This is a genomic window from Neobacillus ginsengisoli (assembly GCF_030813055.1).
Map to the genome: position 1 here is coordinate 57672 of NZ_JAUSTW010000003.1, position 57671 is coordinate 115342.

Genomic DNA, 57671 nt, shown 5'->3' on the forward strand with positions numbered 1-57671 from the left:
ATTAATAACCCCTCTTCATATGCACGGATAAATGGAGAACCGTGCCAATATTTTTCATCATAATAAGTGTCCCATGTATCAGTATGGGAATCAAAATGAATCATCGCCACAGGCCCATATTTTTTACTTGCAGCACGAAGATTGGCTAAAGTAACGGAATGGTCACCCCCTAAACCAATGGGAATGATCTTTTTATCAATCAACCCAAACATGGCATCTTCAATCAATTTATAACTACGATGGATATTATGCGGAATGACAGATACATCCCCAATATCAATAGCATTGCTGACTTCAAAAGGATATACCTTATGAATCGGGTGGTATGGAAATAACGTCATCGATGCTTGACGAATGGCTTGCGGTGCAAAGCGGGCTCCCACACGAAAAGACGCCGCAGTATCAAAAGGCATTCCTACAATGGCTAATTTCGCATCTTCTCTAGAAGAAGGTAACCTCATAAATGTTCCCGTCGTACAAAACTCTGGCTTTACATCTGGGGATAGCGGATATTTCATTTTTTTCCTCTCCTCATTTTCACTAACTACCGATAGTTAGTTTTATATGGATTATATCTGTAACTAACAGAATAGTCAAACTATTATTTATAAATATTTTCAATATAGTAAGCTATTTTTCTCAAAAATTATTTAAATCTTTCTTAATCATCTAAAAAGCAGCAGATTTCATTTTTAGAGATCTGCTGCTTTTTGTTCTAATGATTATAAGGTTAATTCTCATTTATTTCGATTTCACTGCATATTCTCGAACCATTTCGAAGACAAGTTTTTGCGTCGGGATAATTCCCAGCCGAGCCAGTTCATTTATTCGTTTAGAGACTTCATTTATTTTATTCGTTGTAAACTATTATAATTAAGAAGCCCTATCCGCTTCTTCAAAAGCAAGATCGGCAATTTTGTGTTTAAAGAATTTGGTTTGGAAAAGCATATAGATAAACCCAATACCAGCCCAAACAAGACCCCCTATGAGTGCATCAGCATGTAAGTTAGACCACAAAATCCCCGTTGATCCTGCCCCAATTATAGGCATAATCAGGTAAGAGAAAATCTCTTTTACCGTTTTATATCTTTTTTGGCGGAACACGAAATAGGCAATGACAGATAAGTTGACGAAAGTAAAAGCAATCAACGCTCCAAAGTTGATAACGGAAGAAACTAACTCTAGGCTAGGAGCTATGGCAAGCAATGAGATAACTCCAACCAGGATTACATTAAATGCAGGTGTCCTGAATTTCGGATGAACATAACCGAACACCTTTCTTGGAAGTACACCATTTCGGCCCATTACGTACAAAAGCCGAGATACACTTGCGTGTGATGCAAGTCCGGAAGCAACTGTTGCAGCAAAAGCCCCTGCAAGGAAAATCAGTTTAAAGAGGGTTCCACCAACATACAATCCAATTTCAGGTAACGTGTCGTCGGTGTTTTTGAAATGTGAGACATCTGGAAATAGTGCTTGTGCGAAATAACCAGCAACGAAAAAGATGGCCCCGCCAATCAGGACTGTCAACATGATCGCCCTAGGCATCGTTTTTTGATCAATTGCCTCTTCGGCGTACATTGTTACGGCATCAAATCCAATAAAGGAGAAACAAACCACTGTTGCTCCTGTCAAAACAGGGCCGAGATGCACATTGGAATGGAAAAGTGGTTGTGTTGTGAAAATGGTACCTTGTCCCATCCCGTGGGAAAACTGAACAAAGGCAAGTACGATAAAGGCCACAATTAACACAATTTCAAAAACAACAAGGATTGAATTCAAATTTGATGTTTGCCCCATACTCCATGCATTAATTCCAGTGACGATGGCGACATAACCGACAACCCAAATCCACGCTGGTACCGAAGGAAATATGGATACCATGTAAATACGAATAATCAATGCATTAACCATGGGAAGAAGGATATAATCTAGTAATGCTGCCCAGCCGACAATGAATCCAAGATGCGGGTTCATTGTCTCTCTTGTATACGTATATGCCGATCCAGCGCTGGGAAATACCTGTACCATCTTCCCGTAACTAATGGCTGTAAACAGCATTACAGCCAAAGCTGTAATGTACGCGAGCGGGACAACACCATTTGTTCCTTTGGACACAATCCCAAATGTATCAAACACAATTGTAGGTGTCATATAGCCTAATCCAAGCCCTACGATTGCCCATAGGCCAAGTGAACGCTTAAGGGTAATATTCTCCAATTTGATCAACTCTCCTTTTGGTCCGCATTTTCTTTTTACTCAGCATTGAAAGCGATTTCAATTTGTTCTAAACATTTAAGAAATTCTAAATCTGTAATGGCTCACCCAATTTAATCGTTCATCACTCCTTCTCACATTTTAACTAAATAACTAACTATTTTAAATAGTTGCAATTTTCATACCAAACATTTTAATTAACATTTCAAGTGGATTTTTTTCTTCAATGGACCGTGGTACCTCGACTTCATTTATCAAATTTGCTGCCTTTTTTAGTTACATAAAGAGAGGAGCCTTAAATTTTATGAAATTTTGCATAACCTAATCTAATTTGCATAAATAGAAAATTCGTCCAGTTCACCTAATTCTAGGGCTATCTAAATTCACAAATATCAGAATCATAAAAATTCAACAAACAAAAAAAGCAGTGGATTCCGAAAAATTAGAATCCACTGCTTTTTTATCTATTTTTAATGACAATAATTAGCAAAGCTAAATTATTTCGCAAATCGATGATTTCCAATTGTGACTGTTACATGACGAGAAAATACCCACGAGCTTTTAGAGGTTTTAGGATTGTAGAAAAATAAAGAGCCATTTCCCTTTCCACTAAAAGCAATAGCTTCATTTACAGCTCTTTTAGAAGCAGCATCCGCCGGTTGATTTATTGTGCCATTTTCAACAGGTGTAAAAGCATAATGTCCATTTGCAATTTGATAGATAACGCTTTTAATACTTGATGGGAAGTCGGGACTTTTTACTCTATTCAAAATTACCGTCGCAACAGCAACTTTGCCGGCGTATGGTTCTCCTACTGCTTCCGCATGAACAAGTCGTGCCATTAAGTCTTTATCGGCTGCTGAAATCGGGGAGTTTGGAATTAGCATATTTTCCCCTGCATAAAGTGTCTTGCTTCGGTTTGCTTCCATTAAGCTTTTCAAGGGAACACCGAATCCTTTTGCGATTTTCCAATATGTTTCACCGTAATGTACTTTGTGAGTTACGGTTGCTGCTTCTGATTGATTAGTTAACGTAAATGCTGACATTGATACTATTAAACCTGCTGCTATAATAAGTTTTTTAATTTTTTTCATAAACATTACCTCCTAGTAGTTTCGCTCGTTTCTCTACTACTAAGGCTATCAGTTGTAATACTCTTATTCAGTACCCAAAAAATGGAAATGTATTTTCAGTTGTGATCAACCTCATTATAAAGGCTTTTCGCGAAAGATTGGAATTGATATCCTTTTCTATTTAATTTCCTAGTATTGGATTCAGTGGATATAAATGGTTCATTTCTTACATAATTTTCGGCAATGTAACATGAAAAAACTTTTAAATAAATCCATTATTTTTAATATATTTCAACCATTGTCCATTACAAAAGATAAAATAATACATACGTTGTAATGACAAGCAATAGGAGGTGATAATTATGTCTGATCATCATCATCATCACAATAACAACATGGCGATAGTCGTCGTTCTATTTGTTTTATTAATCATCGTGGGAACAGCTTTCATGGGTGGCATGTACTAATAGAAATTTCTATTTGAACTGCCCAACTATCCAGTTTCAGGGCATTTTTAAGCAGGAGCGGAAACCCTTTGGATCATCTGCTTCTTTTTTATGTTTTTAAGCTTCATAAATCTCAAGTTCATGGAGTTTCTTTTTAATAAATCGAAAGAGGATGATCAAAACAATCGCAGAAATCGGGTAAGTGGGAATCGAATAATACATCTTCCAGCCAGTATAGGTCAAAACATGATTTTTAAGACATAACCACTCAAAGAATAGTGAATATACGGTCCAAAACAGAATATACCATACGGTTTTTTTTCCATAAAGTTCCCACTTATCATAGGCATATAAAAAGAGTAAGGATGCACTAGGATACATAAATAAATGAAATAATGCAGCAGAAGCCTCATAGGTAGCATTATCGGAAAAATAATAAAGTTTGAAGGGAGTGGCAGCAAGAAAATAATCAATGGATGCAACAAATTCGATATTGAATACCCAAATAATAATAACCAAAACAGGCGGAAAGTACTTACGGATTAATAAAAACATAGAGAAAATAATAGTTGATGATATAATGATAAACCATTCATTCCAATCAAAGGTAAAATTCAAAAATTCAAGCCTCCTTTAAAAAGAAATTTACGAAAGAACCTCATAAATACAATTAAAAACAACAAAGCCACCAACCAAAAGGCGAATGACCACCATATCACCCAATGAACATGGATAAGTACACCTAATAAATTTGCTAGCCATTCCATCCCTACTAAAAGCAAAATAAAACCGATGATTAACAGTAGCTTTTTCGAAAGAGTACTTATGATAAGAAAAAAATGAAGAAAAGTAACCATCAATAAAGGAAAAAGCACGATGCGGTTAAGAAAATGTGCTAATTCAATACTAAACTTATCGGGAATAATTAAAGTTTTATAATTCATATAGCAAATTGCTGAAAAGTTTTGAAAAAGATAGGAACCGACCATCCAATAAACGAAGATTTCAAGGATATGAAAGCCTCTCTTTTTGTATTTAATAAAAAGAAATAGGGCGATAATATTCAAGGTGGCATAAAAGAACAGAACCATTTACTTATTACTCCCTCTGTTTTATTTTCCTTAGTGGAAAAACATATCCTTGAATTTTCTTCCTATCCTCTTATCTTGTTCAAATCTCTACCTTTTATAAACATAAACTTTTTAACTTTCATAATGTTTAAATTTGTCCTGCTACAATATTCCCTTTAAAAATAACAGCTTCTCGTTTTGGGGTTCTTGCAGCCGCCTCAGCTGAGGATGAAGCATTAATGAGGACAAGGCTTGCTTCATCACCTACAAGCGGCCATTTAACCTCTCCGTCCATGCCTAATGGAGTAGATCCTCCTATTGCCCATTTTAATGATTGTCCAAGAGAGCGCTCATCACTCCTTCGGTAAAGTTCACAATACCTCGTTACCTTTTCTAATAGATCGCCGTTTCCAAATGGTGCCCATGAATCATAATAACCATCGCAGCCCAAATAAACCTGTACACCTTTCTTATCAAGCAGTTCGATAGGCGGTAGTGATTTTGTAATTGGAATCGTTGACATAATTGACATTCCTAATTCCTTAAGTTTATCAGCAAGGCTCTCAGCCTGATTCTGTGGAACTTCTCCTAAGCAAAACGCATGGCTAACTGCAGTCCGGTTGTGCCATTTCGCTTCTTCCACCATTTCAGCAAGCTTTTCAATCGTATAAAATCCGACATGACCACCATCATGTAAATGAATATCCACATCTGCATTAAATTCAGTTGCTAAATTCATGACTTCAAAAAGTGATTTTTCAATATTACGGTCTATACCTGCCGGATCTAATCCCCCGACTATTTGGGCACCCGATCTCATAGCCTCTTTCATAAGAGGAATCACATTCTCTCTTAATAGACCATGCTGAGGGAATGCAACTATTTCATACGTTAATCGATCTGAGTATTCCTCAAGCGCTGCCTTTACACCCTCCAAATTTTTCAGCCCTATATACGGGTCGATATTTACATGTGTCCGGATATGTGTTGAACCATTCGACAGGATCATTTCAATGATTTTACTTGCCCTTTGCTTTGTTGTTGGCGCCAGCTTTTTTAGTTCCAATGCCTCTAAACGGAGACGCTCTTTAAGATTTTTAATTGGGATACAAGACTTCCATTTAAGGGAAAGATATGTTTTATCTAAATGATTGTGCATTTCTTTAAATGTCGGTACCGCCAAAAGCCCTTTTCCACCGACGGTTTTTTCTCCAGCCGGAATTACAAAACTATTATTCTGTTTATCAATTATCTTGCCATCCTGAATTTTCAAATGGAAAAGTTCAGTTTTTGTTTCATATACATCTTTTTCATCTTTTATATAGCCGGTTTCTAGCCGAACATTGGTTAACCAATATGGTACAGCCATTTCTTTTCCTCCTCACTATTTTGCAATTACAAATTTTTACTCTCCGCGTTTACTTTCAACTTTTTTACCTTTAAAAAATAAAGCTTCCACATTTGCCCGTCTTGCAACTGCTTCTGCCGAACATGTCGCATTCACAAGCATCATTGTTGCATCGTCTCCAACCTTCGGCCAAACACGTTCACCTTTTTCATTTAAGGGAGTAACTCCACCAGTAGCATGCTTTAAGGTTGATGATAATGAATATTCGTCAATCATGCGGAATCTTTCCGCTAAAATACTAAGCTTTTGAATCGTATTTCCTGTACCAAATGGCGACCAGTGATCGGTAATGCTGTCATGCCCAACTGAAACTTGTATACCCAATTTGTCTAGTGTAGGAATCGGAATCGTTGGCCGATTTACAGGTACAGTGGTAGTTACATCTATTTCCTGTTCCTTTAATATTTCTGCCATCTCAATCAGTTCTTCTCCCTGTAAATCGCCTAAAGCGATTCCATGGCTAATCGTCGTTTTCCCTTTTAATCCTGCTTCCTTCGTGTAATGAGCCATTCTTTCAAAGGTAAACGCGCCTAATGTATTGGGATCATGAAGATGAATATCTACCCCTGCATTTGCTTGAACTGCAATATCAAAAATCGTTTCAAGTGATTTTTCAATATTTCGGTCCACAGTGGCAGGATCCACACCTCCAACAAGTGTTGCACCATTTCGCATCGCATCACGAATTAATTGAACGGAATCACTTCTTAACAATCCGTGCTGTGGAAATGCTACGATTTCATATGTGAGAACATCTTTATATTTTTCTAGGGCATTAACAGTAGCCTCTAAATTTTTCAAACCAATGACTGGATCCACATTACAATGTGTTCGAATATGAGTGTGACCATTATGGAGAAACAGTTCAATCATCTTCTCAGCCCGCTCTTGTGCGGTTGGCAATAACTTAGGCAGAAGCTCCTTTTCTTCTTCTAATCGAGTAAAAATTCCTTTTGTGATTGGGGTGCAAGCCTTCCAAGGGCCTCCATAATAAGTTTTGTCAATGTGAATATGCATATCCCTTAATGATGGCAAAAGAATTCTCTCCTTCGCATCAACGTGATTCTCCTCAGGTTTAGGAGATTGATAACTGATGTCTGCAATTTTTCCTTCTGAGATTTTCAAATGACAAATTTCCGTCTCCGTTCCAGTAATTCGTCCATTTTCATTAATGAACCCTTTTTCTAAGCGGACATCCTTTATCCAGAATGCGTTCATTCATATCACTCCTATTTTTTAAATTCATTTTCTTATGATGAGTAAAGAGGCACTCATCAGATGTAAGTGCCTCTAAATAATTACTTAATTGTCACATCGTTAATCATTAAATAGCTTGCAGGATTTAACCAAAAGCCACTGACATTTTTACTATTGGCTGCAATGTGTTCATAATTACGGATTGGGACATAAACAGCATCGTCTAATTCGATTTTCATAGCTTTCTCATAAAGCTCTTTACGTTTTGCTTCATTTGTTTCCCTGCGTGCCTGTTCGATAAGTTTGTCCACTTCGGGATTACTATAATAGAAGGAATTTCCAGCAGGTCCTTGTGAAGCGGAATGGAATAGGTTGTATTGGTTATAATCCCCATCTCCCGTTGCATTGCCCCATCCACCAATGGCCATATCATGTTCGCCTTTTGCGAGCATGTCAACATAGGCACCATATTCCATAACCTGAACTTTCACATCAACCCCAATCCCTTTTAACTGAGATTGAATAACCTCGGCCATGTTAATACGCTCCTTACGATCGCTAGTTAACAAGGTTAACTTTAATCCTTTTTCATATCCTGCTTCCTTCAACAATTTTTTCGCTTCATTTAAATCATAATTATATGGCTTTACATTTTTGCTATACCCAAATACCTTTGGGCTCATTGCTGAATTTGCAAGCGTACCTACATTATTGTAAACACCCTTAATAATCGCTTCTCTCTCAATCGCATGGCTAATCGCCTTACGAACTCTAACATCATCAAATGGCTTTTTCTTTACATTAAAACCAACATATTCGACAGCTAATCCATCTGTACGATATAGTCCCATTGTTTTCGACGCTTCGATTCTATCAATCTCCGTGACCGGAACTTGATCATTAATTTGCGCCTCACCTGTTTCAATCATTGCTAAACGTGTAGCATCTTCAGGAACAACTTTAAAGACAACTCGGTCGATTTTTGCTTTTTTACCCCAGTATTTATCATTTTTCGTTAATGAAATTTCTTGGCCTGATTTCCAAGAATCAAATACAAATGGTCCCGTCCCAACAGGATGCTGAGCAAGTGATTGAGGGTTTTCCTTCAATGCTTTCGGACTTATGATACTTCCTTCACTGCTAGCTAAGATAGATAAGAGTGGTGCATACGGATATTTAAGCACTAACTGAACTGTATAATCATCGATAATTTTTACTTCATTAATCATTTCAAACTTTGCACGTGATGGTGATCCTGTTTTTGGATCTAATAATCGATCAAAGGTCGCTTTTACCGCCTCCGCATTAAACAGTGTGCCATCATGGAAAGTTATACCTTTTCTAAGCTTGAACTCCCATGTTGTATCATTAACCAATTTCCATGATTCAGCTAATAGCGGCTGAATATTCATGTCCTTATCTGGTACAACTAATGTTTCATAAACTTTTTGATAGACAATATTTGCTGATGGGATATCTGTAATAAAATGTGGATCCAGTTTTGTAGCATCGGAAAGACGAACAACTGTTAACGTCCCTCCTTCTTTTACTGCTCCAGGCTTATCTCCCGCCCCTTTTTCCGTGGTTGATTTCGTTGAGCATGCTTGTGTGAATAGTAGAACTAACCCTATTAAAACGAGTAATATCCCGTTTTTAAATGTTCGTTTTTTCTTTTCCATTTTCCTCTCCCCTTTTTGTAAGATTCCGACTATAAACGCTGAATTAATCTTTTACATCCCTCCTTATTGCTTATCTGAATTATAGAAGATGAATTATTAGAATATTTACAGAATATTTACATCTTTTTTTAATATTTTGACAACTAACTTGAAAAACATTTAACATTCCTGATAATTTTGATAATTTGAACATAATTCTTTTTATTGAAAGAAGAATAAGGCTAAGAAAGGAGGCACTCTGTGACACAACGTTTCTTATTATTTCATCCAATAAATAAAAAATTTCAGAGGGGGGAATTTCATGTCAGTAGAAGTAAAAACTGAACTTTCTGTTGCCTTGCCGCAAACAGTTACCTATCAAAAAACATCTAAATGGAGGGAATCTCTTTCCGTATTAATGGATAATAAAGCAGCTATGGCAGGAGCCTTCATCATTATCTTCTATCTATTTGTTGCCTTGTTTGCTCCCTTGCTTGCTCCTTATGATCCATACGCGGTCGAATTGACAAATAAACTTTTACCGCCCTCATTGGTTCACTGGATGGGGACAGATGATAAAGGAAGAGATATATTAAGTAGAATAATTTTTGGTACTCGATTATCTATAGGAGTTGGCTTCGCCGCGGTTTTATTTGGCGCCATTTTTGGAATAATATTTGGACTCATTGCGGGTTTTTACGGGAAATGGGTCGATTCTATTATTATGCGTATCATGGACATAATGCTAGCATTCCCAGGAATCCTATTAGCGCTAGCGATCATTAGTGCCCTTGGTCCGAGTTTAATAAACGTTACAATCGCCGTTGGAGTTTTCTCGATACCCCTATTCGCAAGAATTGTTCGAGGTTCAACATTAGAGGTGAAGCGCCTGGAGTATATCGATGCGATCCGTTCCCTAGGTGCAAATGATTTTACAATCATTAGCAAACATATTTTTCCGAATATTTTGTCACCCATTATTATCCAAGGAACTTTGAGGCTTGCAACAGCGATTCTTTCTGCCGCAGGCTTATCTTTCTTAGGACTTGGTGCACAACCACCTTCACCTGAATGGGGAACAATGCTCAGTAACGGCAGAGATTTCATCTTTTCAGCGCCTTTTATGGCCCTATTCCCAGGCTTAGCTATTTCTATTCTTGTACTTGGCTTTAATATTTTGGGAGATGGATTACGTGATGCATTTGATCCACGCATGAAGAAATAATCAATCGTTTATAAGGAGGCTAACATATCAATGCTAATCTTTATTATCCGCCGGCTGTTACAGACGATTCCAGTAATAATTGGAGTAACCTTTGTTGTCTTTTTTATTATGCACCTAGTCCCAGGGGACCCTGCAGTTTTGCTAGCAGGTGAGGGTGCCTCTAAAGACACTATCAATGGAATACGTGAATCATTGGGTTTAAACCGTCCTTTATATATTCAATATTTCGATTACTTATTAAGTATTTTCCAAGGTGACCTTGGAGTTTCCTTAAAAAACAGCCAGCCAGTATTGAACGAAATATTAGTAAGACTTCCAATTACAATGGAGCTCGCCTTTTATAGTATTATAATCACCATTGTTCTCGGAATGTTAGCTGGTATCATTTCTGCTGTTAAACAATATACACTGACAGATGTTAGTGTAATGATAGTTGCTTTACTAGGCATATCATTACCAAGCTTTTGGTTAGGTTTGATGCTCATGTATTTCTTTTCTGTTAAACTACAAATTTTACCTGTTGCAGGTTGGGAAAGCTGGCAAAATATTATCCTACCAGCTATTACTCTAGGAGCAAGTGGGGCAGCCATCGTCGCAAGGATGACAAGATCAAGTATGCTAGAGGTTATCCGCCAAGATTATGTCCGGACTGCTCGTGCAAAAGGATTGCGTGAACGAGTTATTATTTATAAACACGCATTAAGAAATGCGTTAATTCCAGTTATCACTGTTGTTGGTTTACAATTCGGTGCATTACTTGGAGGAACAGTCCTGGTCGAATCCATTTTTGCCATTAATGGGTTGGGGAGAATGATTGTTGATGCAATAAGAATGAGAGATTTACCAATGGTGCAGGGCGGGGTCCTATTTGCATCCCTTATCTTTGTAATCGTAAATTTATTTGTTGATATATTCTATCGATTCTTTAATAAACGGATTGAATTAAATTAAAAGGTGGTGATTTATCTTGCTTGAAAAAAAAGAACCTATTTTAGAAGTTAAAGGGCTTAAAACCCATTTCCATACAAAACGAGGAATCAGCAAAGCAGTTGACGGGATTGATTTTACACTCCACAAAGGAGAAACATTGGGGATCGTTGGAGAATCAGGTTGTGGAAAAAGTATGACGTCCCTTTCCATCCTGCGTCTTATTCCTTCTCCTCCAGGAAAAATTGCTGATGGATCCATCCTTTATAAAGAAAAAGATTTAGTAACCCTGCCAGAGTCAGAAATGCGAAAGATTCGCGGTAACGACATTTCGATGATTTTCCAGGAACCAATGACATCGCTTAATCCGGTCATTAGTGTTGGCGAACAAATTGCCGAAGCGGTTAGGATGCATCAAAAAATGGGAAAAAAGGATGCATGGAACAAAGCGGTTGAAATGCTTAGAATAGTCGGGATTCCTTCCCCTGAAAAACGTGCAAAACAAGAGCCGTTTCAGCTAAGCGGGGGGATGCGTCAGCGGGTAATGATCGCGATGGCACTCGCCTGTACACCAGAAGTATTAATAGCCGACGAACCTACCACAGCATTGGATGTGACCATTCAAGCGCAAATTTTAGAGTTGATCAAGGACCTCCAAAACAAGCTGGGGATGGGTGTTATCATGATCACTCACGATTTAGGCGTTGTTGCAGAAACATGCGATATGGTTGCAGTTATGTATGCTGGGAAAATCGTCGAATATGCGTCGACGGAAAAGATTTTTTCCAATCCACATCACCCGTATACACAGGGATTGCTAGACTCCTTACCAAAAATTCATGAGGACCGGGAAGAATTACAGACGATTGAGGGGACAGTGCCAAGTCCATACAACATGCCGGAAGGATGCCGTTTTGCATCACGCTGTCCATATCAACAGCCAATCTGTGCAACACAGCAGCCAGAGTTGATTGAACAAGATGACAACGTGAAGGTTCGATGCTGGAAATATACAGACCAATGGACAGATCAACCCCAGATAGAGGAGGTGGTTTAAATGGAAATAGCTATAGATAAAAAAGTTCTTTTACAAGTGGAACATTTAAAACAATACTTTCCTGTTAAAACAGACTCATTGTTTAAACCTAAAGCATATGTAAAAGCTGTTGACGATGTTTCCTTTCACCTGTATGAAGGTGAAACTTTAAGCATTGTTGGCGAATCCGGATGCGGCAAATCGACAACGGGAAGAGCCATCCTAAGGCTAGATGAACCAACAGACGGAAAGGTTTACTTTGACGATCAAAACATCTTAGAATTGAATAGGAACCAAATGCGTAAATTGCGCGGCGACCTGCAGGTTATTTTCCAAGATCCGTTTGCATCACTTAATCCGCGCCAAACGATTAAGCAAATATTAAATGAGGCGATGGCGATTCAACAAGTCGTCCCAAAACCAAAAAGAATGGAGCGGATGCTTGAGTTACTTGGTTATGTAGGATTACCTTCTGAGGCTTTGGATCGGTACCCACATGAATTCAGCGGCGGGCAGCGCCAGCGGATTGGTATAGCGAGAGCCCTTGCTGTTAATCCTAAATTAATTATTTGCGATGAGGCGGTTTCTGCATTAGACGTTTCCATCCAAGCGCAAATTCTTAATTTGTTAAAAAAGCTGCAGAAGCAATTCCAGCTGACATTTTTATTCATTTCTCATGATTTAAGTGTGGTCAGACATATTTCGGATCGAGTAATGGTTATGTATCTAGGGAAAGTAGTAGAAATAGCCGAGAAAAAGGATTTATTCGATTCACCGATGCATCCTTACACAAACGCATTATTATCTGCTATTCCTGTCCCAAATCCTGAGGTGAAAAAGGAGAGAATATTATTAAAGGGAGACGTTCCATCCCCGATTGATCCTCCATCAGGCTGCCGTTTTCACACTCGGTGCCCTTTTGCTGCAGAGAAATGTAAAACGGAGGAACCAACACTTCGAGAAATCAAAAAAAATCATTTCGTTAGCTGTCATTTCGCTGGGAATCTTCAGAACTAAGGAGAGTCTAATCTATTTGCAATAAGTTTTTAATTTTATTAAATAATAGTAAAATTAAAAAAGAGGGTTCATACTCTCTTTTTTGTTATTTATCCAAAGGAGAATTTTATAAATGCTTACACTTGATGCTTTCTCCATTTACATCATGCTTTGCATTTTAGCCCCTTTATTAGGTGCATTTACATTGCTTTTTTTGATTATTTTTGAAAAACGGATTGACCTCCTAGAAAAACAAACAAGGGAAATCGCTCTCGAAAGAGAATTACAAACGGCTCTATATAACCAATTAAATCAAGAAATACAACCTCATTTCTTTTTTAATACCTTGAATTCAATTTTAAGTTTAGCAAGACTCGATCGAAAGACTGAATTAATCAACTCGATTGAAACCCTTTCAAAATTGCTAAAATTTAAATATCAAAAAAACGAATCAATCATAACAATTGAAGAAGAATTAACATATACAGGGCATTATCTTGAAATTCAAAAGATTCGTTTTAGGGACAGGCTAAATTATCAAATATCAATCGAGCCCAATGTAAAACAAGCCGTCATCATCCCTTTTATGATTCAAACCTTTGTTGAGAATGCCTTTAAACATGCTTTCGAGAAAGTTCCCGGAGAGGCTATTTTAAAAATCAATATTGTCAAAAAAGAGCAGGATGTCCATGTGTCCGTTTGGAATAACTCCACAAACCTTGTTCAACAATTTCAGCAGAGCGTTGGTGGACTAGGGATAAACAATATCGAAAAAAGATTGAAATTGTTGTTTCCAAATAAGCACACAGCTATTCAGTTATCTAACACTGGGGATGGTACAATCGTTTTCGCCATATTCCCTTTCATAAGCCAGGCAAAGAAGTAAAGAAAGGAGGTCAAAGCGATGAATATTTTACTAGTAGATGATGAGCTGTTGGAATTAGAGCAATTGGAATATTTAATTAGTAAAAGGTTCCCAGTATGGACCATATTCAAAGCACAGGATGCGTCACAAGCCATCAACGTAATCAATAAAAACCATATTACACTTGCCTTTCTAGATATTCATCTTCCAGGGAAAAATGGATTGGAATTAGCAGAAGAATTATCTCGTTCACATAAGATGGATATTATTATCGTAACAGCCTTTCAAGATTTTGAATATGCCCGGACATCCATTCGGCTGGGGGTTGTAGATTATATTACAAAGCCTGTCATTGAGGATGAACTAAGTAAAATTCTAACAAGATACGAGCGAATCGGCAATTATTCTGAGCAAATTTATCAGGCAATTCAAGTTATTCAAAAAGAATATAACGAGAAAATTACCTTAAATTATTTAGCTTCAAAAATCCATATTAACCCTGCTTATTTAAGTCGTAAGTTTCAAGAAGAAGTTGGAATGGGTTTTTCAGAATATTTAAATGAGATTCGTTTAGAAGCTGCAAAGAAAATGTTAATTGAATTCCCAGATATGAGCATAAACGGGGTATCGGAAAAATGCGGCTTTAATAGCCAACATTATTTTAGCCAAATGTTTCGGAAAATGACCGGGAAATCACCACGTGATTATCGTTTAAAGGAGACTCAACTTTGAGTAAAGCAAACTATCATTTTTATGTAACTGGGGCAATCCAATTAGGAGTGGGATATGGAGTTGTCAGCCTAATAGCACGATGGATAACAGGGAATACAATCTTGTCCTCACCAGAAACCCTTATGAAATACGGACTCACTGGAGGAATTGGTTATTCTTTAATGGGATCCTTAGCACTTATTTTGTTCGGATTATTAGTGAAAAGAATACGAGTAGTCTATGTAGAACATCAAACTATTGGTGATGTACTTCGGTCAAAGCTCTCTCCAATCGGTTACTGGTATATGATTTCTATTTTATTAATCACAAGCCTCTACTCTCTCTTTATCCAAGCAATGGGTGCCGGGATTCTTTTGCATCTTATATTCCCTATTCCCGTTTTTTACGGTCTGTTTATCTTTTTATTCATTTGCTTTTTTATTAGTGGTATTGGGGGCATGCAATGGCTTCACCGATTAGCAGGCGTGAATGTAACCCTTATTTTTGGAGCAGTGATTGTCATTCCTGTTTATTTTTTTATTCAAGAAGGTGTTTATCCTGTCTATGATGGGATAAAGCTGTATCATCCGTATTTGTTATTTTATAAAAATCAAGAAGCGATTTGGTTTATTTTCACAGCTGTATTAATAGGATTCGGACAGGTTTTAATCGATTGTACAACCTGGCAGAGGGTTTTTATTATTCAAAAAGAAAAAGTTCGAATGACGTTTACACTCGCAGGGGTAATCTGGTCAACCATTCCACTCGCAATAACCACACTTGTGTTGATTGTTCTTTTCGGACATGGTTATAAAAATATCTATACTTTACTGTTCCAGTTGGTTGATAAAATCCAATCAAGTTTACTAATCGTCCTGTTTGTGCTATTTTGTTTTAGCGCCATATCCTCTGCCATTAGTTCTGAGCTGCATGCAACTACGGTTTTAATCGTTAGAAATATTATTGAACTTTTCCGTAAGCAATCGGAAAACGAAAAATGGAAATGGACCTACTTGATTACAGGCATAACTTGCCTCATCTTGCTAGTAATTGTCAGCATCCTGTCTCCTATTCCAATTGATTTGTTGTTTTTCTTTGGAAATATTTATTCATCGATAATAATTCCAATGCTATATATTGTACTCAGTAGACGCCCCCTTCCTGCCATCATTCCATTTGCTTCCTTGTGCGGCTTGCTTGGAGGGTCTCTCTTGATACCAATCGTAGGAAACATGCAATCGATTTGGATTAGTTTTACTATTTCCGGATTACTATGTTTTTTCTATTATCTGTACGAAACTATGTATATCAAAAAAAATTACAAATAATATTAAAAAATCACTTCGATTTACATTCGAATGAAAGGAGTGCAAAGATTTTTAGCACTCCTTATATATAGGCTAAAAGGGCTTATCCAAAATTGGATCTCCCTTTTTGCTCTAATATCCTTATTTAATTGAAACGTCATTGATTTCTAAATAACCTGACGGACTAATTGAGAAACCTTTCACATTTTTTGCAACTGCAGCTACATTTTCAATCACTCTTACTGGAATATATGGTGCATCTTTCATTTCCAATGCTTGTGCCTCAGCATAAAGAGTAATACGCTTTTGTTCATCTTTTTCTCTTCGGGCTGCATCTATTAAACCATCAACTTGTTTATTACTATAAAAGAATGTATTACCTGCTGGTCCCTGCGAAGCTGTATGGAATAGATTGTACTGGTTATAATCAGCATCGCCGGTAGCGTTTCTCCAGCTAAGGATAAACATCTCCGAATCACCCTTATTTACCTGCTGAACAAATGTACCATATTCCATTACCCTTACATTTACTTTTATTCCGATACCCTTTAATTGTGATTGCACTACTTCTGCAAGATTTACTCTTTCTTTGCTATCCATTGTTAGTAGTGTCGTTTCAAATCCATTTGGATAACCTGCTTCAGCTAATAATTTCTTCGCTTCATTAAGATTATAATCATAGGCTTTCAAATCAGGGCTGTATCCAAAAACCTTTGACCCCATTAAAGAATTAGCTTTTTTTCCCACATTATTATATACACCTTTAATGATGGAATCCATTTCAATAGCATGAGCGATCGCTTTCCGAACTCGAACATCATTAAACGGTTTTTTTGTTACATTAAAACCAATATATTCTGTACCGTATCCTTCACTACGGTAGACTTCCGAGTTAGATGAAGCTTCTACAGTATCCATCATTGTCACTGAAAGTGGTTCAGCAATTTGAGCTTCACCTGTTTCAAGCATCGATACTCTTGTTGTTTCTTCCGGAACAACCTTAAATACAACTTTATCTACCTTTGCTTTTTCTCCCCAATAATTCTCGTTTTTAACTAATACAATTTCTTTACCAGGTGACCAGGACTTAAAAACAAAAGGGCCGGTTCCATCTGGTACTTGAATAATTTTTTTACCGTATTTCTCAATCGCTTTAGGACTAATAATATCGCCTTCATGATTGGCTAGAATGGATAGTAATGGTGAAAAGGGCTCCTTTAAAACGAATTGGACTGTATAATCATCGATTACTTTCACTTCTTTTACCATTTTAAATACAACTGCTCTAGGTGAAGCTACTTTCGGATCTAGCAGTCTATCAAATGTCGCTTTTACAGCATTTGCATTAAAAGATGTTCCATCATGGAATTTGACGTCTTTTCTAAGATAAAATTCCCATGTAGTATCATCCAACTGCTTCCACCTTTCTGCTAACAATGGCTGTATTTCGGAATTTTTATCTCGCCCTACCAGCCCCTCATAAATTTTACGATGGGTAACACTTGCTGCATTGATAGTTGACATAAACTGATGGTCTAGATTTTCAGCATCTGACAACCGCGCAATAACTAAGGTACCCCCTTCCTTTGATGCTTTGCTCGTTTCATTACCTTTTGTGCTTACATTCTTATTTGTAGAACAGCCGGTAATAATGATCGCCATCAGCATAACGAGAAAAAATCTTCCTATTCCCTGTTTTACTTTCATAGACTCTACCCCCACCTTTTTATTTTGTTGGCGTTTTTCTAATTATAGGAAATATTCTGACTTTTTTATTTCGAAAATCTTTACTATATTTTTCACTTTTTTTACTTCTTTGAAAAAATATTTGTTTTTCTGCTCAGATTGAATCCACAATCTTAAAAGAAGGCTGAAACAATTCCTGCTCCGGAAGCTGTTGATAATCTCTTTCCAAATATCCTTTTCTCATTTTGTCAAAATATTTTTGTCCCTTGCCTTTGATTTCGTCTAAATCTAGATTCGGAATTCTTTGGTCCTTCATTACGATTCTGCCATTAATGATGGATAATTTAACATCCCTTCCAGTACCACTTACAAACATCGTGCGAATCGGGTCATCTAATACTAGTACAAAGGCCAATTCGTTTGAATTGGACCTTTATTTATTCGCTCACTTTTTAACCGCAAAAGGTGATTAAGTCGGCAATGTTATGCCCTGAGAAACTAATCCTTTACGCACCTAACCTATGACTTTTGCTGAAGAACTGCCTCAATTAACACAATTTCATTTGTCAAACCCACGGCTTCAGATAGCATGGCTTCAAATTCAACTATGTCTTTTGGCTTCATTCCCTTTACACCAAAACTTTTTGCTAATGTAATAAAATCAGGATTCGTAAAAGTAACCCCATAGCTTTCACCAAATTCTTTCTTCATCATTTCGTCTTCTATTTTTAACATCGAATCATTTAAAAGAATAATGATAAACGAAAGACCTAAGCGCTTTGCTGTCTCGAGTTCAGCAAAAGTCATTAAGGCTCCACCATCACCTGTTATACATATTACTGTTTTTTCAGGAGAGGCCAGTTTTGCCCCAATGGCACCTGGAATGGAGATACCCATTGATGCTAAACCATTTGAGATGATTAGCTGATTGGCGTGCTTTGGTTGATAGGTTCTGGCAATCGACACTTTATGTGATCCCACATCTGCTATCACTAACGTTCGGTCTGATTGGACCCTTTCAACAACGTGCAATATTTTCTCTATTGTTAAAGAGGAGTCGACATTCGGCTCTTCGTTAATTGAAAAAGCTGCCTCTATGCGCTTTTTTAGATCACCGGAAGGCAACCAAGGCTTTGAAGTGATTTCTGATGTGACGAATAATTGCAATGTTTCCTTCAAATTCCCTACTAGTTCTGCTTTGACTGGATACCCTTCATTCACTTCAGCTGGTAAATTATCGATATGAAGGACAGGTACTTTTTTTCTGTTCCACTCGGACGGGAGCTTCTCTACAAAATCAAAGCCTATGACCACAAGCAAATCCGATTCTTCGATACCTCGAAGAACATAATCTTTTTCGTTAAAACCAAAGGTATAGTAGTTTTGCGGCTGGTCCTTTGCTAAAATCCCCTTAGCCATGAAGCTATGTGTGACTGGACAGGCTAGTTGATCAAGAAAAGTCTGTACTTCCTTTACAGCCTCCTGTCTAACAACCCCGTTTCCGACGATAATGAAAGGCTGTTTACTCTCATTAAGGAATTTAACCGCAAGTTCCAGCGATTCTTTTGCTGGCACACTTTTAGGTAAAGTTGATAGGGGTAATACCTTTGTTGTTACATTATCGACAGCGATATTTTCGGGTATTTCGATAACGACTGCCCCTGGTTTTTCTCCCATTGCTATTTTAAATGATTTTCTAATGATTTCAGGGATGGCGTTGGCATCTTTTAATTGTACCGCCCATTTTGTCGCAGGTTCATAAACCTTGGAGATATCAATATATTGATGGGCATTTTGATGTTGACTTTCCAGACTCTTTTGTCCGGTTAAAGCGATTACGGGTGAATGATCCAAATTGGCACTGGATATCCCCGTTAACAGATTCGCAGCTCCTGGACCAAGCGTGGCGAGACATACACCTGGTTTTCCAGACACACGCCCATAAACATCCGCAATAAAAGCTGCCCCTTGTTCATGCCGCACTGGTATGTACGTTATTTTCTCTGACCTGGATAAAGAATCAGCCAGATCAATGACTTCCTTTCCAATAATCCCAAAAATATATTCCACACCTTCATTTTCTAAACAGCTTACAATTACATCAGATGCTTTCATGCTGACCTCCAAAAATTTTATTCGCTATCTCCTATTCTTTACAAAATTTTAAAAAGGCCTTCTAACATAACAAAAAATTTCAGGAATAAAATGAAGGGAAAGTCTGTTTTAAAGGAGGGGAAAAACATGGTGAATCAAAATTTTTCCAGCATGGATACCAACAATCAAATGTTAATTGCCCCTGAAACTTTTGCGGCACCGCCTGAATCATTAACCGAACAACTGTTTATCGAGAGATCTTTGGTTGAAAATAAATTTTGGTTACGAATTATGAAAGAACATTCCTATTTTTTGGGTGAAGGGTTTAGCCGAAAAGATAAGCACCTCATTCAACAAACCGATCGCTTTTATCACTATTTTGAAGAGCAGGAAAAAAGAGCGTATCAAACGCCCAATAATGTTACTGCAGTACGTAAGTTAAACGAGGATTCGATTCAGCTAGTGTTAGGATTACGGAATTTCAAGCGAAATCTACTCATCCTGATAATTAATTGTAAAGTCATGGGATTTAACTTCCCACTTCTTGTCGACCATACAGCCCGTGAAGCCGAATATTTTATGAGAACGTTAAAAAAATTCAATGAAGGAATATTGGATCCGATCCAAGATGCGATTATCAAGGAAAATGTATTTTGGCTTAAAATTATGATGGAGCATTCGCGATTCATTGCTTCACTGCTAGATCAATCTGAACGAAATTTAGTAAGAACGGCACTGAAATTTGGGGATGATTTTGAAGTTTTGCTTAACCAGGCGAGGGACGTTGAATCGATGTTATACAAGAAAAAACCGACCTATCCGATCATTGGAAAACTTAATAAAGATAGCGAAAACGCTACCCATGAACTTCGAAACTTTAAACAAGCGGGATTAGATTTCATCAAAAATTGTCAAATCAAAAATGTTATCGACCCATTGTTGGCAGACCATGTCGTCAGGGAAGCCGACCACTTCCTGCAAATGGTTCATGTTTTAGAAGAGAGGCTAAAAGTAAAGCAACAGGAGGAACATATGATGTAAAACAAAAGAAGAGACTAGCGGGCTGTCTCTTCTTTTTGGCTTCGTGCAAGAACCACTAAGCTGATTGTTATGATCGTAAAAGCGATAAATGCCATTAACGGAATCGTTATAAAGCCCAACCAGTTCAGGTAATCCTTAGAGCAAGGCACCCCGCTTGTACACATTTCAAATTGCTGTAAATAGGGGATCTTTTGCAGAACTGTATGATAGCCTGAAATCAGCATCCCTATTATTGACAATGGTAAAACATATTTGTATATTCCTGTATCATTCCTGTAAACCGCAACTCCCAATATAATTGCTAAAGGATACATAAAAATTCTTTGGTACCAGCAAAGTGTACATGGAATGAAGTGGCGAACCTCACTGAAGTACAAGCTGCCAAGAGTGGCAACAATGGCGGCTATCCAGGAAAGCTGCAAATATTTATTCATTTTACTTCCCCTTTGCTGCTTTATCGACCATCGAAATTAGATCATCCATTGTTTTTCCAGTGAAAGGCTTACCATCCACAAAGATTGTTGGTGTTCCTGTTACACCTAATTTTGCTGCATAGCCCAAATCTTTATTCACAGCTGCATCCGCTTTGTTTGCATGGAAATATTCTAGCACTTTATTAACATCGGCAGTTGGGGCCGCTTCTTTTAAAGTGGCAACGAGAAATTTCTCATCATAAATATCAGTTTTTTCTGCATTGCTGTCATCTGGCTGTTTTTTATACAACGTTTCATGGAATTTCCAAAACGTATCGCTCCCAAGCTCGTGATAAACGCCTTCGGCAAATTTAGCAGCACGGGTAGAGTCCACATTAATAAAGGGATCATTGAAAAAATATAATTTTGCCTTTCCAGTATCAACTACATCCTTTTGAATTAATGGGACAACATTCGCAGCAAAATTTTTGCAATTTGGGCATTTATAATCGCCAAATTCAATAATCGAAACGGGTGCGGACTTTTTACCGAGATAAGGCTGAGCAGAATAGTCAATTGTTGCTGTTGACGCTTTTTGTACTGTTTTTGTGTGATTTCCTAAAAAGATGAATCCTAGTACAAAAGCGGCGATTAATCCAATGACCCAGAATGTAAACTTTGATGAGGATTGAGATTCTTTTTTAGTTTTTTTATTGCTATTTGCCATAATCAAACTCCTTATATTTGAACTTTTAATAAATAGAGATTCGGTTTTGTCTCTGATAGTTTAAATTTTACTAAACTTGCTGATTAAAGCAAATAAAAGAATTTGTCCATCTTGGGTCAAATGAAAAATGCCATTCGCGAATGGCATTTTTTCATTAATTGAATCCAAAAATTATTAAAACTCCATACAAAGATAACTTAATGTCCCAAGGTCATAACTGCGATGAATGACTTTTGCCGGTCCGCTGCCACTGCCCATCGCGATGTACAAAGGAACAAAATGCTCCGGTCTTGGAACAGCCAGCTTCGCATTTGGAGCCAATTTCTCATAATTGAAAAGACTTTCTATATCTTGTTTTTCAATTTTATCGATTAGCCAATCATCAAAGGCAACTGCCCATGCTTCAGGTTCAGTTTGTCCCCAGTTAAGGATTCGTAAATTATGCACCGTTACGCCGCTGCCAATGACAAGGATATTTTCTTGTCCCAGGCCCCGTAACGCTTCGCCAATTCGATATTGTTTTTCAGGGGGTAAAAAAGGATTTACAGAAAGTTGAATTACTGGAATATCCGCTTTGGGGTACATCTTAGACAACATTGTCCAGGAACCATGGTCCAGCCCCCTGCTTGTATCCAAGTGTGCAGCAATTCCGGCTTCGGCAAATTTTTCCTTTAAGAGGGAAGCAAGAATTTGTGAACCTCTTGCAGGGTATTTCACCGCATAAAGCTCCGGCGGAAATCCCCCAAAATCATATATAGTTTCATATGTTCCGTCTATGGAAGAAATCGTTAACATTTCTGTTTCCCAATGTGCGGTAAAAATCACAATCGCTTTTGGTTTATATGTTTGTCCCAGACTCTCTAAAAATCTTGTATAGGCTGTATCCTCTATCGCTAACATCGGTGATCCATGGGCTAAAAACAAAGATGGCATCATAATTTTTTCACCTCATTTAGTTACTTTATGTAACTAACTATAAATTTGTAATTAAGTTATGTCAAGTACTTATTTTATTATATGTAATGGTTTTATTTAAAATTATTATTAGCTATAATATTTATATAGAGGTGATCGTTCATGAATCAGTCTACATTATGCCCTAAATTTGAAAAAGCTATGAGAATCCTCAGTCAGCGATGGTCTGGCTTAATTATTTATCAATTATTATCCGGCCCACAACGGTTTTGTACAATTGAATCTTCTCTACCGGTTAGCGGGAGGCTTTTATCAGAAAGGCTCAAGGACTTAGAGCAAGAGGGTATCGTTAAACGGGACGTATACCCCGAAACACCGGTCCGGATTGAATATTCCTTAACGGAAAAAGGTCAGGCATTGGAGCTGGCTTTAAAAGAAATCGAGAAGTGGTCGCTGGAGTGGATTCAGGTGGATTAAAAAAAAGACAGATGAGTGTATTTTTCCTCATTCTGTCTTTTTTCAATTAGCTTCTTACTTGATAATTAATTCATTTCTTTAAATTATCCTACATCCAAGGATTGATGTTGGGATTTATGCAGTTTCCAATAAAAACTCTTTCGGCGCATTAATTCCGTGTGGGAACCTTCTTCGATAATTCTTCCTTTATCAATTACTAATATGCGGGTTGCATTTTGAATCGTAGAAAGTCGATGCGCGATGATAAAGGATGTTCTTCCTTCCAGTAAGGTTTCCAGCCCCCTTTGCAATGCAAGCTCCGTTTCCGTATCAATCGAGGAAGTAGCCTCGTCTAAGATTAATATTTTCGGGTCGGCTAACAGGGCCCGAGCAAAAGAAATCAACTGCCTCTGCCCAGTAGAGAGTCTTGTACCTCTTTCGTTTACCTCGGTTTGATATCCATCCTTCATACCAGTGATAAACTGATGGGCCTGCACCGCTTTTGCCGCCTCAATTACTTCCTTATCTGATGCATCTAACCTTCCATAGCGGATATTATCCATAATCGTACCGGAAAAAATAAACGGGTCTTGAAGCATGACCCCCATCTGCTTCCTAAGAGAGGGGATTGTTACCGTCTTAATATCCACGCCGTCTATTTCAATTTTTCCGCTATTGATATTATAAAAACGGCTAATCAAACTGACAATCGTAGTCTTCCCTGAGCCAGTTGCTCCTACTAGAGCAATTGTTTCACCTGGATTGACGCTAAAATTAATATTATCGAGGACTTTTTCATCTCCCTCATAACCAAATAATACATTCTTAAATTCAACCTTCCCTTGAATGGTTGGAAGTTCTGCAGCATTCGGATCACCTATAACGGTTGGTTTTTCATCTATCATTTCAAAGATTCGCTCCAAATAGGCCGTCGCATTAATAATCGCATTATAAAAATTCCCGATATTCGTCAAAGGCATCCAAAACATTCCGATATACCCAACAAATGCAATCAAAGCCCCTACAGTAACTCCATGGCCAATTGACGATATTCCCATTATATAAATAAAGGAAACCGTAAAAACAGAGAGATTTTCAATCGATGGCCAGAGAAGAAATTGAATTTTGACTGCCTTCATCCATGAAGTTCGATAGCTTTCAGATACTTCACGAAAAATTCGTTTATTTTCATCTTCCCTTGTAAATGCTTGTGTCACTTTTATGCCATTGATACTTTCATGAATATAGGCATTCATATTTGATTGTTTATTACTCAAAGTCTGCCAAGCTCTTCGCTGGGCATTTTTGATAAGAAAGATCACGATTGCTAGTATCGGGAACCCTACCATGGACAGCAGAGTAAGCTTTACATCAATCGAAAACATAAAACCTAAAATGACAAAAAGACTAAAAAGATCGGTAATTAAATTAATTAATCCATTTGACAATAAATCACTTAATGAATTGACGTAGTTCACCACTCGCACTAGGATTTTCCCATGTGGACGACTATCATAAAAAGAGAAAGATAATTTTTGCAAATGAGTAAACAAATCTTTTCTAATATTTTGAATGACACTTTGCCCAATTTCTGTCATCATTCTAATTTTATATTTCAAGCACACTCCCGTAATAATGAGAGAAATTACGTAAATTCCTGCTAGTCCCCCTAACCCTTTTACGTCCTTCCCTGGAATCTTCACATCAATAGCCTGCTTAATCAGATAGGGCCCAATCAAATTCGCTGCACTGGCAATCAACATTATGAAGATGGTAAAAAGGATCTTCTTTTTGTAAGGCTTTATATAAACCAATAACCGCTTTAAATGAATGAAACTAAAAGGGGATTCCAATTCCTCATCAACATCAAATTTATTCCGCGCCATTTATAGAAATCACTTCCTTACCTTGGTCCTGATCATCAAAATTCCCAAATTGGTTCTTAAATACATGATAATAGTAGCCCTTTTTCTCAAGCAGTTCTTGATGCTTACCTCTTTCAATAATCCTTCCATTGTTCATTACCAAGATTAAATCGGCTTCCATGACAGAGGAAATTCGATGTGCAATAATAAAACAAGTTTTTTCCTGAAGAATGGACTTCAATGTATTTTGGATCCGTAACTCGGTTTCCATATCCACGGCTGAGGTTGTATCATCAAGGATCAGGATGGTTGGATCTTTCAAAATGGCCCTCGCCAGTGCAATCCGCTGCCTTTGCCCCCCGGAAAGACCCACACCACGTTCGCCTACAATCGTATCGTAACCACCGGGAAGCTCGGAAATAAAATCATGTGCCTCGGCCACTTTAGCAGCAAACTGAACCGATTCAATAGAGGCTTCAGGATTTCCGTAGGCGATATTTCCCTCAATGGTATCTGAATAAAGGAAAATATCCTGCATCACCATCGCTATCTTTTCTCGTAAATGATGAATATCCCAATCCTTTACATTGACTCCATCCACTCTTACCTCACCGCTGGTAGTATCATAAAACCTGCTTAAAAGATTCACTAATGTTGACTTCCCGGCACCAGTCGGTCCAATAATACCCACAGTTTGACCTGGAATCACTTTAAAGTTAATGTCTTCGAGTACTGGTTCATCCCCGTAGCTAAAAGAGACATGGTCAAATTCAACAACGCCTTTGAAATTTTTCACATTGTAGCAAATAGCATCATTGGTGATTTTAGATTTGACGTTCAACAAGTCTTCTACTTTTTCTGCAGAAGCAATGAATCTTTGAACATCATTAATCAGCCATCCGGCCATTCGCATTGGGTTATTTAATGCCCATATCAAGGAATTAAACGTAACTAATTGTCCAATCGTAATGGAACCTTTGATTACCATAAATCCGCCCACTAAAATCATCACAACGGATAAAACACCCGCAAGTGAATCGAGAACAGGCAAATACTTTTCCCATACACGTGCGGAGAGAAGATTCTTCTCCTTGAACTCTTTGTTCTGAACGGAAAATTTATCAATTTCATAGTCTTCTTTTGCAAAGGCTTTGACTACTCTATTTCCGCTAATGTTTTCCTGGACGACTGAATTTAACCTAGCAAACTGTGCCCTTACTTCCGAAAAAGTGGGTCTAACGGTAAAGGCTAACTTATATGCAAAAAAGCCAATTATCGGCGTAACAGCAAGCATCGCAAATGCTAACGGCGGGTGAATAGAAAACATGAATACAAGTGCAAATACTAAAATGGTAAAGTTTTCAAAAATCATATAAATTCCCCAAGCGATAAAATGCCTGACGGCTTCCAAATCGCCTGTCATTCGAGCCATAATGTCTCCCGTTTTGGTTCGGTCATAAAAACTGAAATCCAATTGGTGAAGCCGATCATACAACTTTTCTCTTAGCTTAAAAATAACACCTTGTGATATACGCTCAAACGATAATTGATAATTATAGCGAATAACAGTCTTTACAATGGTAACTCCAATCATGATTGCTAAAAGGGGCAATAACAAACTAGTTTGATGTCCAAAAATAACTTTATCGACTATTTTTCCTGCAAAATAAGGATTAACCATGTTTAGTGCCGAAATAACTAGCGATAAAGAAAGACCAACGAATAATTTAACCCGATCATTCCGAATATAGCCCCACACCCAACGCATGCTCTGCATGATCCACTTCCTCCCTTCGATTGCGCTTTAAACATAAATATATAATATTATCGTTTTAGTCCTTATATGAGTGAACAACTAAATTTATTTCGAAGTTCGAATCACTAATTTTTATTGATTATAGAATCTATCATATTTTTTCTACCCATGTACAGTTTTATTGTTTACCGTTTTTCCTTATGTAAGCCAGTTGCCCCATCAAATTTCCAAAGTTATAAATCCCAAAACACAAAAATATAAAATTCATATTAATACATTACTAACTAGATTTCAGCTTACATTATGCAACTTGCAATGAACATAGATGATATAATTGAAACATCTATTATTTTGCTATTTTGATATTTTTCTAAGTTAGGTGAGCTTATGACGACAAACATTGGTTATTGCGGGTATTCCTATCACACACAACCCTTTTATTCCCCCTATAGTAACAGGTTACTTGCGTATCTTTTTCGCCTGCAAAAAGAAGGTTTTTGTGAAATTGTAGTGAAAGGAAGAAAATTGGCAAACGGGAAAGGGGATCTTCTGCTGATTAAACCAGGGGACCATTATGAACAACTATCGAAGTGAACCAAAATGGTTCAATATAGCCCAAGGTGATGAGTTGGGACTATCACTTAGTTTGTGAAGACCCTTGGGTTGATGACCATTTAATTAAACTTGGTCATGAGAAAAGCATTGGCATTTTTAAGACAGATTAAATACAAATCCAGTATCGATTGTGTACGAACCGGAACTAGTCATTAGAAATTCTACAAGCACTTTAGAAAAGAATGAACCCTTTATAAAAGAAACACCACGATAAATAAAATTTCCGTGGTGTTTCTTTTGTATAGGAGTTAAGGTACTGTCTTAGCATTGATCCTTTTCTTCAATTCCGAACCTATATTTTGTTCCCGAAGCATACGCTGCATCCTTGTTTAAAATCCATGAAGGAAAATGGGAATGATGAATAGCATCAGGCAGCCCCTGTGTCTCCAAACAAATTCCAAGGTATTTCCTTGATGGGACACCACGAATTTCACCTTTTGGGCTTAAGGAGTTCCCAGTATAAACCACGACACCAGCTTCATCAGTTTCTATTGTTAATGTTCGTCCACTTTCTGGATCCTTTAGGACAATTTCATTATCACGATTTGTATTTAAGAGAAAGGGATGATCATAACCGTTCCCAGCAAGTAAGTTTTGTGGGTAATCAGATGTTACTCCAGTATTAATTAATCTTTCATGATTAAAATCAAATGGAGTATTTTCAACATCTAAAAGACTTCCTGTTGGTAGAAGCTCATTGTTTAATTCTAGGAATTTATCACTCTTAATTTTTAACGAATGATTTAATATATCTCTTTTTAAATTTCCACTTAAGTTAAAGTAAGAATGATTTGTAACGTTAAGCAACGTTTTCTGATCTGTTTGACCTGTATACTGGATCAAAAGCTCATTGTTATTGTTTAGCGTATAATTTACTTTTATTGTTAAATTCCCTGGATATCCTTCTTTACCATCGGGACTTAAGTATGAAAATTGGACCCCTACCTCCTGCTCATTTTCAATGATATCAGCGTCCCAAACCACTTTATCAAACCCATTAATACCGCCATGTAGATGATTGCCTCTATCATTTTTTGCTAAAGAATATTCTTGCCCGTCAAGTTCAAAAGAACCTGCCTTTATACGTCCTGCCACACGTCCACAAACAGAACCGAAATAGGAATTATTTTTTACATATTCGTCAATAGAATCGTATCCAAGAACAATGTTTTCGTATTTTCCGTGTTTATCAGGAGCAACAATTTTGGTAATTATACATCCATAATTAATCGAAGTTATCTCAATGCCATGATTGTTTACCATGGTAAACGATTGGACCGTCTGATTCTCTATTTGATCAAAAATTTCTTGAATGACTTTCATTTTTTCTCCTTCCAGCTCCTATACCACCACATGCTTCGGTGTCTGATTTTTAAGAGCTAACAGTAAATTTTCCGCTGCTAATTCAGCCATTTTCATTCTTGTTTTGATACTGGCACTTCCAATGTGCGGAACGGTTACTACGTTGGGAAGGGTTAGTAAAGGGTGATCCAACGAAATTGGTTCTTGTTCAAAAACATCCAGGCCAGCTGCCCAAATTTCACCTCTTTTTAATGCATGGTATAGGTCCTCTTCATTTACGATTCCACCGCGTGCTGTGTTGATAAGAATAGATGTTTTTTTCATTAATGATAATTCTCGTGCACTAATAAGATCGATTGTTTCCGGAGTGTAGGGCGTCATAATACAAACAAAGTCAGATTCTTTTAATAAGGAATCAAGCTCAACAAATTTCATGTTCAAGTCTTTTTCTAATGAGAGCTTACGGCTGCGGTTATGGTAAAGAACATTCATATCAAAGCCTTTTGCTCTTTTAGCTAATGCAGCACCAATTCTCCCCATTCCAATAATTCCAATGGTTGCACCGTAAATATCTTGCCCTGTCAATTGCATCGGGGACCAGGTTTTCCAGCTCCCCTCCCTTAAATAATCCGAGGATTCGATCAGTCTGCGTGCTGTTGCCATCAACAGGGCGAAGGTCAAATCAGCAGTGGTTTCTGTTAAAACACCGGGTGTATTGGTTACCGTAATTCCCTTTTCTTTAGCCGCTTTAATATCGATATTGTTATACCCAACAGCCATATTACTGACCACTTTTAGCTGTGGTGCCTTCTCCAATAACTCCCTGTCCACTGTTTCCGTTATTAAACAGAAAAGTCCATCCACATCCACAATCTCTTTTTCTAATACTTCACGCGGTACAGGTACGTCCGTTTCATCCCATATCCGGATGTCAAACTCTTTTTCAATTTTAACAATAATTTCATCAGGAACTCTTCTTGTAATATAAACTTTCGGTTTCAATTCGAGCTCTCTCCTTTTAATTGGCTATTTGTTTTTCCTCATTATACCAAAAAAATAACCTTATAAAACTTTCTCTTTTAATTCTCTTAGCTGGTTTTGTTATCCTCTCTTGATAGTTTCATTCTATTGTAAAAGCGTTCACATTCACACGCATCCTTTTTCCGTTACTCAACGGAAATGATTGTTCAGAATTGACTAACAATTCAACATAGAGGTAGTATAAATATAGTTTTTTGAATTTATGATAAACTAAATTGATTAATTTATTTGAGGAGGCATAAAAGATGACAAAAAGCCTTAGTAAATTCTTAGGTTATATTGGAACCTATACAAAAGGAGAAAGTGAAGGGGTATATTCCTTTATTCTGGATACTAATGAAGCAAAGATAGTTGATGTGAAAGTTGCCGCGAAATTAGAAAATCCTACATACTTAACTATCAGCAAAGATAATCGCTACCTATACGCTGTTTCAAAGGAAGGGGAATCCGGTGGTGTAGCCGCTTTTACCCTTAACAATTCAACAGGTGAACTTAATTTCATCAATAGCCAAATGCTTGCAGGTTCATCACCATGCCATGTAAGTGTTGACAGTGAAAATCGTTATGTTTTTAGTGCTAATTACCATAAAGGATCTGTTGAAGCCCATTTGATTAACCAAGCTGATGGATCTATTCAGCCTGCTGCTTCTATTATTAAACATGAGGGTTCCGGCCCCGATTCAAGACAGGAAAAACCTCATACTCATTATGCCGGGGTTACTCCAAATGAAAAGTATCTTGCCGTTGTAGAATTAGGAACCGACGCTCTTATTACATATGAGGTAAATGATCAAGGAAAATTAACAGAAGTAAGCCGTTTGGCAACCCCTCCAGGCAGTGGTCCAAGACATCTTGCCTTCCATCCGAATAACAAATTCGCCTATATCATGACAGAGTTTAGTTCAGAGGTTATTGTTTTAGACTACAATGCTGAAGATGGTCATTTCAAAGAAAAGCAGTATATTTCTACTCTTCCTGATGATTTCAAAGAAAACAACCAAGGAAGCGCCATTCATATTTCTTCAGACGGCCGCTTTGTTTATGCAGGCAACCGTGGCCATAATAGTATTGCAGTATTCAGTGTCAATCAAGAAACCGGTGAACTTAGCTTCGTTGAACGTACATCTTCAGAGGGCGACTGGCCAAGAGACTTTTCTTTAGATCCAACCGAGAAGTTCATGGTAGGTTCCAATCAAGAATCCGGCAACCTTGTATTATACGCAAGAGATGAGAATACTGGAAAGTTAACGTTGTTACAATCTGATATTAAAGTTCCCTATCCGGTATGCATTAAGTTTTTAAATGTATAAAATATAAAACAAACAGGATGAGCCCATTACTCATCCTGTTTGTTACTTTTCTAAGGATAATTGTTGTGCAAATTTTAATACTTCTTGCCATTAAAAGTTCCCATAGTTGACAGTATTGATTATTTTTAACATACAACAGTTTTTAGATAAATCTTTGTTCAAAAGAGCGTAAAAATAAATCATTAGAGACAATACTAAGAAGTAGTTGATTCAGGTTAAAGGATGTGTCTTCTTTGGATTTTTTTCGGGGACAGGAAGCATTAACAACCATGGAGTGGTGTTTAAGAACAGTAATCGCCTATTTCATTTTGCTCATTTCCGCCAAAGTCATGGGCCAGCGTGCGATCTCTCAATTAAGATTACTTGACTTTGTGATAGCCCTCATGTTAGGAAACATCATCGCTCACCCTTTGTCTGACCAAACAATTGGAATGAAGGGTTCAATCGTTTCAACCATTGCACTGGTGGCGTTGTACATGGGAGGTGTTTTTTTAAGCCTAAAGTGGGTTGGCTTTAGAAAAGTCGTTGATTCTGTGGCCTTTCCACTGATTAACAAAGGAGAAATCAGTTATCAAGGACTTAAAAAGGCCAGAATTTCAATTGAAGATTTATTGTCAGAATTACGGAAGGAAAAAGTGGAGGATGTAAAAAAAGTAGCATTAGCATTATGGGAATCTGATGGGAAAATTTCTATTTTTTTAGACCCTCAATATCAAGCCATAACCCCTGCAGCCTATCAAATGAAAACAGAACCTTTTGACCTGCCGAAAACCATTATTTCAGACGGCAAGATTAATTATCAGGTTTTGAAGGAAATCAATAAGGAAGAAGGCTGGTTAAGGAACCATTTGAAAAATCTTCATCAAACAGAGGTACGTAATGTTTTACTAGCGACGATAGATAGCAAAGAAAATTTACAAGTATTCTTTTATAAATAAATAGCCCTTCATTTTTCTAAATTTTTCTAGTAAAGTTATACATTGTAGATTCTTTTATCGTTATAAAGAAAGGATTAGTTCTATGTCAAAATTAAGTACCTCTACTACCATTTTTGCTTCCTTGCAATGGCTGTTTTTTATTTTCGCGAATACATTGGTCGTACCTCTATCTGTCGGTACAGCATTTCACTTATCACCGGCAGTAATTGCTGTAACATTAAGGACTTCTTTTATTTTTATTGGAATTGCCTGTGCACTTCAAGGGATGTATGGTCATCGCTTTTCATTAATGGAAGGACACTCGGGGCTTTGGTGGGGGTTAATCTTAAGCCTTTGCTCAGCAGCAGCTTCCTCTGGAATGTCCTATACGAGAGTGGGAGGGGCACTGGTAACGGGGATCTTTTTCGCAGGAGTCGTTGCCGTCATAATTGGTGGGTTTAACCTGATCCCATTGCTTCAAAAGCTGTTTACTCCTATGGTTATGTCAGTTTACTTATTCCTTCTTTCCATTGAACTCATCCTTATTTTCTTTAAAGGAATGTTGCAATTTACTTCTAACGGTTCAATGGATTTACCTGTCAGCCTCTTTTCACTTGCACTGGTGATCATGACGAGTGTAATTAGTATTAAAGGAAAAGGGATGATTAGCAATTTTGCGGTCTTAATTGGGATTATTGTTGGCTGGATTTTTTACTCATTCTTTTTCGGAACGAACCAACAAGTTTCAACTACCGGAGGATTCACATTAACCTTATTTCCTTGGGGAAAACCAAATTTAGAAATTGGCATCGTTTTGACTGCCTTTATCACGGGATTGCTCAACCTAACCAATAATATTTCTTCTGTGAAAGCAGCTGAAGGTCTTTATGGGTACTCGATTTCGAAGAAGAATTTTCGAAGTTCATTTATCATAACGGGTTTATTATCGATGGTATCTACCGTTTTCGGGTTGGTCCCAAACTGTCCTTATGCCTCTTCGCTTGGATTATTAGAAAGCACAAGAATTCTTGAACGAAAACCCCTAATCATTGGTGGTCTTTTGTTTGCAGTCATGGGGTTAGTCGGTCCATTAGTGTCATTTTTCACTACCCTTCCAGTCACGGTTGGAAATGCTGTCCTTTTCGTCGCCTACATGCAATTGTTTGGAACAGCTGTGAAAAGCATGAAGTCCCAACAATTTAATTCAAAAACAATCTTTCGCTTTGCCATGCCCCTTTTGTTCGGGGTTTCAATAATGAATCTCTCTCCAGCTGTCTTTTCGAGCTTTCCCATGTTAATTCAGCCTTTGATTAGTAATGGGTTAATAATGGGTTTAATTCTTTCCATTATTTTGGAGATGAGCGTGAAGTGGGAGGGTTTTGAGGAGGTTGGGGAGGCTACTCGTTAGGATTTGAGCCATCTGTCTAAGACAGGTGGCTTTTTAAATTAAATGGATTGAGTGATTTGGCCAATTTTGAGATTTTCCTTAAGTTTGAGTATTCTAACTACATCAATTATAATGTTCTTAAAAATGAACGAATAGCGGCATTAAATGAAAGAGGTATGGTGTACTTATGACTGAATCACAAACGGAAAGAAACCCAATTAATCGTCGCACTTTTTTAAAAAAAGCGGGAAGAATGTCTTTAGGTTTAATGGCAACCGGAATGATTATGGGTACCTACTCTTTCAAGATAGAACGATTCTGGTATCAAATAAAAGAAGTGAAACTCCAAGTAAAAAATCTTCCTAAAGCTTTTGAAGGATGGAAAATAGTCCAGATTAGTGATGTCCATTTGGGTTTTCACTATGGAGTAGAGGATTTTCAACCCGTTGTACGGATGATTAATAACTTAAACCCGGATATTATTTTCTTTACCGGCGATCTCATCCAGATCGGAAATAGGGAACCAGAACTCGCTATTCCATTACTCCAACAGCTAAAGGCACTTCGTGGAGGAAAATGGGCGGTGATAGGTAACCATGATTTTTATACAAAAGATCAAGTCATTCAGGTCTTACAGAACTCGCAATTCAAGGTATTAGTAAATAATCACAATTTTATCGATTCCAACCAACAACGTCTTTATATTGCAGGCCTAGATGATGTTATGTATGGTAGCCCAAATATCGGAAAAGCAGTCGAAGGTTTATCCGATCATGATTGTGTATTATTACTTGCACATGAACCGGATATCGCAGATGAAAGCAGTAAGTACCCTATTGGTGCACAGTTTTCAGGGCACTCCCATGGAGGGCAGGTACGATTGCCTTTTTACGGACCAATCATCAGGCAGACATTGGCGAGTAACTATAATAATGGATTCTATCAGGTTGGAGAAAGTAAAATGCCTTTGTACGTTAATCGAGGAATTGGGACAACAAACATTGCCATCCGGTTGTTTTGCAGACCGGAAATTACGGTGTTTCGTTTGACCTTATAAGCTAAGCCATCTGTCTGGGACAGATGGCTATTTTAATGAGGTAATAAAGCTTTTATCATGCTGGTCACTCTCTTTTTATACAAAGAAAGATACATTTTTAAGAAGGATTGGGCTTGGCGATTCAACCCCAATTCTGAAGATAAATCATGTCTTGAAGGCCATAGCCAATTATGAAACTCGGTTAAACTATGTTTGAATGAATCATAGCTGAAAAATTGATAATCAATAAAGTCTACATACCGCTTAAATCCTTTTTGCGATCGGTAATCCCAAAGAGTTTTTCTCCTTTTTTTCGAAAACTTTTTCATATAATCCAATTCAGGAAATTGCTGATAAACAATGGATAAAGTCCTTATCATTCTTTTGTAGGTCCGGTGGGATTGAGCGAGTTTAAAAATTTGCTCGTAGTCTAGTTCATCACGATGTTTGTAAATGACTTGAATGATGTCTAAAAAATATTTTAATGAATCTAAATTATGCCGCCATCCATGAAGACAAATCATATAGAAGGTATGGTTTGGTGATAGTTCCTTAATATGTGTGGATGAACCAATTGAGATCGACTCATTCCAAAGGTCGTCAATCTGAAAATTAGCTGTATTTTCTTTAACAAGATTCCAATGTATTTCCACGACTAAAGGAATGGAGGAATGTGGTATTTCTTTGCAAAAGCTACTATGAAAATGGCCGGGAATCTCTTCTCCATCTACTGTAAACCCTAATAACTTTACAGTATCAATCGCTTTACTTAAATCGTGCTGTCTGATTAATAAATCAATATCCGATGTCGCTCTTGCCCCGATATGTCCGAAATATTTTTCGGCAAAATAAACTCCTTTAATGGGGATGACATCGATTCCTTGATCCTCAAAACGCCTTAAAATTAACTCCAACTGGTTTTTAATAAAAAGGTTTTGATATAATCCTTGGTCATAGGTGTCTTTTAGCCGTTTTTGAAAAAAAACCGGTGTTTGTTCAATTCTTCCTAGCATCTTTAATAAAAAATAAATCTGAGAGGATATTCCATCGTTTTCAATATCTTGAAGAGCTTTATGATAGAAATTTTCATCATATAGCATGGGTGACTGTTGATTGTAGATTGCTTTGACTAGCTCCATACTCATAGAACCACCTCCATTTACGATTTAGAAACTAAGGATAACGGTCTCTCTTTATTTTTATTAAAGGATGTTCCATTTAGTTTTCGATATAACCCTTTTTGTTTGATTAACTCTTCATGCGTTCCTTGTTGGACAATTTTCCCTGCGTTCATCACCATAATGATGTCAGCGTTTTGAACGGTAGATAAACGATGGGCGATAACAATTGTTGTTCTACCCTTCATTAATTCTTCCAGTGCTTCCTTCACATGATATTCGGTCTCCCCATCTAAAGCAGAAGTGGCTTCGTCCAGTAACAGGATGGGAGCATTTTTTAATATGGCCCGGGCAATGGCCATTCTTTGTTTCTGACCGCCGGAAAGCTTAATGCCGTTTTCTCCTATCTCTGTGTCATAGCCTTTTGGGAGAGATAGTATAAAATCATGAATTTCAGCACTGATCGCTGCCTCGACCATTTCTTTTTCGGTAATGTTTGGCCGGGCAATGAATAGATTGTCGCGAATGGTTCCGGCAAACAGAAATGTTTCTTGTGGAACATGGGCGATAGAGCTTCGTAATTTGGAAGGTGAAAGCTCCTGAATCGGTTTTCCAGCGATCCGAATGACACCCGATTGTGGTTGATAAAATCCTTGCAACAGGTTAAATAAAGTGCTTTTCCCTGCTCCACTCGGTCCAACTAAAGCGATCACTTTTCCTGCAGGAATCTCCAGATGAAAGGATTCGAACACATTTTGATTATTACTATAGCTAAAGGTAACGTCTTGAAATTGGATGGAACCGCTAACATCCAACGACGGAGTAAACGAAGGTAATTCATGAAAATCAGCTGGTTTTTCCAGAACATCGAGTACTCTTTCAAGTGCAGCCACCGATCGTTGAAAGCCGGCCCATATACTTGCCATTCCTGTGATTGGATAAAAAAGATGATTGACTAAATTAAGAAACGTTAAGAGCGCGCCTACCGTCAGAACACTTTTTGACACGAAAATGGCACCTAAAGAAAGGTTGACAAGAAAGGTAATCGTCCCGATTATTTCTCCGCCCGCATTATACCAGTTTTGCAGCTTGGCATTTTGTAGCTCTAATTGAAGTAATTCCTTATTTTGCCGGGCATATTTTTTATATTGAGGCTTTTCAAGGGTGAAGGAGCGAATAACCTGAAATCCATGAAAGGTCTCATTTAATAGACTATTAATCTCTCCTATCAAACGATGAATGGATCTCCCATTTTTCCGAAGCAATAATCCAAATACGACACCTGCAATTGCTGCAATCGGTGCAAAGATAAGACTAACCAAACAAAGTGTCAAATTGATATGCACCAAATAAACAAAAACGACGATATAGATAATCGGAAGTCGAATAAGACTAATCAGATTACTTCCGATTACTCCATCGGCACCATGGATATCATTAGAAAAATGGGACATCAATTCACCTGAGCGAAGGTTGGATGCATATCCCGCCGGCAGCCTTAAAATATGGTGAAATAAATGGTTTTTTAAATCCATTTTTACAGCATTGGTTGCAATCGTATTAAAATAAGTAAAGGAAACATTGGAGGCAATACTGCTAAGAACAAGAAAAGCACCGAATGGGATCAGAGATAAAATTTGGTGATACCCCCCATGGAGAGCCGCATCTGTCATCTCTCCATAATACCTCGCAAAGGCAATGGTTAAGTAAATGTCCACCCCTAGTAACATAAGAATGGCCAAATAGGCCTTCCATTGCTTAAGGATAAACGGCGTAACAAAAGAAAAGGCCCTGCGAATGTCCTTCATCGTAAAATATTGATTTATTAACGACTTAACGTGTTCCTTCATCATATGGACACTCCAAATTTATTAAAATTGTACATTTCTATTTAGGTATTTCCGAAGAATACCGGATAGTGCGGGAAAGGAAAGAATCAATTTCCCCCATAGATTTACAATCAAATGCTCCGGGGTTATTTTAAACCGTTGTTTTTGCACCGAAACTAGTTTTCCAAGGATCCTTTCTTCCCCTATCAGTTGATCAAACCCTAGGTTTGTATCACCCTTGAATAAAAATAATGGCTGTTTATTACCTTTTATCTCGACAAATCGATGGGCAATTAATTGTCCTGCTTGAGAATAAAACAAAATGACATCGCCTTTTTTTAATAATGATGGTTCACACGGAATGAATTTACATTTATTTCCTTGCTGAATAAAAGGAAACATGCTATTTCCATAGGATGGCAGTTCTAACCATCCATCCTTCTTTATGGCATTTCTAAGAAGTTTAAAGGTATTATCATCAATTAACATTTTCGATCAGACCACACTGATGAAGACTTGATAAGAATTCTTCCAAATCTTTTTTAATCTGTTCCTCGTTTTCAGCCGGTGAAAACTTCTCCATCAAGGAATGAGTAAGAGTTTCTGAAGTTTGAACTTCGCCGAGCAAGGACCAGCAAATCCCGCCCACTTCATTTAATTTTGTTACAGTATAATCCTCGGTATTTAGGATAATCCATTCTCCATCAAGTTCTGTTGCTTCATATTTTCCTTTTTGAATATATTTCATCATCACGAGATCAGCTCCCAAAAGGTATTGTTTTTTTGGAAATGGAGTTCATATACAGGCACATTCTTCACTAGCATCGTCAATAAGCTCATGATTGCTTTGGTCTCTTCTTGACTATGAGGCCAGAAAAATACTTTATTCATTAAATGAAGGAAAGAATCAGATTTTGCTAACCTAATTCTTTTATTTTGCAATGCTTGGTAAAGGATTTGGATACTTGCTAATTCTATATTTCCTTCATAGCGATCCGCACCCAGTTCACTCCGAAAAGGAGAATTAAACACCGATACTCCCTCAGGTGTAATTTTTACAAGTGTTGCTTCATCCGAGAGAAGTTGACGGGGATACGATAGTTTCGCAGCTGTCGATTTTCCTGCACCCGATTGACCAGCAAAAATATGGGTCTTACTATTTTCAATTGCACATGAAGAATGAATTAGTAATCCCCAATTATGATAAACAATAAAAGAACTATATAAATTCATTAATGCGTGTTTTAATGCCAGTTCATCATAAACGGAAATGCTTGCCATTCTGAACTCCAAGTCAACCTCAATAATGTAATCAGCTCTTCGGTAAAAAATTTTATCTTGTTGTTTGGTAATCTCCACTTCATAATCTGTGAAGGAGACGCCATAGCCATCATTAATTTTTATAACTAAATCTGGTTGCTGATTTTCGGCACCTATGTAGGAATGAAAATTCTTTAGAAACGTATTATTAAGATTTTTTGTTTCACAATTCATTTGGATGAAATGGTCGCCAATTTTTGTCTGGATTTCTCTCATATTGGCCTCCTATAAAAAAATCGTTAAATTATAAAGATGAGAAGACAATGGGAATGTTCCCATTGGCCTTCCCGTTTGTGAAGAAATTATGGATTTACCTTTGGATTACACTGGCCTGTTCCAATATTACCATTGCCATTGCCTTTCTTACTCCCATTTCCAGGGGTCCCTGCTCCACAAGGTTGTGGATTCGGATTAGTCGACGGAAAATTTATCCCACCATTGCCTGTACCAGGATGATCGTGTTTTCCTTTTCCAGGATTCCAACATTGAGCGGTTTCAAAGCGGATGGGTTGGTGACTTAAAATCATTGGCCGATTATATGCTTTTTCTTTTATCATAATTCACCTCCTTAACTAAATCACGATAGTTCATTATAACGAACGTCAGAACCAAAAAAATAAGATTTTTTCTCTTTATGCAGGATGAACGCGGAAAGATTATTATTCCTTCCCTCTTCTGAATATTATAATTCAAAATAAATTCTTTTTAAAGAACGTATTTTCGACAAAAATCTTCACATCCATCGAATATACCACAATAAAGAAAGATGTACATGTGGATTTGGCAGTTATATGCTATTTTCAATTTTGGTTAACTTTAGCAAATTATTTCGTAAAGATTTTCAATTAATTTCAGAATTATACAGATTAAAAAATAAAAACCACTTTTATCGGTGGCGACTTGTTAGTATTGATTTTTACTTGGATGATTATTTTATCAATCTCCACATAAAAAGCATTCTGGCTAATCCACATTTTCTATAAATCAAAAGGTGAACAAATACCAGTTTCTACGTTTCATCAAAATTCTGATTCCCAAGCTGCTACACTAACAATCTACAAATCTAATTTATATTATCCGTAAATTGTTTCAAATACAAAAGTAAGTTTTATTAAATTATTAAATTTGAATCAGGCACTAATACAATCAAGAAAAAAACAGCAGCATACTCTATTACGAAAGATTCCAATAATTGAATCTAGTTTCGAATACAAATGTTAGTATTCTATTAAGAAAGTAGGAAGAAAGATGATTTATGAAATAGAGTTGATAAGATGGGGGATTACCAAAGGTATTCCAAGCAAACCTTACACATCTCAAAATTATATTACAGCTAATAATAACATCACGGGTATAAACAATGCTTTGTCATGGGCAAAAGATAATAATTATAATTATGTTTCATTACCTAAAGGTGAATATTCAATTTGTTATCCAAAGCCAATATTAACGCAACCAAATATGACAATAGACTTTAACTTTTCCACTTTAAAAGTAATTTATGATTCAGATACACGTTCACCACTAGATACTTCCACAAATCCGATCTACCTATTTGGAGGAACTAGCATATTATGTACTACATCTAATACTCATATTATAAACTTAAAACTTATAGGTGATAGAGTTGATAGAAGTTGGAGAAATTTATCATCTGAAAGAATGGTTGATATTACAACTGGAATAAAATTTGGGTCAGGTTCGGACCGCTCAAGTGTTAGAAACTGTAATTTATCTTATTATATGGGTGATGCAATATATTTAAGTTATAGTCCTTATTCTTCTTTTGATATAGGCACAATGGAGTTTGGAGACATGAACACTATTGGTTCACCTGTTATAAGTCCATCATCAAAAACGCTTAGAAGTACTAATTTTATACCATTACCTTATGATATTACAAGCTTTACAATGATAGGATTGGGGTATGCTCCTACAACTACTATTCCTTCGGGAATGTATAATGTGTACTTTTATAAGAGTGATAACACTTTTATAGTAAGAAAAACAAATGTAAGGACAAGGGATTTGGTGAATATACCTAAATATGCAACTAAAATAAAACTAACATGGGAAGGGAACGGAACTGTTGACGATGGATGTTTACCAGGTAATCCACCATACTGGGCTTTATTACTAAAAAATGGAATCTCTGATAATGTTATTATTGAGTATAACGAAATACACAGATGTCATAGAGGTGCTCTGTTTCTTGGAACTAACAATGTACTTATAAGAAAGAACTATTTCCACGATACAGGTGTCGATTCAGATACAGATTTAGATGGATTACCAACCTTTTCTGACTTTACAAGATATGCCATAAACACAGAAGATAATGTTGGGCAAAACTGCAAAATTATAGACAACGTTTTTGATAATGTTAGGATGGCTATTGCGCTAAGAGGTGAATTTAATGAAGTATCTAGCAATGAATTTAGAAATTGTACCTATGGTGTATTCTTATATTACTTAAAACATTGTTTAATGGACAAGAACTATTTTCATTATAGTTCCATGGGATGTTTTGAATATAATAACTTTGACCGTAACTGGATCATAACAAATAATATTTTCTCAGGTAAAGGTATATCATTTGGAGGTAGTGGATCTATATCAGCAATAAATAATAATTACTTTTACAATTCCTATTTTTTATCCCCTATTAGAATTTTGAGTTTTAAAAACAATAGTTTTAACAACTCATACTTTCAATTTATTGACACATTAACTTGTATAGATGGATGTTCATTTATTAATAACAGTACAATTAAGATTATTAGTATATTAGGAGTAATTGATAAAATAATAAGATGTAATTTTGTTAATTCTTCTATCTTAGCACAAAATTCTCAACAAGTTATTGTTAGGGAATCACTATTAAAAGAATCAGGATTCATATATTCAACAGGTAAAATAACTTATACTCTTAGTAATTGTAAAGTAGAGAATACAAATCGCCCTGTAATTAATAGTTATACACCATTAGATATAGGGCTGGTAAGTCATATATTAGAAATAAAAGATTGTACCATTTCATTAGGTAAAAATGCCATTATTAGTTCAATGGATTGGGGAAAATTAATCATACACCAATCAACTATAAGCTATAATATAACTTCTAACTTTACAACTGCGCTATTGGATATTTATGGAAATATCAAAGATGCATTAGAAATTAAAAATTCAACTATTAGCTCTTCTCCTGCTAGTGCATCTCATTCAATTAATGGCATAAAGAACATTATACTTGTAGATAACATTTTTAGTAATTTCTCATTATTGAACGCTTCGACAACAATAGAAACATTTGATAGCACCATGCCTTACATTAGAATTCCAGATACCGGAAACACTTCACCAACAAGCATACCGATGTATATAGGACAAATGTATATAGATACAACTTCTAAAAAGATCTACCAAGCTGTTGGTACATCTAGTTCAGGAGATTGGGTTGCACTTAATTAATATAATTTCACCGTGATATTCGAAGTTAGAAAAGCAGTTTTTTTAAGAAACTATTGTATATAATTATAGCCAGCCTAATATCCATTTACAAACCAATTATAACATTTTTAAACTGTTCGTACTTTTCTATGACGTTAATGGAAATTCCTTCAGAGAACTTACAAGTATTACTAGTGTTCTCCCCATCCTAAAGTAACGCTTAAATTGGATTTATTATAGGTGGGCTTTGGTGAATTTAATCCATCTGTTTGACCCATATAAACAAACACTAAGACTGTCGTATGTCTTAACAGTCTTAGTGTTTTATATCAATATTATATTCCAATATTAAAAAACACCTTGTCTAAGCTACAAGGTTTTCATGAATAAATTTTATAAAAATTAGCTAATTCCTAGTTGCTTTACCAATTTATTAAAGTACTTTTCTTTAAAATTTGTTTTATCTATCCTTTCTAGTCCACTTAATTCATCAATAATCGGCTTGATACTGTTAAATGATAAATCATCTGTAAACCTTAGATAATTTAAATCATTTATCCATTTATAACTTTCTATAACTTTGTGATCCGCCGATCTTAAAACTATGCATGGTGTTTTAGTTAAAACTGCAAAAATCATTCCATGAAGCCTATCTGTTATGACCACTTTTGCGTTTCGAAAAACGTCCCACATTTTAAATAACTCTTCTTCTCTTTCTTCTTTGTAAATTTTTTTATTCACAACGGTGTCATATTCTAATACCTCTTTATACACCTTTTGTAAATTCTCCAAAAAATTAAGCTTTTTATCCTTCCAAAAACTTTCTTTGTCATCTCGTAGGCATGTTAATATATAATTTCTATTATTTTTTGTTGGTTCAAATATATCCTCCAAATAAAAAACAATGTCAGGCACCTTAATTATTTTATTTTCGAATATTTCTGACATTTTTTGATAGGATTTTTCTTCTCTTGCTAAAAGAATTAAATTTTTATTTCTATTATAGATTTTTTGAGTTTTTTGTTTCTCTAATCTTCCATAATCATCATTTGTGAAACTAAGAGTCTGTGTCATGGAAATTATAGGTGATTTGGTGAATTTTTTTACAATAAATCTTCTTGGTTTCTCTTCATGAATGTAAAGATTCCCCATATTACCACCACCTTGTATTATTATAATATCTTCTTTATTAACAATTGATTTTATTGCTTTTGCATAAGAAAAAAATTCATCTCTTTCAAATTCAAGAATTTCATAATCCTTAAAATGTTCAGAGAGATATTTATTAGTGGCATAAGCAATTGCTTGATCGCCCATATTCCCATAGCAAGGAGTTAAACAGTAAAAAATCTTTTTCTTATTTTTAAATTCTTTTAATTTACCTATATTTTTTTTACTAAGCAGATAATTTACATACCAATTATTTTTAAAATAAAAAATAGTATCTAGAATCTTGTATTTATTCAAAAAATTTAATATTGGATATTTTAATCTAACTAGCATAATATACTCCTTTTAGTAGTTAATAATAAACTAATACCAGAATAAAACCTTTGTTTCCATCATATTAAGATTGGAAATAAATTGTTGCAATAACTTATTAAAAAACAATTCTTTATTATGCTAAAACACTTGAATCAATAATTTCTATATTATTAAATCTTGTATGACCCCAATACCTATGCGTCCAATCTAGATTATTAAAACTTGCTCTACTATCTTTCATTTCAAAAACAAATGCTGAAGGTACAACATCAATTAATTCGTCGGTTCCAAATTCATTAACTGTATATAATACTAATTTCACCAGATAAGTACCTGGTGCTAAGTTTGTATTATCAAATTCAAACAAACTTTTCCCTATTTTTCCCTGTTGCGTCGAAAATGAAGTAACTGTTGTTCCCATTCCGGCAGGTGTGTCATCTGAATATTGTACGATTATTCTCAGGTATACATCTTTTAAGTCTTTTTTAGCCGTCCATCCCAACTCGAATAGAACCTTTTCCTCATTATTATAAAGTGGATTATTTTTATTAATTAATTGAACAGTATTCATTACAATCTTTCCATTTAAATTTACATCCTTTGGTCTTTCAGTTTTATCTAGATTATTAAAAATTTCCATTTTTTTATTATTATTCATATACACCTGAATTCCATCTTCAACGTTTCCATCAAAAATAATTTTACCATGATCCATAACAATAACACGATTACAGAGTTGCTGGACAGTATTCATATTGTGGCTTACGTATAAAACAGTCCTACCTTCTCCTGAAACATCTTCCATCTTACCAAGGCACTTTTGCTGAAATTTCATATCCCCCACTGCTAAAACCTCATCTACAATTAAAATGTCCGGATCTAGATGTGCTGCAACAGCAAAGGCTAGCTTCACGTACATACCACTGGAATACTTTTTCACTGGAGTATCCAGAAAGTCTTTAATCTCAGAAAATTCTACAATATCTGCAAACTTTTTTTCAATTTCATTACGTGACATACCAAGTATAGAACCATTTAAATAAATATTTTCCCTCCCAGTTAATTCGGGATGAAACCCCGTACCAACCTCAAGCAATGATGATATTCTACCATTTACTTCTATTTTCCCTTCAGTTGGTGTTGTTATTCTAGAGAATACTTTTAATAAAGTTGATTTCCCAGCACCATTATGACCAATAATACCAATCCTATCTCCCTTATTTACAGTAAAATTAATATCCTTAAGTGCCCACAACTCATTTTTTTCAGATGTCATTTTTTTCCTTTTTCCTGCCCATAAAGATTTTAAAAGTACTGTTGCAAATGTATCAGACTTTTCGTTATTTAAGGGGATTTCGTATTTCTTACTTATATTTGAAACTTTCAATACTTGTTCATTCATTTTTTTTCCTCCAACTATATTAGATCTGCGAATGTATTTTCAAACTTGAAGAAATATTTAATCCCTAAAATCAAAGATACTACCCCTACTACTAAAGAAACAATTAGACTAGGTAAATATAGTTCGGCGGTTGGAATTAGACACCACCTAAATCCTTCAATTACCCCTACCATCGGGTTTAAAGAATAAACAAATCTTAAATTCTCTGGAATAACATTACTTGAATAACCTACAGGTGAAATGTACATCCCAAATTGTAGAATAAATGGAATCAAATATTTAATATCTCTATATTTCACATTAAGTGTTGCTAATAGTAATCCACTTCCTAAAGCAATTATAAATGCTAAAATTATAAAGAATGGAAGAAACACAATCCTAATTGATGGAAGAAAAAGAAACCCCACCATAATAATAATCAACACTCCAAAAGAAATTAATAAATCAACAAAAGAAGTAATTACCGATGAAATTGGCAAAGTTAATCTTGGAAAGTATATTTTTTTTAATAAATGAGAATTTGAAACGAGACTATTTGCTGCCCCATTAAAAGCCATTGAAAAAAAGTTCCATGGCAATATTGCTGAAAAAACTAATATAGCGTAAGGCACACCATTTGAAGGCATTTTTGCAAGGTTCCCAAATACAAATGTCATTATTATCATTGAGAAAGTTGGGTTTAAAATAGCCCATATGCTCCCCAAGACAGTCTGCTTATACCTAACAATAATATCTTTCCAAGATAGAAAATATAATACTTCCCTATACTTCCAAACCTCTTTTATTTTATGTTTTTTTGACGGTTTACATGTTATGATGCTAGAATTGTTCATACAACACATCCTCTTTTCTTTTGTTAATTATTAAAAGTTACCTATTTTTACAAATTTAATACATAATTAATAGCATATCTAATTTATTTTTATTTTTTTTATCTTATGGTATATTTCATATAAAAGTGGATTTAATACGAATAAAAGCCAAAGTATTTTTTCCTTTTTGTTAAAAAACGGATTTACCAAAAGTGGTCCAACACTTAAACTAAAAACTTTCTTTAATTGTCTTAATTCTTTATTATTATTAGAAACATTATACTTTGCCTTATAATAATTTAAAAAAAATGATTGCACAAAATTAGTCTCAGCTAGTTGTTGTAACTTTGTTTGTTTTACTTCGCTAAAAAAATCAACCCTTTCCTTAAGCGCATAAACAAGGTCTAACCTTTTTATATTATATGGTGACCTAATAATGCTATTATTTGTTTGTAGATAATAATAAAGTTTGATAGGAAGATATGTAACTTTTGAACTTTTATATAAAATTTGATGAATAATAAATTCATCCTCATGTATTCTACCTTTTTCATATCTTATATCATTAAATAATTCTCTTTTGTATAACTTATTCCAAGCTACAATAAAACTAATACCTTTTGAAGTGTATAACTTATTCAATGACTCAATATTAGAAAAATTTTGAGCAACAATATCTATGTTAAGATTTGACGTATCGTAAAATACACCTTCATTAGCAACTGTAAAGTCGCAAATTATTATATCTGATGAATTTATAATGGCATTATTGTATAATACTTCGTACATTCTCTTATGAATATAATCATCACTATCTACAAAAGCGATATATTCTCCTTTGGCTAAGTCAATACCAGCATTTCTTGCAGATGACAATCCTCCATTTTTTTTGTGAACTACCTTAATTCTTTTATCTATTTTCGAATATTCATCACAGATCTCACCGGATTTGTCCGTTGAACCATCATTTACTAGGATTAGCTCAAAGTCTGAAAATGTTTGATTCAATATTGAGTCTATGCATTTTACTAAATATTTTTCGACATTATAAACGGGTACTATTATACTTATCTTATAAGCCACATGTCATCATCCTAACAAAAGATTGCTACTTAAACTTAAGTGAAATTAGATAATAAGCAGCTAAATACATTCTCTTATTTATAAAAGCATAAAAAAGTTTATAAAATTTTAAATTTTTCCCATATTCCAGAAAAACCTTAGCGAAAATTTTATCATTTCTTAATTCTTCTAAAACTTTAAATTTCTCTCTAAGTTTTAACTTCTTATGCAGAATTATATTCTTTAATGGTAAAGTATACATTGTTAAAATATAAGGATACATTTGCCTTACAATTCCCTCTTTATTCCCAATTAATTCCAAAAATTCAAGTAATGAGTTAGAAACTGTATTTATATCTGAAACTATATTATATTTATTACGTTTTGCAAGCTGATTAATCGATGTGGACATATTGTAATGGTACAATACATTCGGAATAAAAGTTAAATTAATGGAATTTTTTAAGAAACGCAAATTAAAATCAAAGTCTTCGTACAATACTAAACTTTCATTAAAATATAATTTATGATCTTTTATTATTTTTGCTTTAAAAAGATACATCCAGGAAGCAAGTAAACCCACTGTGTTAAATAGATACACAAAATTCGATCCAAGATCAGAAACATTAATATTCACTTTTTTATGAACACCATTTAATTCACTTTTTATTAACTTTTGTTCTGTGTATAAATCCTTAACTGAACCAAAAATTATGGAATCACTTTTTTCTAATTTCAATTGATTTATAAGTGTATCAAGAGCGTCCTTTTCTATCCAATCATCACTATCAACAAACAGTATATATTCTCCTGTAGCTAAGTCTATTCCAGCGTTACGAGCTGATGAAACCCCTCCGTTTTTCTTATGAATTACTTTTATTCTACTATCTTTTACTGAGTACTCATTGCATATTTTTCCAGAATCGTCGGGTGAACCATCATTGATGAGTATAAGTTCAAAATCTTTAAAAGATTGAGCGAGTATAGAATCTACACATTTATGTATATAATGCTCAATTTTGTAAACTGGAACAATAATGCTTATTTTTGGATCCATAAACTTAGTTCCTTTCATCCTTATAATGACACTTTCTTTATTTTCATATATGAATTTTCGTTATTTTTTTGTAGATTTTCAGATAACTTTTTTCTTTGCAATGGGAAATCGATTAGGTATTTAATCTTTTTATATAAATCTTCCTCATCAAAATCTACAATTAAACCATTAAACCCATCTTTTAATTGTTCACGAGCACCAGTAAAGTTTGTAGTTATAATAGGCTTTTGTAAACATTTTGCCTCAGCTAAAGTAAGACAATATCCTTCATGCCTTGAGGTTTGAACATAAATATCTGCCTTAGCTATATAGGGATAAGGATTGGGTGTAGAACCTAGTAGAAAAAAGTTGTTTTTTATATCATAATCATTTATTAACATCTCATACTTTCTTCTACTATTTCCTTCACCAATGCAATACCATCTAACTTCATAACCATTTTTAAGTAATTTAGATAAAACTTTAATAGCTAGATCCTGACCCTTTTCTTTTGAAAGTCTCCCCACAGTAACTATTTTGATACCTTGATATGTTTCGTCAAATATTATAGTTTCTTTGGACATCTTTTTTATCAAATTTGTTGGGACTAAATTCTTAAAAACCTCTGCTTTATTTTTTACAGTTGGTATTTCTTCAATCAATCGCTCTCTCGCCTCTTTTGAAACTACATAAATATTATTAAATTTTTTATACAGTTTTTCATATAACTTCTTATTAACATTATGTTTAGATATATCAAAATGCACCCAAGATATTTTTTTTGTTGCCTTTACTCTATTACCAATATAGTAATCAATAATATCTGTTGGCCCTTGGTATGTAATAGCTACATCATACGTACTATTATTAAACGGGATACTTTTAAAAACATTCTTATAATAAAGGTATCTATTATTTAAATATTTAGAGAGAAAATAAGTAGATATAAAAAGTGGTATTTTAAAAAATTGTTTGTTTTTTATATAATCTTTAATTGTTTGTTGTGGCGGTTGTAAGATTATCGCCTTCATAGTGCCGAACCATGAAGCTTCTTCAACTTTTACCCACTCTGGAATATATTCTAAAAAGTCACCCTTTTTTTCTAATAATAAAACAGTAATATCATATTTATTATTGGGTAACTCAGATAATAGGGATAGTAATGATTTTTCTACACCGCCAATGTTCATACTGCTAACCATAAATAGTACTTTTTTCATTTTATCCCCCATTCTCCAAAATGTTTTGGTTACAAATGAAAGTAGGCCAAATTACTTTTATTCTCAATTTTCTTTTATATAGTAGAAACTAAATTAAATAATTTATCAATTTCAGCCGATGTGTCTATTTCAAATTTTAATGAATTTTTTTCTAGTTTAATTTTAAATTTTTCATCATCAAGTAATTTTTTAATAGCTTTGTACATTTGATGTTCGTCAAAATTTACTATCAAACCTGTATGATTATGGATAATTTGTTCTCTTGCCCCAGTAAAATTTGTACAAATAATTGGCTTTTTAAAGCATTTTGCCTCAGATAACGTTATACAATACCCTTCATGTCGAGATGGTTGAACATATATATCACAATCTTTCATAAAAGGATATGGATTAGATTTCCCTCCTAAAAATATAAAGTCATTTCTTAAACCATTTACTTCTACTAATTTTTCATAATCCTTCCTTGCCTCTCCATCACCTATGCAATACCATCTAACGTTGTAACCATCTTTTTTTAAATTAGCTAAGACTGAGATAGTTAGATCTTGCCCCTTCTCATGAGCAAGACGTCCAACTGTAAGTATCCTAACTCCACTAAAATTATCTTTAAAACCTACTCCATCGTTTGCCATCCTTATAATTGAACTTGGTGATACTAGATTGAAAAAAGTATCAGTCTTTTCTTCTAGATTTGGTAATAAATTTATTAGTTTTTCTTTGCCTTCCTTTGAAACTATAAAAATTTTATCGAATTTTTTATATATTTTAGATGCAAATCTACGATTAAACCCTATTTTGGTTATATCAAAATGGATCCATTGAATTTTCTTTTTAGCTTTAATTTTGTTTAAAACAAAATAGCTTATGAAGTCCATTGGACCTGCATAAGCTACTGCAACATCATATTTAGTTTCAATAATCTGAAAATCTTTTAAAATGTATTTTATAAATATACTTCGTTCCCTCGTAACCTTCGATATTAAATATAGAAACATTATTATAATTGCCTTTAACAATTTTCCTTCTCGAAGGAACTTTAAAACAGTCATGTGTGGTGGATGGTTTAAAATATTTTTAATCTTGTTATATTCCTGGAAATTTTCAACACGTACATTTTCCGGGATATTATGTAAAAATCCCCCGTCATTTTCTAACATAAATATAGTAATTTCATATTCCTCTTTAGGTATTTTGGATATCATGTTTAGCAATGCTTTTTCTGTACCACCTATATTCATATTAATTATCATAAAAATGATTTTTTTCTTCACACTAGTATTACACCTCTTTTACTTAACATATATAATTAATCAAAGATATTGTAGAATGAAAATTTAATTAATTTAATTTATATAAATGAGATTATTTCAATAGGCTTTGATTAATTAATTACTCCCTTAAATTATAACTTTATCCGTTTTCAACTAATTTATAGAATTTTTCGATCTGATCTACAGAACTATAAGGTTTTTCATTTTCTAGTTCAAAAAGTATTTTTTGTTTAAACTTGGTATCATCTATATATTTTGTGATGCCATTGTAAATACTTTCAACTGTATTTTCTACTATTAAACCATCGACATTATTTCGAATAATTTCTTTTGCAGTTGAGAAATTAGTGCAAACAATAGGTTTTTTTAATATCTTTGCCTCACAAACAGTTAGACCGAAGCCCTCTCTGATTGATGTTTGTACATATATATCGCAATTTCCCATATAAACATAAGGATTTATTTTTTTTCCAAGTAAAATAAAATAATCACTAAGCCCATATTGATTTATTAAATCCTGAAGTTTTGATCTTTCAGAACCCTCTCCTACTACAAACCATTTAAAATTGTATCCGTTATTTTTCAATAATTTAGCAACCTTTATTGCTAAATCATATGATTTTTCAGGAACTAATCTTCCAACAGTTAAAATCTTTACCTTATTTGTGTAATCATCAAATACCTTTTTTTCCTTGGCCTTTTGATAAATAACTTTAGGATCAATAATATCAAAGATAATATCAACCTTATTTTTATAATCTGTACTAATTTGAGCCACTGACTTTTTAATATACTCAGAAACTGCTATTATTTTATCAATACTTTTATAAGATTCATTATCAATTTTTTTATTAAAAGTAGTATTTATATAGTCGTTATTAATCCAAGCAAATTTCTTTGATGCAATTACTTTATTAGCTACAAAATAGGTTGGCATTCCCTGACTATAAGCTATAGCTACATCATATTCTTGCTCTATTGGTTTTAAATGCTTTTTTATACTTCTAAAAACCACTTGCTCGCTATTTAGACTATTACTTTTAATTTTGTTTACTCTTAAATTTAATGAGGTTAATATCCTTCTTACAATGAATCTTAAGTTTTTACCGTTAGAAAATTTAACTCCAGACAAAAACGAAAAATAATCTGGTATTGGTAAAATATTCACAGATTCAGGGATGAATTTCTCTAAATCACAACCTTGTTTGAAAAATAATAAATCAACTTCATACTTAGTAAAATCGAGTAAATTCAATAATGAAACTAAACTTTTTTCAGCACCGCCCATTGAAAGCGAATCTATTACAAAAAGTAATTTTTTTTTCATAAATACTCCTGATTTCTTTTATATTCGATTGAAAAAGGGAGATTACTTTTTATTTTCTATTTTTTTGCTCCCATATTTTGATTCTGCCACTTAATAAACTCAATTAATGTCTTATATTCTTGTAATTGTTCTTTTTCAATCCCTGATTCTTTTAATTCATGTACTAAATCAATCCATTCTTTATCTGGTACTTGATGATTTTCAACATTAGTTTCTGATTTCAGTAATATTTCTAAATCAACATTTAATACGAGTGAGATCTTTTTCATAACTTGAATAGAAGGATTCTGATTAAGGTTTCGCTCAATATTACTTAAATACGATTTTGATATTCCTGCTTTTTCTGCAAGCTCGGATAATGTTAACCCCTTTTTCTTGCGAATTTCATAGATATTTTTTCCTATCATTAACACATACCTCGTTTAATTCTTATATTTTTTGGTTTTTGAACACATCTCTTTCAATCCTTTTTCTTATTGTTTCTTTCATACAATGAATGACCCTCATTTGGTCTTCTTCAGTCATATTAGAACCGGAGGGTAAGCAAATCCCGTTTTCAAATAAATGTTCAGAAATACTCTCATTTTCACTATGCGGATAATAACGAACTCCTTTAAAAAGAGGCTGTAAATGCAGTGGTTTCCATACTGGCCGAGCTTCAATATTTTCCTCTATTAATATATTTAACAAGTCTTTAACCAAGACCCCCGATTCTTCTTCATTAATGGTAAGAGCAGTCAGCCACCGATTTGATTGTGTGCTGGCTAATTCAGGCATGAAGGAGATACCCGGTAAATAAGCTAACTCCTGAAAATACCGGTTGAATATGGCTCTTCTAGCTTTCACCCTATCACCTAAAACCTCTAATTGCGCTCTTCCAATACCCGCCAATACATTGCTCATTCGATAATTAAACCCTATAGTACTATGCTGGTAATGTGGTGCGGGATCCCTGGCTTGAGTCGCTAAAAATCGAGCTTTTCTTAACGACTCAACATCATTTGAAATAAGCATACCACCGCTTGATGTGGTAATAATTTTGTTCCCATTAAATGAATAAATTCCAAACTTCCCAAATGTACCACTTGCTTTCCCTTTGTACGTAGAACCAAGGGATTCCGCGGCATCTTCAATAATCGGAACATGATAATGATTACAAATGGCAAGAATTTCATCCATCTTTGCACTCTGTCCATACAAATTAACCACAATAACTGCTTTTGGCAGATTTCCTTCATAAGAAGCCTCTTCAAATGCTCGTTCTAGTGCCTGTGGAGACATATTCCATGTATATGGCTCAGAATCGATAAAGACTGGCTCAGCTCCCAGATAAATGATGGGATTGGCACTTGCTACAAAGGTTAAGCTGGAACAAAATACTTTATCTCCATGTTTTACATCTAATAAAGAAAGAGCCAAATGAATCGCTGCAGTTCCGGAACTAACTGCCGCCGCTTCATTGGCTCCTACATAATTGGCTATCTCTTTTTCAAATGCATCAACATTGGGACCTAATGGGGCAATCCAATTCGTTTCAAATGCTTCATTAATATAGTTGATTTCATTTCCACTCATATGTGGTGATGAGAGGAAAATCCTTTTTTTATACGTTGTATTGAGCAATATATTCTCCCCCACCCTCATTTACTTTAAAAATCTTAGCAGGAACACCAACAGCCATACAAAAGGAAGGAATATGATTGATTACAGTTGCTCCCGCTCCGATTATTGACCATTCACCAATCTTAATATTGGGAATAATTGTAGCTCCCGCCCCAATAAAGGCACCATTCTCCAAATGAACAGCACCTGTTAGTGTTGCGCTTGGGCACACATGAACATAATTACCAGCTTTACAATCATGCTCAATTACTGATCCTGTATTAATAATAGAATGAAGGCCGATTTCAGTATCTGCGTTTATCACCGTATACGGCATAACAACCGTACCTTTCCCTATCCTTGCACTTGGGCTGATTTCAGCAGAATTGTGAATTAGAGTTACATAATACTCATCAGGAATCTTAAGTCTTTGAGCAATTAATTCCCGTACTTTATTATCTCCTATAGCAATTACAAATTTTATGTCTTTAATATACTCAATCATTCTTTTAGCAGACTTAATTGGACCACAAAACGCATTTTCTATTAAACTTACCTGTTCGTATTTATCATCTAAAAACCCTACTATTTCGTTTTTTTCATCTGATAAAATCATATCGCATATCACCTTACTGTGACCTCCGCGACCTATAACAGCAATTTTCATCCATGGCCCCCTCCTACAGAAGATTTAGAGCCTGTAAAATGTTCCATTGTAACGTTGCCTGGCTGGCTTATTCCATCAGATTTCAAAACTTTGTATACCGTAAGAAATAAAATTTTAGTATCAAGTAAAAAGGAGTGATTCTTTACGTACCAGGTATCCAATTTAAATTTTTCTTCCCACGTAATCGCATTCCGTCCATTGACTTGGGCCCAACCTGTTATACCGGGTCTTACGTTATGACGCATGGCTTGTTCTTTCGTATAAAGTGGGAGATACTCCATAAGTAACGGTCTGGGTCCGACCAGACTAATATCACCTTTTATCACATTAACTAATTGTGGATATTCATCTAAGCTATATTTCCTTAAAAATTTACCAAATGGTGTCAACCTTTTAAAGTCAGGCAATAATTTACCATTTTTATCTTTTTCATCTGTCATGGTTCGTAACTTATAAAGGTAAAAAGGCTTTCCATATAACCCGGGTCGCTGCTGTTTGAATATAATTGGTGATCCTAGCTTTATCCAAACCATCAGGCCCAAGATGAAAAAGATTAGGAAAAGACTTACAAACAAAACCAATGAAAACAAGAAATCAAACAACCGCTTCATAACTAGCCATCCCCTGAAAAAATTCATATTACTTATTTGATAATACCTGCTGTTTTATTTCTTCTATTAATTCTGTTACATTAATACTTTCATTTTCTTGACCCCTCAAATAGGTGCTAATTAAAATCTCTTGAAATTTCTGAGGAGTTAGCGTTTCTGATATTTTCATATTTCTATCCTCACTTTATTAACTTTTAATAAAAAAGTCCTCACTTTTAGACATGTGAGGACTTTGAAAAACTTCTATTTTATTATCATATCCATTTGGATTATTAACCTGCCACCGCCAAGAATCCTTACACATTTCGTTAATATTCTTCACGGCTGCCCATTTAAGCTCTTGCTTTGCTTTTACTGGATCCGCATAACAAACAGCTGCATCACCAGGCCTGGCTTCAACAATTTTATATGGCACCTTTTTACCTGAAGCCTTTTCAAAAGCCGATACCATTTCCAATACGCTGTAACCTTTTCCTGTACCAAGGTTATATGCTTCAACACCAGTTGAATTTGAAACCTTTTGAAGTGCTTTCAAATGTCCTGCGGCCAAGTCCACTACATGAATATAATCTCGGACGCCTGATCCGTCTTTGGTCGGATATTGATTTCCAAAAACATTGAGCTCCTCCAATTTCCCTACAGCAACTTGTGTTATGTATGGCATTAGATTATTGGGAATGCCATTTGGATCTTCTCCAATAAGACCGCTATCATGGGCACCTATGGGATTAAAATATCTCAAAAGTGCAACACTCCAGCTATTATCTGATACGTAAAGATCATGTAAAATCTCTTCAATCATAAGCTTGGTCCGTCCATAAGGATTTAATGCTTCTAAAGGAAAATCCTCAGATATCGGAAATTTTCCCGGCATACCATAAACAGTTGCTGATGAACTGAAGACTAGTTTTTTCACATTATATTTTTTCATCGTCTCACAAAGGACAAGTGTGCCCGTAATATTGTTATGATAGTATCGAAGAGGAAGATAGACTGATTCTCCAACTGCCTTAAGACCCGCAAAATGAATGACAGCTTCAATAGCATTTTCTAAAAAAATTTCATTTACTTTTTTCTCATCCAGCAAATCAATATTATAGGATTTAAAAGACTGACCTGTAATTTCACTTATTCTTTTGATTGCTTCAGGCTTGCTATTGATGAAATTGTCTAAAACTACAATCTCATAACCAGCATTCAACAATTCAACGCAGGTATGGCTACCGATATAGCCTGCTCCACCTGTGACAAGTATTGCCATTACTTTATTCCCCCTTTAATGATTATGACTCAATTAAGCTATATAATTTTTCAATTTCATTCTCGTTTCCATAATCCATTGATCTCACGTTTGTTATGAGTTCATTTTTTAGTTCACCGTTTTCAATTATTTTTCGAACTCCTTTAACAATTCCCTCTACATCCTGAGATGTAATTAAAGCATCAATCCCATCTCTGGCCTGGCTGTTCGCAGTTGGGAAATTGGTGATAACAACCGGTTTGCCTAAAATTTGCGCTTCTCTAATTGTTACAGCCTTTCCCTCGTACCTTGATGGCTGTACATAAATATCACATTCTTTGATATATGGATAAGGATTTGTCTTTTTTCCCAGTAAGAAGAAACGGTCTTTTAATTCTAATTGATGAATTAGATTTCTTAATTCATCTTCAAGTGGCCCATATCCAACAACATACCATTCGACATCAAATCCTTCCTTTAAAAGTTCTTTACATGCCCTTATTGCATTATCAATTCCTTTTGCATGTGAAAGGCGGCCAACTGTTAATAATATTGTTTTATCCTGATCCTTTTTCATTTCAATCGGGATTCCATTATTTGCTTGTTTTCTAACGAAATCAGGTGAAAGAATGTTTTCAATCACCATTGTTTTTTGTTTAAAGTCTGGAAGAATCGTAAGAAAGGTGTTTGAACATTCTTCTGAAACAGCAACTATTTTATCTAATTTCCCCCACATCTTCACTTCCACTTTTTTGTTAAGATAAATATTGGAGTAATCCGTGTGAATCCAGCCAATCTTCATTTTTGCTTTTACTTTCTCTCCAATAAAATGATGTGGCCATAGAAAACCTATGGCCACATCATATTCTTTATTTAATTTAGGGAGAAAACGATTAGACATCTCCCAGCCATATTGAATGACCAAATACCCCGGTTCCTCAACCTTTTTAATTTTCCCGTGAAGGGAGCCCATATATTTTGCCATGGTTCTTGAAATTGCTAATGGATAAAACCCTTCTTTTGCAATCTGTCCAATGGGCATTCTAAACGTTGTATATGGAGGCAGTTCTGGTAGTAAATTTGGACCTGGTGGCAATAAAGGAAGGAATTCCCCTTCATGTTTAAATAACAATAGATCTACGTCGTATCTACTGTAATCAATATGACTTAGTAAACCAATGAGACTTCTTTCGACACCACCGATTGCTAAATCGAAAGAGGTGATTAAAATTTTCTTTTTCATTAGGTAATACCCTCTCTGAAATTATAATAAAAAAGTTGCCATTTAAACGGCAACTTTCCATTACATCATCAATTGGCTGGCCCCATATAATTCCACCCAATCACTGACGTTATTTTTAATGTTGAAGCCACGATTGGACACCCTATCATAAATCAGATCATCGTCAGGTCTTGCCATTAGTATTGATTCTTTAATCTTATTGCACCAACTATCCAAACTCTCATCAAGATTGACAAAGGATGTTAAACCTAAGCCCATATCTGTAGCTTTAGGGACTGT

General features: G+C 35.3%; 54 protein-coding genes and 1 pseudogene (2 of these 55 cut by a window edge). 15 read left to right on the top strand and 40 right to left on the bottom strand.

All coding sequences use genetic code 11. The features are described from left to right. The 4 genes and pseudogenes from speB to J2S10_RS09390 form a co-directional block, all read right to left on the bottom strand. Positions 1–518 carry the 5' portion of an agmatinase gene (gene speB, locus J2S10_RS09375; RefSeq protein WP_307406905.1) on the bottom strand. 445 nt of this gene lie to the left of the window's left edge, so only the first 518 of its 963 coding nucleotides appear in the window; its start codon is at positions 516–518; its stop codon lies off the left edge, out of view. Between the two features lie 223 nt (positions 519–741). Further along, a pseudogene (locus tag J2S10_RS09380) lies at positions 742–852 on the bottom strand (DUF2533 family protein); the annotation flags it as partial. Between the two features lie 21 nt (positions 853–873). After that, positions 874–2220 (bottom strand): APC family permease, encoded by a 1347-nt coding sequence (locus J2S10_RS09385; RefSeq protein ID WP_307406907.1) that lies wholly within the window; start codon positions 2218–2220, stop codon positions 874–876. A gap of 494 nt (positions 2221–2714) precedes the next feature. Then, the gene (locus tag J2S10_RS09390; RefSeq protein ID WP_307406910.1) at positions 2715–3311 is read right to left on the bottom strand and encodes a cell wall hydrolase; all 597 of its coding nucleotides are present in this window, start codon (positions 3309–3311) and stop codon (positions 2715–2717) included. A gap of 341 nt (positions 3312–3652) precedes the next feature. Between J2S10_RS09390 and J2S10_RS09395 the strand changes: the two genes are divergently transcribed. Continuing rightward, complete coding sequence (locus J2S10_RS09395; protein ID WP_307406912.1) at positions 3653–3757, top strand: YjcZ family sporulation protein; 105 nt, start codon at positions 3653–3655, stop codon at positions 3755–3757. A gap of 96 nt (positions 3758–3853) precedes the next feature. On the opposite strand, the gene J2S10_RS09400 is transcribed toward J2S10_RS09395, so the two are convergent. The 4 genes from J2S10_RS09400 to J2S10_RS09415 all read right to left on the bottom strand — a co-directional run bounded on the left by J2S10_RS09400 (position 3854) and on the right by J2S10_RS09415 (position 9090). After that, positions 3854–4354: a hypothetical protein gene (locus J2S10_RS09400; RefSeq protein WP_307406914.1), complete on the bottom strand. Its 501-nt coding sequence runs from the start codon at positions 4352–4354 to the stop codon at positions 3854–3856. A gap of 600 nt (positions 4355–4954) precedes the next feature. After that, a complete protein-coding gene (locus J2S10_RS09405) occupies positions 4955–6175 on the bottom strand; it encodes an amidohydrolase (RefSeq protein ID WP_307406917.1) in 1221 nt (406 codons plus the stop codon). Positions 6176–6211: 36 nt separating this feature from the next. Next, positions 6212–7432 (bottom strand): amidohydrolase family protein, encoded by a 1221-nt coding sequence (locus J2S10_RS09410; RefSeq protein ID WP_307406921.1) that lies wholly within the window; start codon positions 7430–7432, stop codon positions 6212–6214. Between the two features lie 80 nt (positions 7433–7512). Continuing rightward, complete coding sequence (locus tag J2S10_RS09415) at positions 7513–9090, bottom strand: glutathione ABC transporter substrate-binding protein (RefSeq protein WP_307406923.1); 1578 nt, start codon at positions 9088–9090, stop codon at positions 7513–7515. Between the two features lie 301 nt (positions 9091–9391). Here J2S10_RS09415 and J2S10_RS09420 point away from each other — a divergent pair, with 301 nt between their 5' ends. The 7 genes from J2S10_RS09420 to J2S10_RS09450 all read left to right on the top strand — a co-directional run bounded on the left by J2S10_RS09420 (position 9392) and on the right by J2S10_RS09450 (position 16157). Beyond that, positions 9392–10294, top strand: coding sequence for an ABC transporter permease (locus tag J2S10_RS09420; RefSeq protein WP_307406925.1), 903 nt, complete (start codon positions 9392–9394; stop codon positions 10292–10294). A 30-nt stretch (positions 10295–10324) separates the two neighbouring features. Next, entirely contained in the window at positions 10325–11245 is a 921-nt protein-coding gene (nikB, locus tag J2S10_RS09425; protein ID WP_307406927.1) for a nickel ABC transporter permease, read from the top strand. Between the two features lie 16 nt (positions 11246–11261). Further along, a complete protein-coding gene (locus tag J2S10_RS09430; RefSeq protein ID WP_307406929.1) occupies positions 11262–12278 on the top strand; it encodes an ABC transporter ATP-binding protein in 1017 nt (338 codons plus the stop codon). After that, the gene (locus J2S10_RS09435; RefSeq protein ID WP_307406932.1) at positions 12279–13274 is read left to right on the top strand and encodes an ABC transporter ATP-binding protein; all 996 of its coding nucleotides are present in this window, start codon (positions 12279–12281) and stop codon (positions 13272–13274) included. Positions 13275–13386: 112 nt separating this feature from the next. After that, a complete protein-coding gene (locus J2S10_RS09440) occupies positions 13387–14139 on the top strand; it encodes a sensor histidine kinase (protein WP_307406936.1) in 753 nt (250 codons plus the stop codon). An 18-nt stretch (positions 14140–14157) separates the two neighbouring features. Beyond that, the gene (locus J2S10_RS09445) at positions 14158–14850 is read left to right on the top strand and encodes a response regulator transcription factor (protein ID WP_307406938.1); all 693 of its coding nucleotides are present in this window, start codon (positions 14158–14160) and stop codon (positions 14848–14850) included. Then, on the top strand, positions 14847–16157 hold the full coding sequence (locus J2S10_RS09450) for an SLC5/6 family protein (protein WP_307406940.1): 1311 nt from the start codon (positions 14847–14849) through the stop codon (positions 16155–16157). Before J2S10_RS09445 ends, J2S10_RS09450 begins: the two co-directional genes overlap by 4 nt. Positions 16158–16277: 120 nt before the next feature. On the opposite strand, the gene J2S10_RS09455 is transcribed toward J2S10_RS09450, so the two are convergent. From J2S10_RS09455 to J2S10_RS09465, 3 genes are all read right to left on the bottom strand, one after another. Continuing rightward, positions 16278–17843: a glutathione ABC transporter substrate-binding protein gene (locus J2S10_RS09455; protein WP_307406941.1), complete on the bottom strand. Its 1566-nt coding sequence runs from the start codon at positions 17841–17843 to the stop codon at positions 16278–16280. A 133-nt stretch (positions 17844–17976) separates the two neighbouring features. Next, positions 17977–18237 carry a hypothetical protein gene (locus J2S10_RS09460; protein WP_307406943.1) on the bottom strand — a complete coding sequence of 87 codons (261 nt, stop codon included), beginning with the start codon at positions 18235–18237 and terminating at the stop codon, positions 17977–17979. Positions 18238–18341: 104 nt separating this feature from the next. Next, positions 18342–19937: an acetolactate synthase large subunit gene (locus tag J2S10_RS09465; protein WP_307406945.1), complete on the bottom strand. Its 1596-nt coding sequence runs from the start codon at positions 19935–19937 to the stop codon at positions 18342–18344. A gap of 126 nt (positions 19938–20063) precedes the next feature. Between J2S10_RS09465 and J2S10_RS09470 the strand changes: the two genes are divergently transcribed. Then, positions 20064–20957, top strand: a complete 894-nt coding sequence (locus tag J2S10_RS09470) for a DUF2935 domain-containing protein (RefSeq protein WP_307406947.1) — start codon at positions 20064–20066, stop codon at positions 20955–20957. A gap of 14 nt (positions 20958–20971) precedes the next feature. On the opposite strand, the gene J2S10_RS09475 is transcribed toward J2S10_RS09470, so the two are convergent. The 3 genes from J2S10_RS09475 to J2S10_RS09485 all read right to left on the bottom strand — a co-directional run bounded on the left by J2S10_RS09475 (position 20972) and on the right by J2S10_RS09485 (position 23033). After that, a complete protein-coding gene (locus J2S10_RS09475; RefSeq protein WP_307406950.1) occupies positions 20972–21391 on the bottom strand; it encodes a disulfide oxidoreductase in 420 nt (139 codons plus the stop codon). A gap of 1 nt (position 21392) precedes the next feature. Continuing rightward, the gene (locus J2S10_RS09480; RefSeq protein WP_307406952.1) at positions 21393–22097 is read right to left on the bottom strand and encodes a DsbA family protein; all 705 of its coding nucleotides are present in this window, start codon (positions 22095–22097) and stop codon (positions 21393–21395) included. Positions 22098–22271: 174 nt separating this feature from the next. Further along, positions 22272–23033 (bottom strand): DODA-type extradiol aromatic ring-opening family dioxygenase, encoded by a 762-nt coding sequence (locus J2S10_RS09485; protein WP_307406955.1) that lies wholly within the window; start codon positions 23031–23033, stop codon positions 22272–22274. Between the two features lie 141 nt (positions 23034–23174). On the opposite strand from J2S10_RS09485, the gene J2S10_RS09490 reads away from it, so the two are divergent. Next, on the top strand, positions 23175–23489 hold the full coding sequence (locus J2S10_RS09490; protein WP_307406957.1) for a winged helix-turn-helix transcriptional regulator: 315 nt from the start codon (positions 23175–23177) through the stop codon (positions 23487–23489). Between the two features lie 83 nt (positions 23490–23572). On the opposite strand, the gene J2S10_RS09495 is transcribed toward J2S10_RS09490, so the two are convergent. The 4 genes from J2S10_RS09495 to J2S10_RS09510 all read right to left on the bottom strand — a co-directional run bounded on the left by J2S10_RS09495 (position 23573) and on the right by J2S10_RS09510 (position 30008). Then, positions 23573–25354 carry an ABC transporter ATP-binding protein gene (locus J2S10_RS09495; RefSeq protein WP_307406959.1) on the bottom strand — a complete coding sequence of 594 codons (1782 nt, stop codon included), beginning with the start codon at positions 25352–25354 and terminating at the stop codon, positions 23573–23575. Then, complete coding sequence (locus J2S10_RS09500) at positions 25341–27110, bottom strand: ABC transporter ATP-binding protein (RefSeq protein ID WP_307406961.1); 1770 nt, start codon at positions 27108–27110, stop codon at positions 25341–25343. The genes J2S10_RS09495 and J2S10_RS09500 overlap by 14 nt, the downstream gene beginning before the upstream one ends. An 855-nt stretch (positions 27111–27965) precedes the next feature. After that, the gene (locus J2S10_RS09505; protein ID WP_307406963.1) at positions 27966–29027 is read right to left on the bottom strand and encodes an aldose epimerase family protein; all 1062 of its coding nucleotides are present in this window, start codon (positions 29025–29027) and stop codon (positions 27966–27968) included. Between the two features lie 18 nt (positions 29028–29045). Next, positions 29046–30008: a 2-hydroxyacid dehydrogenase gene (locus J2S10_RS09510; RefSeq protein ID WP_307406965.1), complete on the bottom strand. Its 963-nt coding sequence runs from the start codon at positions 30006–30008 to the stop codon at positions 29046–29048. A 284-nt stretch (positions 30009–30292) separates the two neighbouring features. On the opposite strand from J2S10_RS09510, the gene J2S10_RS09515 reads away from it, so the two are divergent. The 4 genes from J2S10_RS09515 to J2S10_RS09530 all read left to right on the top strand — a co-directional run bounded on the left by J2S10_RS09515 (position 30293) and on the right by J2S10_RS09530 (position 34718). Then, on the top strand, positions 30293–31357 hold the full coding sequence (locus J2S10_RS09515; RefSeq protein WP_307406968.1) for a lactonase family protein: 1065 nt from the start codon (positions 30293–30295) through the stop codon (positions 31355–31357). 233 nt (positions 31358–31590) lie between these two features. Continuing rightward, the gene (locus tag J2S10_RS09520) at positions 31591–32295 is read left to right on the top strand and encodes a DUF421 domain-containing protein (protein WP_442417888.1); all 705 of its coding nucleotides are present in this window, start codon (positions 31591–31593) and stop codon (positions 32293–32295) included. Between the two features lie 82 nt (positions 32296–32377). Further along, positions 32378–33682 carry a uracil/xanthine transporter gene (locus J2S10_RS09525; RefSeq protein ID WP_307406973.1) on the top strand — a complete coding sequence of 435 codons (1305 nt, stop codon included), beginning with the start codon at positions 32378–32380 and terminating at the stop codon, positions 33680–33682. Between the two features lie 166 nt (positions 33683–33848). Beyond that, positions 33849–34718 (top strand): metallophosphoesterase, encoded by an 870-nt coding sequence (locus tag J2S10_RS09530; RefSeq protein WP_307406976.1) that lies wholly within the window; start codon positions 33849–33851, stop codon positions 34716–34718. Positions 34719–34750: 32 nt separating this feature from the next. On the opposite strand, the gene J2S10_RS09535 is transcribed toward J2S10_RS09530, so the two are convergent. From J2S10_RS09535 to J2S10_RS09560, 6 genes are all read right to left on the bottom strand, one after another. Continuing rightward, on the bottom strand, positions 34751–35842 hold the full coding sequence (locus tag J2S10_RS09535; RefSeq protein WP_307406979.1) for a nucleotidyltransferase family protein: 1092 nt from the start codon (positions 35840–35842) through the stop codon (positions 34751–34753). 14 nt (positions 35843–35856) lie between these two features. Continuing rightward, the gene (locus tag J2S10_RS09540) at positions 35857–37668 is read right to left on the bottom strand and encodes an ABC transporter ATP-binding protein (RefSeq protein ID WP_307406981.1); all 1812 of its coding nucleotides are present in this window, start codon (positions 37666–37668) and stop codon (positions 35857–35859) included. Positions 37669–37686: 18 nt separating this feature from the next. Next, on the bottom strand, positions 37687–38133 hold the full coding sequence (locus tag J2S10_RS09545) for a S24/S26 family peptidase (protein ID WP_307406983.1): 447 nt from the start codon (positions 38131–38133) through the stop codon (positions 37687–37689). Further along, on the bottom strand, positions 38123–38395 hold the full coding sequence (locus J2S10_RS09550; protein WP_307406986.1) for a PqqD family protein: 273 nt from the start codon (positions 38393–38395) through the stop codon (positions 38123–38125). Before J2S10_RS09550 ends, J2S10_RS09545 begins: the two co-directional genes overlap by 11 nt. Then, the gene (locus J2S10_RS09555; RefSeq protein ID WP_307406988.1) at positions 38395–39180 is read right to left on the bottom strand and encodes a hypothetical protein; all 786 of its coding nucleotides are present in this window, start codon (positions 39178–39180) and stop codon (positions 38395–38397) included. Before J2S10_RS09555 ends, J2S10_RS09550 begins: the two co-directional genes overlap by 1 nt. Positions 39181–39266: 86 nt before the next feature. Further along, positions 39267–39521: a hypothetical protein gene (locus tag J2S10_RS09560; protein WP_307406990.1), complete on the bottom strand. Its 255-nt coding sequence runs from the start codon at positions 39519–39521 to the stop codon at positions 39267–39269. Positions 39522–40212: 691 nt separating this feature from the next. Between J2S10_RS09560 and J2S10_RS09565 the strand changes: the two genes are divergently transcribed. Continuing rightward, entirely contained in the window at positions 40213–42435 is a 2223-nt protein-coding gene (locus J2S10_RS09565; protein ID WP_307406992.1) for a right-handed parallel beta-helix repeat-containing protein, read from the top strand. A 381-nt stretch (positions 42436–42816) separates the two neighbouring features. On the opposite strand, the gene J2S10_RS09570 is transcribed toward J2S10_RS09565, so the two are convergent. From J2S10_RS09570 to J2S10_RS09645, 16 genes are all read right to left on the bottom strand, one after another. Further along, on the bottom strand, positions 42817–43917 hold the full coding sequence (locus J2S10_RS09570) for a polysaccharide pyruvyl transferase family protein (RefSeq protein WP_307406994.1): 1101 nt from the start codon (positions 43915–43917) through the stop codon (positions 42817–42819). A gap of 115 nt (positions 43918–44032) precedes the next feature. Beyond that, positions 44033–45301, bottom strand: coding sequence for an ABC transporter ATP-binding protein (locus J2S10_RS09575; RefSeq protein WP_307406996.1), 1269 nt, complete (start codon positions 45299–45301; stop codon positions 44033–44035). A gap of 14 nt (positions 45302–45315) precedes the next feature. Further along, a complete protein-coding gene (locus J2S10_RS09580) occupies positions 45316–46134 on the bottom strand; it encodes an ABC transporter permease (RefSeq protein ID WP_307406998.1) in 819 nt (272 codons plus the stop codon). 78 nt (positions 46135–46212) lie between these two features. Continuing rightward, on the bottom strand, positions 46213–47196 hold the full coding sequence (locus J2S10_RS09585) for a glycosyltransferase family 2 protein (RefSeq protein ID WP_307407000.1): 984 nt from the start codon (positions 47194–47196) through the stop codon (positions 46213–46215). A 25-nt stretch (positions 47197–47221) separates the two neighbouring features. Then, positions 47222–48232 (bottom strand): glycosyltransferase family 2 protein, encoded by a 1011-nt coding sequence (locus tag J2S10_RS09590; RefSeq protein ID WP_307407002.1) that lies wholly within the window; start codon positions 48230–48232, stop codon positions 47222–47224. A 20-nt stretch (positions 48233–48252) separates the two neighbouring features. Then, entirely contained in the window at positions 48253–49431 is a 1179-nt protein-coding gene (locus J2S10_RS09595; protein WP_307407004.1) for a glycosyltransferase, read from the bottom strand. A 74-nt stretch (positions 49432–49505) separates the two neighbouring features. Then, positions 49506–50702: a glycosyltransferase gene (locus J2S10_RS09600; RefSeq protein ID WP_307407006.1), complete on the bottom strand. Its 1197-nt coding sequence runs from the start codon at positions 50700–50702 to the stop codon at positions 49506–49508. Positions 50703–50841: 139 nt separating this feature from the next. Continuing rightward, positions 50842–52029, bottom strand: coding sequence for a glycosyltransferase (locus tag J2S10_RS09605; protein ID WP_307407009.1), 1188 nt, complete (start codon positions 52027–52029; stop codon positions 50842–50844). A 56-nt stretch (positions 52030–52085) separates the two neighbouring features. Next, a complete protein-coding gene (locus J2S10_RS09610; RefSeq protein ID WP_307407012.1) occupies positions 52086–52436 on the bottom strand; it encodes a helix-turn-helix domain-containing protein in 351 nt (116 codons plus the stop codon). Between the two features lie 22 nt (positions 52437–52458). Next, complete coding sequence (locus tag J2S10_RS09615; RefSeq protein ID WP_370876190.1) at positions 52459–53604, bottom strand: DegT/DnrJ/EryC1/StrS family aminotransferase; 1146 nt, start codon at positions 53602–53604, stop codon at positions 52459–52461. Positions 53605–53632: 28 nt separating this feature from the next. Further along, positions 53633–54298: an acetyltransferase gene (locus J2S10_RS09620; protein WP_307407016.1), complete on the bottom strand. Its 666-nt coding sequence runs from the start codon at positions 54296–54298 to the stop codon at positions 53633–53635. Beyond that, positions 54295–54909, bottom strand: a complete 615-nt coding sequence (locus J2S10_RS09625; RefSeq protein ID WP_307407018.1) for a sugar transferase — start codon at positions 54907–54909, stop codon at positions 54295–54297. The genes J2S10_RS09620 and J2S10_RS09625 overlap by 4 nt, the downstream gene beginning before the upstream one ends. A gap of 28 nt (positions 54910–54937) precedes the next feature. Beyond that, on the bottom strand, positions 54938–55078 hold the full coding sequence (locus J2S10_RS09630; RefSeq protein WP_307407021.1) for a hypothetical protein: 141 nt from the start codon (positions 55076–55078) through the stop codon (positions 54938–54940). 18 nt (positions 55079–55096) lie between these two features. Beyond that, positions 55097–56170 carry a UDP-glucose 4-epimerase GalE gene (gene galE / locus J2S10_RS09635; protein WP_307407024.1) on the bottom strand — a complete coding sequence of 358 codons (1074 nt, stop codon included), beginning with the start codon at positions 56168–56170 and terminating at the stop codon, positions 55097–55099. Between the two features lie 22 nt (positions 56171–56192). Further along, on the bottom strand, positions 56193–57392 hold the full coding sequence (locus J2S10_RS09640; protein ID WP_307407026.1) for a glycosyltransferase: 1200 nt from the start codon (positions 57390–57392) through the stop codon (positions 56193–56195). Positions 57393–57452: 60 nt separating this feature from the next. After that, positions 57453–57671, bottom strand: partial view of a glycosyltransferase family 1 protein gene (locus tag J2S10_RS09645; protein WP_307407029.1) — the 3' portion only. Its footprint extends 927 nt past the window's final position; 219 of the gene's 1146 nt are visible here — the last part of the coding sequence; the start codon falls outside the window, past its right edge; it ends in the stop codon at positions 57453–57455.

What these genes read in the sequence shown, in the direction of transcription:
- J2S10_RS09390 (WP_307406910.1), bottom strand. Translation starts at nt 3,311, where the DNA reads ATGAAAAAAATTAAAAAACTTATTATAGCAGCAGGTTTAATAGTATCA.
- J2S10_RS09395 (WP_307406912.1), top strand. Translation starts at nt 3,653, where the DNA reads ATGTCTGATCATCATCATCATCACAATAACAACATGGCGATAGTCGTC.
- J2S10_RS09405 (WP_307406917.1), bottom strand. Translation starts at nt 6,175, where the DNA reads ATGGCTGTACCATATTGGTTAACCAATGTTCGGCTAGAAACCGGCTAT.
- J2S10_RS09410 (WP_307406921.1), bottom strand. Translation starts at nt 7,432, where the DNA reads ATGAACGCATTCTGGATAAAGGATGTCCGCTTAGAAAAAGGGTTCATT.
- J2S10_RS09415 (WP_307406923.1), bottom strand. Translation starts at nt 9,090, where the DNA reads ATGGAAAAGAAAAAACGAACATTTAAAAACGGGATATTACTCGTTTTA.
- J2S10_RS09420 (WP_307406925.1), top strand. Translation starts at nt 9,392, where the DNA reads ATGTCAGTAGAAGTAAAAACTGAACTTTCTGTTGCCTTGCCGCAAACA.
- nikB (WP_307406927.1), top strand. Translation starts at nt 10,325, where the DNA reads ATGCTAATCTTTATTATCCGCCGGCTGTTACAGACGATTCCAGTAATA.
- J2S10_RS09435 (WP_307406932.1), top strand. Translation starts at nt 12,279, where the DNA reads ATGGAAATAGCTATAGATAAAAAAGTTCTTTTACAAGTGGAACATTTA.
- J2S10_RS09440 (WP_307406936.1), top strand. Translation starts at nt 13,387, where the DNA reads ATGCTTACACTTGATGCTTTCTCCATTTACATCATGCTTTGCATTTTA.
- J2S10_RS09445 (WP_307406938.1), top strand. Translation starts at nt 14,158, where the DNA reads ATGAATATTTTACTAGTAGATGATGAGCTGTTGGAATTAGAGCAATTG.
- J2S10_RS09455 (WP_307406941.1), bottom strand. Translation starts at nt 17,843, where the DNA reads ATGAAAGTAAAACAGGGAATAGGAAGATTTTTTCTCGTTATGCTGATG.
- J2S10_RS09465 (WP_307406945.1), bottom strand. Translation starts at nt 19,937, where the DNA reads ATGAAAGCATCTGATGTAATTGTAAGCTGTTTAGAAAATGAAGGTGTG.
- J2S10_RS09470 (WP_307406947.1), top strand. Translation starts at nt 20,064, where the DNA reads ATGGTGAATCAAAATTTTTCCAGCATGGATACCAACAATCAAATGTTA.
- J2S10_RS09475 (WP_307406950.1), bottom strand. Translation starts at nt 21,391, where the DNA reads ATGAATAAATATTTGCAGCTTTCCTGGATAGCCGCCATTGTTGCCACT.
- J2S10_RS09480 (WP_307406952.1), bottom strand. Translation starts at nt 22,097, where the DNA reads ATGGCAAATAGCAATAAAAAAACTAAAAAAGAATCTCAATCCTCATCA.
- J2S10_RS09485 (WP_307406955.1), bottom strand. Translation starts at nt 23,033, where the DNA reads ATGATGCCATCTTTGTTTTTAGCCCATGGATCACCGATGTTAGCGATA.
- J2S10_RS09490 (WP_307406957.1), top strand. Translation starts at nt 23,175, where the DNA reads ATGAATCAGTCTACATTATGCCCTAAATTTGAAAAAGCTATGAGAATC.
- J2S10_RS09495 (WP_307406959.1), bottom strand. Translation starts at nt 25,354, where the DNA reads ATGGCGCGGAATAAATTTGATGTTGATGAGGAATTGGAATCCCCTTTT.
- J2S10_RS09500 (WP_307406961.1), bottom strand. Translation starts at nt 27,110, where the DNA reads ATGCAGAGCATGCGTTGGGTGTGGGGCTATATTCGGAATGATCGGGTT.
- J2S10_RS09505 (WP_307406963.1), bottom strand. Translation starts at nt 29,027, where the DNA reads ATGAAAGTCATTCAAGAAATTTTTGATCAAATAGAGAATCAGACGGTC.
- J2S10_RS09515 (WP_307406968.1), top strand. Translation starts at nt 30,293, where the DNA reads ATGACAAAAAGCCTTAGTAAATTCTTAGGTTATATTGGAACCTATACA.
- J2S10_RS09525 (WP_307406973.1), top strand. Translation starts at nt 32,378, where the DNA reads ATGTCAAAATTAAGTACCTCTACTACCATTTTTGCTTCCTTGCAATGG.
- J2S10_RS09530 (WP_307406976.1), top strand. Translation starts at nt 33,849, where the DNA reads ATGACTGAATCACAAACGGAAAGAAACCCAATTAATCGTCGCACTTTT.
- J2S10_RS09535 (WP_307406979.1), bottom strand. Translation starts at nt 35,842, where the DNA reads ATGAGTATGGAGCTAGTCAAAGCAATCTACAATCAACAGTCACCCATG.
- J2S10_RS09540 (WP_307406981.1), bottom strand. Translation starts at nt 37,668, where the DNA reads ATGATGAAGGAACACGTTAAGTCGTTAATAAATCAATATTTTACGATG.
- J2S10_RS09545 (WP_307406983.1), bottom strand. Translation starts at nt 38,133, where the DNA reads ATGTTAATTGATGATAATACCTTTAAACTTCTTAGAAATGCCATAAAG.
- J2S10_RS09550 (WP_307406986.1), bottom strand. Translation starts at nt 38,395, where the DNA reads ATGATGAAATATATTCAAAAAGGAAAATATGAAGCAACAGAACTTGAT.
- J2S10_RS09555 (WP_307406988.1), bottom strand. Translation starts at nt 39,180, where the DNA reads ATGAGAGAAATCCAGACAAAAATTGGCGACCATTTCATCCAAATGAAT.
- J2S10_RS09560 (WP_307406990.1), bottom strand. Translation starts at nt 39,521, where the DNA reads ATGATAAAAGAAAAAGCATATAATCGGCCAATGATTTTAAGTCACCAA.
- J2S10_RS09565 (WP_307406992.1), top strand. Translation starts at nt 40,213, where the DNA reads ATGATTTATGAAATAGAGTTGATAAGATGGGGGATTACCAAAGGTATT.
- J2S10_RS09570 (WP_307406994.1), bottom strand. Translation starts at nt 43,917, where the DNA reads ATGCTAGTTAGATTAAAATATCCAATATTAAATTTTTTGAATAAATAC.
- J2S10_RS09575 (WP_307406996.1), bottom strand. Translation starts at nt 45,301, where the DNA reads ATGAATGAACAAGTATTGAAAGTTTCAAATATAAGTAAGAAATACGAA.
- J2S10_RS09580 (WP_307406998.1), bottom strand. Translation starts at nt 46,134, where the DNA reads ATGAACAATTCTAGCATCATAACATGTAAACCGTCAAAAAAACATAAA.
- J2S10_RS09590 (WP_307407002.1), bottom strand. Translation starts at nt 48,232, where the DNA reads ATGGATCCAAAAATAAGCATTATTGTTCCAGTTTACAAAATTGAGCAT.
- J2S10_RS09595 (WP_307407004.1), bottom strand. Translation starts at nt 49,431, where the DNA reads ATGAAAAAAGTACTATTTATGGTTAGCAGTATGAACATTGGCGGTGTA.
- J2S10_RS09605 (WP_307407009.1), bottom strand. Translation starts at nt 52,029, where the DNA reads ATGAAAAAAAAATTACTTTTTGTAATAGATTCGCTTTCAATGGGCGGT.
- J2S10_RS09610 (WP_307407012.1), bottom strand. Translation starts at nt 52,436, where the DNA reads ATGATAGGAAAAAATATCTATGAAATTCGCAAGAAAAAGGGGTTAACA.
- J2S10_RS09615 (WP_370876190.1), bottom strand. Translation starts at nt 53,604, where the DNA reads ATGAGTGGAAATGAAATCAACTATATTAATGAAGCATTTGAAACGAAT.
- J2S10_RS09620 (WP_307407016.1), bottom strand. Translation starts at nt 54,298, where the DNA reads ATGAAAATTGCTGTTATAGGTCGCGGAGGTCACAGTAAGGTGATATGC.
- J2S10_RS09625 (WP_307407018.1), bottom strand. Translation starts at nt 54,909, where the DNA reads ATGAAGCGGTTGTTTGATTTCTTGTTTTCATTGGTTTTGTTTGTAAGT.
- J2S10_RS09630 (WP_307407021.1), bottom strand. Translation starts at nt 55,078, where the DNA reads ATGAAAATATCAGAAACGCTAACTCCTCAGAAATTTCAAGAGATTTTA.
- galE (WP_307407024.1), bottom strand. Translation starts at nt 56,170, where the DNA reads ATGGCAATACTTGTCACAGGTGGAGCAGGCTATATCGGTAGCCATACC.
- J2S10_RS09640 (WP_307407026.1), bottom strand. Translation starts at nt 57,392, where the DNA reads ATGAAAAAGAAAATTTTAATCACCTCTTTCGATTTAGCAATCGGTGGT.